Origin of the sequence: Kribbella catacumbae DSM 19601, from assembly GCF_000372465.1 — a bacterium.
Lineage (GTDB): Bacteria > Actinomycetota > Actinomycetes > Propionibacteriales > Kribbellaceae > Kribbella > Kribbella catacumbae.
Genome location: NZ_AQUZ01000001.1, coordinates 1 through 56,055, shown reverse-complemented (window position 1 = coordinate 56,055; position 56,055 = coordinate 1). Strand labels below are relative to the sequence as shown.

Genomic DNA, 56,055 nt, shown 5'->3' with positions numbered 1-56,055 from the left:
CTGAGGTCGCACAGGTTTCCCTGTGACAAGGTCGCGGCACCCAGGCGCACGGTGCCGGCGTCTTTTCGCTCCCCGGTGGTCGATCCCACCTCAGCGCCAGTCGCGACGTTCGTAACCCTAGCGTGTAGAGGTCCGGCTTAGTGCGCCGTGTCGGGGCACTACAGGATGCGGTCGAGGATCGGACCGTACGGCGTGGTGCGCGGCAGCGTGCCGAAGACGCCACCCCAGTCGCCGGCGAGACGGGAGGCGACGAACGCGTCCGCCACCTCCGGCGTCGAATGCCGCACCAGCAGCGATGCCTGCAGGCATACGGCCATCCGCGCGGCGAGCCGTCGAGCGCCCGCTTCAGCCCCAGCTAGATCGGAGAGCGATTCCAGTACATCGGTCACGGCCGCGTCCAGGCGATGGTCGGCACCCCGCGCCGCACCGACCTCCAGCAGCCACGCTTCCAGCGACTCGGGTCGCCGCAGCGCACGCAGTACGTCGAGGGCGTTGACCGTGCCGGAGCCTTCCCAGATGGAGTTCAGCGGTGACTCGCGGAACAGCAGCGGGAGACCGCTCTCTTCGACATAGCCGTTGCCGCCGAGACACTCCAGCGCCTCCGCGACGGTGAACGACGTGCGCTTGCAGACCCAGAACTTGGCCAGCGGCAAAGCGATCCGGCGGAAGCCCGCGGCCTGCTCGTCACCAGCCAGCGACGCGTCCATCGCAGCGGCGAGACGCATCGAGAGAGCGGTTGCTGCCTCGCTCTCGATCGCGAGGTCGGCCAGCACGTTCTGCATCGCGGGCTTGTCCTTCAGCAGACTGCCGAAGGCACTGCGATGCGCGGTGTGCCAGGTCGCCTCGACCAGGGCCCGGCGCATCAGCGCGGCCGAGCCGAGCACGCAGTCCAACCGGGTCGACGCCACCATCTCGATGATCGTCCGGACACCGGCGCCCTCGTCGCCGAGCCGATGCCCGACCGTTGCGTGGAACTCGACCTCGCTGGACGCGTTCGACCGGTTGCCGAGCTTGTCCTTCAACCGTTGCAGGGCAAACGCGTTCCGATTGCCATCGGCAAGGACTCGGGGTACGACGAAACAGGTCAGACCGTCCGGCGCCTGGGCGAGCACGAGGAAGACGTCGACCTGCGGGGCGGAGCAGAACCACTTGTGCCCGTTCAGCAGATACTCACCGTCCGCACCGGTCGGAGTAGCGGTGGTCAGATTGGCCCGCACGTCGGATCCGCCCTGCTTCTCCGTCATGCCCATTCCGGCGAGCGCGCCGGCCTTCTCGGCGACGGGCAGGCGACGAGGGTCGTACTGCGTGGCGGCGAGGCGGGGGATCCACTCGTCGGCGAGTGCGTTGTCCGCGCGGAGTGCAGGGACCGCGGAGTACGTCATCGAGATCGGGCAGCCGTGGCCTGGCTCGACCTGTGACCAGAGGTAGAAGCCGGCCGCGCGGGTCAGGTGGGGTGACGGCTTGTCGCTGGTCCACGGTGCCGCTTGGAGACCGAAGCCGACTGCCTTGTCCATCAGCCAATGCCAGGACGGGTGGAACTCGACCTCGTCGATCCGATGGCCGTAGCGGTCATGCGTTCGCAGTACAGGGGAGTTCTGGTTGGCGGGGAGCGTATGAGAGAGCGCTTCCTGAGATCCGGCCAGTTCGCCGATCGCGGTCAGGCCTGGATCATCGTTCAGGTCAGCGTATGGACGCAGAGAGTCACCAAGTGCGGTGTCCCGCGTGAAGAAGTTCACCCCTTGGAGTGGGGGAGCCTGATTCGTTACAGCGTTTGGGTCCGCCATGTCAGTACGGTAAGCGGTATGGCACGCTCTGGGTCCGAGACCTCCGTCTCACTCGCATGGGCCCGACAACTTCCCGGCACCACCTGGCGGCTGCTGACCCAGACGGTCGGCACCTGTCTGCGGTACCGGGTCACGGGACTGGCCGCGGAGGCGGCGTTCTTCGCGATCCTGTCGTTGCCGCCGCTGATCTTCGGGCTGGCCGGCAGCATCGGCTTCATCGCGAACGAGTTCGACCTGGAGACGATCGAGGACATCAAGTTCCAGATCATCCAGCTGGCCGAACGGGCGCTGACCGCGGACTCGGTCCAGCAGGTGATCGTGCCGACCCTCGACGACGTGCTCGGCAGTGGTGGCCGCTTCGACGTCATCTCGATCGGTTTCCTGCTCGCCCTGTGGTCCGGCAGCCGGGCGCTGAACGTCTTCGTCGACACCATCACGATCATGTACGGGATGGGCGGCCGTCGCGGCATCGTCAAGACCCGGGCGCTGTCGTTCACCCTGTACTGCGTCGCACTCATCATCGGTGTGATCGTCCTGCCGCTGGTGCTGGCCGGCCCGAACGCCGTGGATGCACTGCTGCCGCAACGAGTCGACTTCCTGAACCAGCTGTACTGGCCGGTCGTGACGATCCTGTCGGCGGGCTTCCTGAACACCCTGTACCACCTGTCGGTGCCGGTGCGGACGCCGTGGGTGTCCGACCTGCCGGGGTCGTTCCTGGCGCTGTCGATCTGGATTCTCGGCAGCTTCCTGCTGCGCTGGGTCCTGCAGACCACGGTCGGCGGGACCTCGATCTATGGGCCGCTCGCGGCGCCGATCGCGGTGCTGCTGTGGCTGTACCTGACCGCGATCGCGGTGCTGATCGGTGCGGCGCTGAACGCTGTGGTGGACCGGACATGGCCGCACAAGGCGCGCAAAGCGGAGGCGGCCGAGCCGGTGATGAAGGCGGACTCGAAGGTGCATCACGCAGACGGGCTCGGACCGGACGACGAACGGCCCGAGGTCAAGATGGCCAAGGCTGTGGAGGCACTCGGTGAACACAAGGCGCCGGCACCCGTAGAGGCGATGCCTGAGAAACCGGAGCCCGCTGAGCAGGCCGCGGCCGCAACGGCGCCCGCTGAGCCGACGGCGACCCCCGCGGCGCCGGCGCCCGCAGTACGGGCGGAGGCTGACGGGGCCGATCTCAAGGCCAGGCGGAAGGCCAAGCAAGCTGAGCGCAAGCCTGCGCCGGTAGGAAAACCCGGTGCGCCCACCGAACCTGACGACCTAGGCTGATCGCATCGCGACACAGACGTTTCCGGACCGACGGAAACGTCCAGGACATGGAAGGGAGCTGACGCCGTCATGAGCTTGGATCAGGCCCATCGGGCCGCTGTCTCCCACTTCGTCCGTCCGCTGAGCTGATCTCGCGGCCGGGCCTCTCGAAAGGTTCGTCGCAAGATGTCAGCAGAACTTCAGGCTCTCGGGCTGGACACCCAGACGGCCGGCCATTTCGAAACACTGTCCGATGAACTTGTCCCGGGGCGCGTGGTCCGGGTCGACAAAGGACTGTCGACCGTCCTGACGGAGGACGGCCCAGTCCGCGCCAGCTGGTCGGGCGCAGTACTGGCGGCCATCGCTACGGACACCCAGGCGACTCCGTGTACCGGCGACTGGGTTGCACTCCGTAGCTGGCCGGACGACCGCGTCACCGTCGAGGCCGTTGCCCCACGCCGTACTGCGATCGTGCGGGCTGAGGTCGGGGGTAGCTCGCGTGGGCAGGTCCTCGCGGCCAACATCGACGTGGTCGCCGTTGTGGTCGGGTTGCACCCGGAGCCGAACATCTCTCGCATAGAGCGCTTCCTCGCCCTCGCCTGGGAGAGCGGCGCGCGGCCGGTCGTAGTACTGACCAAGGCTGACCTAGTAGGCGATGCGGACTCTGTCGCTGAGGACGTGGCGACTGCTGCGCCAGGTGCCGACGTACTGGTGTGCAGTGCGACGACAGGCGAAGGTCTGGAGGCTGTGAGGGCACTACTGGACGACAACGCGACTATGGCCCTGCTAGGGACGAGTGGTGCCGGCAAATCGTCTCTGGTGAACGCACTGGCCGGTGTTGAGCTTCTAGACGTGCAGGCGATCCGTGAGGACGGCAAGGGGCGGCACACGTCCGTACGGCGTGAGTTGATCCTGCTGCCCGGCGGTGGCGTTGTTATCGATACGCCTGGGCTGCGGGGGATCGGGCTGCAGGAGTCTGGTGAAGGGCTGGCGGCTGCGTTCCCCGATGTGACTGCGCTGGCCGAGCAGTGCCGCTTCAAGGACTGTGGGCACGTGACGGAGCCGGGGTGCGCAGTGCAGGCGGCTCTGGAAGACGGGACGTTGTCTGTGCGGCGCTATGAGAGCTGGGTGAAGCTGCAGCGCGAGGCGGCCTATATGGCTCGGCGGGCCGACAGTCGGCTTCAGGCGGAGGCCCGTAAGGCTTGGGTCCGCCAGACGAAGGACTACCGCCGGGACACCCAACCCCGGCCCTAGCGACACCCAACCCCACCCTAAGTTTGTCCTGAGTAATGAAAGACTCGGGCCATGGACCGTTCTGTTTTGGTGACCGGAGCATCACGGGGGATCGGTGCGGCAACGGCTCGGGCCTTTGCCTGGCCTCGCCGCTGGCCGAGTTCGCCACTGGCACAGTCCTAGACGGCTCCCACCTCCGCATATAGACCGCTCTGATCGGCCATCGATTTCGCGATGAGCTGTGCGGCGGAGCGGAGGCGGGCGGGCGTGAGGGTTGCGTAGCCGATGACCAGGCCGGGTGGAAGGTCGATGGTGTTGGCATAGCGGGACAGCGGCGAGAGGTGGATGTGCTGCGCTACCAGGCGTTCGACGACAGCGCGATCGTCGAGGCCGGACGGCAGCTGCACGACGAGGTGCAAACCGCCGGCGATGCCGATCGGCCTCCAGTCCGGTAGGAACTCGGCGAGGGCGGCGAGCAGAGCATCGCGTCGTTCGCGATAGAGCAGGCGAGTACGTCGGAGGTGCCGGTCATATCCGCCGTTCCGGAGGAACATCGTGAGGGCCGCCTGGTCCAGGGCTGATCCGCCACGGTCGTGCAGACGCTTCTGTCGCACCACTTCCTCGAGCATGCGGGCGGGCGGCACCAGCCAGCCGAGCCGCAGGGCCGGAGCCATCGTTTTGCTCAGTGTGCCGACGTACGCGACGGAGTCGGGGTAGATCGCTTGCAGCGCGCCGACGGGCGCACGGTCGTAGCGATACTCGGCGTCGTAGTCGTCCTCGATCACCAGCCCGTCGGTTGAGCCCGCCCACTCCAGCAGCGCACGCCGACGGCCCGGACTCATGGAGACACCGAGCGGGTACTGGTGTGCCGACGTCACGATCACCGCCCGGCAATCGGTACGCGCCAGCGCATCGACGCGGATGCCCTCATCGTCAACGGGCACAGGGCATCCGCGCAGTCCACGCGCCGCCAGAAGCTCGTACTGCTCTTGGTTGCCGGGGTCTTCGACCGCGACCTCCGTCTGACCGTCGGCGCGCAGTACGGCGCACAGCAGGTTGAGCGCTTCGAAGGTGCCGTGCGTGATGACGACGCCGGCCGGGTCGGTCACCACGCCGCGGACTCGGCCGAGGTATCCGGCCAGCTCGGTCCTGGTCGTCAGCAGGCCGGCTGGATCGGGATAGCCGAGCTCGACATCGGTGAGCTCGGCGCAGCCCTGCCGCAGCGCGGACAGCCAGGCGCTGCGCGGGAAGGCGCCGAGGGATGGCATGCCGGGGCCGAGCCGGTAGCGCTCGGGCGCCGGAGCGGACGGCTTAGCCGCGGCCGCCGGGGGTGGCGCGACGTCTGCGATCCAGGTCCCCGAACCGTGCCTGGCCTCCAGGTAGCCCTCCGCGACGAGTTGGCGGTAGACGGCCGTCACGGTTCCGCGCGCCACGCCGATCTGGGCGGCGAGGTCCCGGCTGGACGGCAGGCGCTCGCCGGTGCGCAGGCGGCCGGCGCGGATCGCAGTACGGAGAGAGCTCTCCAGACCCCGGCCCGGCTGAGCGCCTGCCTCTCCTGTCGGGAGCAACAACTCTCGCAGAGTGGTCCAACTTTCTGCCATACGTGTGGACCTTACCGTTAATCCACTTCCTGCGCAGACTGCTTCTTGTCACGGAAAGAGAGGCATCGCATGCGCCATCGTTGGCTGGGGACGGCACGCGGACTTCCGCGGGTGTTCTGGTACCTGTGGTCGATCACCCTGATCGGGAACATCGCTTCGTTCGTCCTGATTTTCATCACGTTCTACCTGCACAGCGAGCGAGGTTTCGACCCGGCTCAGATCGGTCTGGCGCTCGCCTTGACCGGCGGCGGTTGCGTCGTCGGGAGCATCGGCGGCGGGGTGCTCGCCGACCGGTGGGGCCGGCGCCGTACAGCGGTCGGCGGCTATCTGATCAGTTCGGCGGCGCTGGCGGGCGCCGGGCTGAGCGGCGGCCTGGTGTCGATCATGGCCTTCCTGGTGGTCATGGGCGCGGGCACAGTCGCTGCGGGGATCGCGAGCAGCGCCATCCTCAGCGAGGTGGTGCCGGCCGAGGACCGACCGCGCGCGTACAGCATCAACTACTGGGCGATCAACGTCGGTACGTCGATCGCGGCTCTGCTCGCACCTGTTGCGATGAAGGCCGGGTTCGCGGTGATCTTCGTGGTCGACGCCATCGGATTCCTGATCCTCGCCGTGCTGATGTGGCGCCTGGTGCCGGAAACCCGGGTCGCGCCGTCGGTGGAGACCGTGGCGCCAGCCGGCGCCGTGCGGACCATCCTGCGCGACCGGCAGTTCCTGCTGTTCGTTGCGCTCTTCTTCGGATTCCAGCTGATCTTCAAACAGAGCAACGCGGGCTTACCACTCGCCGTACAACGCGACGGCCTTGACGCACAGGCCTACGGCTGGATCTACGCGATCAACACCCTGCTGATCGTGGTGGGCCAACTGTTCCTGCCACGCCTCATCCAGGGCCATACGTACTCACGTGTACTCGCCCTAGGCGCACTCTTGGTCGGCCTAGGCTTCGGCCTGACCGGCGTCGCCGACGTCATCTGGTTCTACGCCCTAACCGTGGCGATCTGGACGCTGGGGGAGATGGCGTACTTCGCAGTCCTCGACAGTTCGCTCGCGGGCATGGCGCCAGGAAGCCTGCGCGGCCGGTACTTCGGCTTCTTCACAGCAGCCAGCCAGACGTCCCGACTGGTTGCGCCGTTACTCAGCGGCTACCTGCTGCAGTACCACGGCCAGACGCTTTGGATCGCCTGCCTCATCCTCGGCATGGCGCTCGCCGCGTCGTACTTGGTGACTGGCCGGTCCAGAGAACAACGCATCGCAGAGACCACGAAGTCTGAGTCAGTCCCTGTCTGACAACGACATCAGCCAGCCGGAAAGCCGACCGACGACAGCAACCCAAGCAAAGGGGGTGTGGGTGGCGAAGCCCCCACCCGCGGCAAGCGAAGCGCAGCCGCACAAATGACGAGAGCGACCCGGTCCGCGCTTTCCGCGGACACGAGTCGCCCATCGCTCTCGTGGACGATACTGGGATCGAACCAGTGACCTCTTCCGTGTCAGGGAAGCGCGCTACCGCTGCGCCAATCGTCCTTGTTTTACAAGGTTTTCGAGGTGGAGACGGGATTCGAACCCGTGTACACGGCTTTGCAGGCCGTTGCCTCGCCTCTCGGCCACTCCACCACAGAGTCTCAGCCTACTGACCTGTACCGAGCGAACGACCGGGTTCGAACCGGCGACCTCAACCTTGGCAAGGTTGCGCTCTACCAACTGAGCTACGTTCGCATCGCGCTGAGCTGTTCGAACTGCTCCGAACTGCTCGGTGCGAGAGCAGAACAGTAGCGCACTTTTCCGCAACATCGAAACTGGGTATCCGGGTGTCGGCCGGCCACCTGCGCAGGCGGGAAAATCGCCTCTCCCGTCACACCAGTTTCACTAGTTCTCAAGCATCGTGAGCTCTACGTCCGCCAGGAAGTCCGCGTCGCCGAGCAGTTCGATCGAGCTGATCACGCCGTCGGTGACGGTGAACGCGATCACGACCTGCAGCTCCCCGTCACGCACCCACACGGCACTCGCCATCCCGTCGACCAGCGCGAGCTTCGCGGCCTTCGCGCGACCCGAGAAGGTCTGCGCAATGGCGGTCGCGCCACGCACGAGGGCGACCGCACCCTTGGCAGCTGCGCCGTCGTCGGCGCGCAGTACGACGTCTGGATCGAGCATCGTCAGCAGCGCATCGAAATCACCTGTCCGCGAAGCCGTGAGGAAGGCGGCGACGATCTCGCGCTGCCGGGCCGCATCGGCCTCCGGTACTTCGGGTCTGCCCTGAACCCGCCGTCGAGCCCGACTCGCCAACTGCCGAGCGGCCGCGGGGGAGCGCCCCACGATCGGAGCGATCTCGTCGAACGGCACCGCGAACATGTCATGCAACACGAACGCAAGCCGCTCAGCCGGCGTCAGCGTCTCCAGTACGACGAGCAACGCGAGCCCCACGGAATCCGCCTGCACGGCCTCGAGCTCCGGGTCCGGTACCTCGTGGTCAGCCAGCGTAGGGGAGTGCTCACCAACCACGTGCTCCGGCCGCGCCCGGCGTACCCGCAGCATGTCCAGGCAGATCCGCCCGACCACAGTCGTCAGCCAGCCCCCGAGGTTGTCGATCGCCCCAACCTCGGACCGGCTGAGCCGCAACCAGGCTTCCTGTACCGCGTCCTCGGCCTCCTGCTCCGACCCGAGCATCCGGAACGCAACCGCCCGCAAGTGCCCACGATTCTCCTCGAACCGCTCCGCCAGCCACTCGTCCCCGCCCATGCCGCCACCTTCCCATCCCGCCAATGTCACACCGGGCACCCGGCGCCCGTCATCAGACTGACGAACCCGCTAGGCAAGATGTGACACTGCATCACTCACACAGGAGGAGAGACCCCATGACCGACCCCGCAGCCCGTCCCCTAGAAACCCGCAAAGCCGACACCCTGCGCCGTTTGGACCAGGACGTCGACGCCTGGGTCTCAACAGCATCAGCCGACGGTACGCCGTACCTGATGCCGCTCTCCTTCCTCTGGACAGACAACTCCCTCATCCTGTCCACAGCCCGCAACAACCCCACCAGCCGCAACATCCAGACCACCGGCCAGGTACACCTCTCCCTAGGCGAAACCCGAGACGTAGTCCTGATCACCGGCACGGCCAAACTGGTCGACGACCTCCCCGACCACCTGGCATCGGCCTTCGCCGAGAAGGCCGGCTTCGACCCCCGCGCCTCGAACTACCCGTTCTTCCGGGTAACCCCGCTCACCATCCAGGCCTGGCGAGAAGTCAACGAACTAAAAAACCGCACCCTCATGCTGAACGGCAAGTGGCTATAACACCGGGGCGAGCCACGGTGGGGGCAGGGAAGGGCAGAGCCAGCCAGGCGCGCGAGCTGAAAGCCGGAGCGAGCCACAACAGGGGCAGCGAAGAGCAGCGCCAGCCACAGCGCGTGGGCCGAAGGCCGGAGCCAACCACAGCGCGGTGAGCTGACTGACGGAGGCAACCCAGGCACAGGGGGTGTGGGTGGCGAAGCCCCCACCCGCGGCAAGCGAAGCGCAGCCGCACAAAACGACGAGGGCGACCCGGTCCGCGTTCTCCGCGGACACAGATCGCCCTCGCTCCGAGTGGACGATACTGGGATCGAACCAGTGACCTCTTCCGTGTCAGGGAAGCGCGCTACCGCTGCGCCAATCGTCCAAGATTCAGAGTGTTCGAGGTGGAGACGGGATTCGAACCCGTGTACACGGCTTTGCAGGCCGTTGCCTCGCCTCTCGGCCACTCCACCAGGTGAGAAAGCTGGCCTGCCGACTTCTCGACCAGGAGGATGGCCCTCTCCGAGCGAACGACCGGGTTCGAACCGGCGACCTCAACCTTGGCAAGGTTGCGCTCTACCAACTGAGCTACGTTCGCGTTGCAACCGGGATTTTGTTCCCCTCGGTGCGAGAAGAACATTAGCGCACCTCCGGGCCAGGTCAAAAACGGGGGTCACCTGCTGGTCGACCAGGCGTCATCGGCTCGTCACTCACGGCCTCCCGGGCGGGACCGGGAAGTCCTTCGGCATAAAGTGTCCGGGTGGAAGGAACACGCATGACTATCTGGCTGAACGGTGCTCTTCACGACGATTCGGCCGCCATCTCGCCGCTGGACCACGGGCTCACCACGGGTGACGGAGTCTTCGAGACCCTGAAGATCGTCGACGGGCAGCCGTTCGCGATCACCAAGCACCTGGAGCGGCTGGTCGTCTCCGCGACCGGACTCGGGTTGCCGGAGCCCGATCTGGCGCTGGTACGCGACGCGATCGCGACCGTGGCGAAGGCCGACCCGGATATCGCGTTCGGCCGGCTGCGGATCACCTACACCGGCGGGGTCTCGCCGCTGTCGTCCGATCGCGGTACTGCGGGTCCGACGCTGATCGTCGCGTCACAGGCGATCGAGCGGCCCGCGCCGAGGTCGGCGATCGTCACCGTTCCCTGGGTGCGGAACGAGCGCAGCGCCGTCGCCGGGCTCAAGACCACGTCGTACGCCGAAAACGTCCGCGCCCTCGCTCATGCCAAGGCGCGGGGCGGCAGCGAGGCGATCTTCGCGAACACGGTCGGCGACCTGTGTGAGGGCACTGGCTCCAACATCTTCTGTGTGTTCGATGGCGAGCTCGTCACGCCGACGCTGGAGTCGGGCGCGCTGGCCGGTGTCACGCGCAATCTGGTGCTGGCGTGGTTCGGCGGAGTCGAGCGCGACGTGCCGCTGGCCCGGCTGGCGGAGGCGGATGAGATCTTCCTCACGTCAACCACGCGGGACGTCCAGGCTATCCACCGCGCGGACGACCGCGACCTCGCAGTACCGGGTGAGGTGACCGCGGCCGTCGCCAGGGTCTTCGCCGAGCGCTCAGCCGAGGATCTCGACCCGTAAGGGCACCATCACGACCCGGAAACGACAGCGTCCGGAGCCCCAGCGGGTGCTCCGGACGCTGCTGTTTTGTCTAGGGCGTGTCTCCCAATTCCCTGCGTGCTGCGCGGCACTCGGCACGGCACCTCGCCGCACTGGAGCAAAGGCCACGATGGAAAAACATCGAGGCCTTCACTCCAGCACGCCGAGCTACCGCACCGAGCACCTGCTCGCTACTGCAGGGAATTGGGAGACACGCCCTAGTCGCCGGCGGACTTGCGGCGCTCGCGGTACGCCGCCACGTGCAACCGGTTGCCGCAGGTGCGCGCGTCGCAGTACCGCTTGGAGCGGTTCCGTGACAGGTCGATCAGCGCATCGTCACAGTCCGGTGCCTCACAGCGACGCAAACGTTCGCGTTCACCCGCCGAGATCACCTGGGCGAGCGCGATCCCGCACTCGACCGTGATCCGGCAGGTCAGCGACGCGCCGTCGCGCGAATAGTGGATGTGCCATGGGTGACCGTCGTGGTTCGTCAGCCGGGGCGTCGTCGTACCGCTCGCGACGATCGCGTTGATCATCGCCGCCGCCTCCGCGTCAGAGGCCGTCGTGAACACCGGCGCGAACAGCGGCCGCAGTTCCCGGACGTCCTGCAGATCGGTCTCGGTCAGCTGGCCCACCGCGCTGAACTCGCGCTCGTGGACGAACTTCTCCAGATCCTCGAGCGTTCCCATCGTGTCGACCTGGCTACTCGGCCCGGGCAGCGTGTTCACCAGTTGAACCAGCGTGCCGAGCGCGTGCTCGGTGTCGTGCGAGAAAGTCACAATCACGTCTCCAACGCGACGGGGTCTCCGTCTTGCAGCAAGAGTAGCCCGGTCGGATTCGTACGTCGCGGATCAATGCGCTATGGTTTCACCCGCAACACAGTACGGCGCAAGCAGATCCGGGCGATTGGCGCAGTGGTAGCGCGCTTCGTTCACACCGAAGAGGTCACTGGTTCGAACCCAGTATCGCCCACGCGATCGATGAGCGGCTTGTGTCCCCGGAAAGCGGGGACCGGGTCGCTCGCTTTGTTTTGTGCGGCTGCGCTTCGCTTGCCGCGGGTGGGGGCTTCGCCACCCACACCCCCTTTGCTGTGGCTGGCTCCGGCTGTCGGCTCACCGCGCTCTGGCTGGCTTCGGCTTTCTCTCACCGCGTTGTGGTTGGGTTCGGCTTTCCCTCACTGCGCTGGGTGTTGGCCTGCTTGGGCAGGAGATTTTGCGCTGGAGTGAGAGGTCTCGTGTTCTGGTGGGCAGTTGGGCGTTGTGCGCGTCGAGGGGCTGCGTCGCGTAGGTACTGTCTTGGGGGTGCTTGCTCTTACTAAGGCAGATGCGTCCGTCCGGCTGACCACTGTTGATGAACCGGTGCCTCTTGCTGATCAGGCGGTGGTTCGGGTGCGGGCGTTCTCGTTGAACCAGGGCGAGGTGCTCGATCTCGCGAAGTTGCCGGACGGATCGGTCACCGGGTGGGATGTGGCGGGCGTTGTCGCGAAGGCTGCGGCTGACGGGAGTGGTCCGGCGGTCGGGACTCGGGTTGTGGGGCTGGCGTGGCGGCGGGGTGCCTGGGCGGAACTGGCTGCGATTTCGACGAAATGGATGGCCGTGATCCCGGACGGCGTATCCGATGTACAAGCTGCGACATTGCCCACGGCCGCGCTGACGGCGTTGCGGTCGCTCGAGATCGGTGGGCTCCTGCTGGCCAAGCGGGTGTTGGTCACGGGTGCGACGGGTGGGGTCGGGCGGTTCGCAGTACAGCTTGCGCAGTTGGCCGGTGCGCACGTCACAGCTCTTGTACGCCGTGCGCCGGTGACCGGATTGCCCGGCGCCGATGTGGTCACCGAGCGGATCGAGGGTGACTTCGACCTGATCGTGGAAGCTGTCGGAGGTGCGGTCTTCGGCCAGTCCATCGAGCACCTGGCACCGCGTGGTGTCGTGGTCAGTCTCGCTACCCAGGATGTGGATGAGCCGGTCAGCTTCCGGGCCGGGTGGTTCTCCCGTTCGCCAGGAGCGCGGATCTACACCCTCAACAACTTCGACGAACCGGGGAGCGTCGCCGCCGAGCTGGCCCGGTTGTGCGATCTGGTCGCCACGGGTCGCCTGGACGGTCAGGTCGAGCTGGAATCCTCCTGGCGGGAGACCCCGACCGCGATCGAGGCCTTGCTGGACCGCCGGATCACCGGCAAGGCAGTCCTGCACGTCGACTGAGCCGCTCCCATGAACCGCCAGGTTAATCTGGTCGAAGGCGGTTGAAGGAGAGGCGGGGGAATGGGCGTCTCGGTATCGGTTCGGATAGCCGCGGTGCTGTTGTGGGTCAATGCGGTCGGCTTCGGGGTGTTCTGTTTTCCGGCCATCCGCAATCTGTTGATGGGGCGGGATGTGCCGATCGTCATGGGGTTCAAGGCTTACGGTGGCGGGCCGTTCGAACGTATTGGGCTCCAGACCAGTGTCGGCCTGCTCGTCGCGTTCCTGCTCGTCTGCCTTGGTGAGGGCGCTGCGGGCTGGTTGTTGTGGGGTGGCGACAAGACGGGGGCCATCCTGGCGCTCGCTCTGCTGCCGGTGGGTGCCGTGTTCTGGTGGGGCTTCGCGCTGCCGCTTGCGCCGGTGTTCGCCGTCGCGAGCATGATCCTCATCCTGCTCGACTGGAGCAGCCTCAAATGACGGTTGGCCCTGGACGAGTGGCAAGGGCTGCCACGAGGCGCAGCTAGTAGTACCGGCGGAGGCTTGGCCAGAGTTGGGACCAAGGGGCAGTGGTGCCGCTGCAGAGGACTAAGGCCGTGCCTTGTTCTTCGTTGTCTATGGAGATGCCGTTGTCGACCGTGCCTACCTGCGTGCAGTTGGTGAAGTGGTTTTCGTAGCCGGGGCTGCGTTGCTGCTCCACCAGGAGGACTGGGCCGTCCTGCATGTCGGCCGGGTGGGGCCAGTCGTGGAAGCTCATGTGGCCGGAGTACGGGGCGGGGAGGCCGTAGGCGGGGCCGTACTTCGTTAGGGCGCCGGCCTCGCCGTAGTTGCCGGCGAAGATTACTGCCCGGGCTCGTTGAGCTTCGGGGATCTGTTGCCAGGCTTGGGCTACTGACGCCGCCAGTTCAGGCCAGCCGATTTGTTCGCCTTGCTCCTTGTTGACGGGGATGACGAAGTTGACCGCCGAGGCCGGGAGTACGGGCAGCGTGAAGAGGGCCGAGGTGAGGGCCGTCAGGACTAGGCCGACAGCTAGACCGGTACGGCGGGCTGCGGTGCGTCCGGCGGCTGCCCAGTCGATCGTGGGTTGGCAGCCGGCTGCGACTAGCACCAGGAGCAGCGGGAGGGCGTAGTACGACTTGCCGCCCAGGGCCAGTACTACGACGCAAAGCACCGGGTACGCGAGTGCGACAGGCCGGGCCCAGCGGAGCGTGGGGGAGCGCCAGAGGCGGACGAAGCCGGCTATCCACAGCGGCACCAGGAAAGGCGACAGCTGGAGGAGCTGCAGCGGGATGAACATGACGCGGTTCTCGGTGCCGTCGTCCTCGCTGATGCCGCCGGCGACGGTGAGTTGCGGCCAGTCGTGTGACGCCTGCCAGAGCAGGTTGGGCGCGGCGATCAGGCAGGCCACGAGGACTCCGGCGAGCAGCCACCAACTGCGTAGTACCGCACGTGGTCCCGTGATGAGGACTGCGATCAGCAGCGCGCCCAGAGGGAGGACCACGAGGTACTTGTTCTCCAGGGCGATCCCGGCCGCGATGCCGAGTGCGAGCCACCAGCGCCCGTCGCCGGTGCGGAGCAGCTTGATCGCCAGCCACGCGATCACCATCCACGCGAGCAAGTCGTACGTCGCGGTCGACGCGAGGTGGCCGACGCCCATCAGGAAACCCGAGACCGCGGCACAGCCGGCAGCCAGGATCTGCGCTCGCCGCTCGGCGCCGAACTCGCGGGCGATCAACGCGACCACCACGACAGTCAGAGCGCTCGTGATCGTCGAGATCACCCGCAGGCCCATCGGCGTACTGCCGAAGATGTCGGTCGAGATGCGGACCAGCAACGGGGTCAGCGGCGGCTGGTCGATGTAACCCCAGGCCAGATGTTCGGCCGCGACGAGGAAGTACAACTCGTCGCGATGGAATCCGTACCGTCCCGACAAAGCCGTCAGCACCGCTGCCAAGGCCAGCGCGATCCCGGCCACCGGCCGAGCAGCAAACCCCACCCCAGGTCGGTTCATCTGGGCATGCTGTCAGTCCTTGCGGGTCGCCGGAAGGCTTTCGACGTTAGTTCAAGAAGTACGGGGCCTCGTCGCGGGGAAGGTGGATGGCCCGACCCGCGAGGGAGTCGTCGGTGATACAGGTTGGTATAGGTCAACCTGCCTTGCCTCAAGGCGTGGAAGGCTGGTTTGGTATATCAACCTGACCGACCAGGAAGGCGAACACCGTGGTTCTGCTGTACGAGCGGATCAGCACGCACGTGCTCGAGGAGATCCGCAGCGGTGCGCTCGGTCCGGGCGACCGGGTCGCTTCCGAGATGGAGCTGGCCGCGCAGTTCGACGTCAGCCGGATCACTTCGAAACGCGCGCTCGAGGTACTTCGGGAGGCCGGGCTGATCGAGCGCATCCGTGGCAAGGGCTCGTTCGTGGTCAAGCACCTGCCCGACCTGGAGGGAGTGACCACGCCGCTCAGGGGAGCGCTCCCTCCGGTGCGGCGCAATCAGGCGCCGGGTTCGATCGCGCTCATCATCCCGGACGTGTCGGAGGCGTACGGCCTCGAGTTGCTGCAGTCGATCGAGGAGAGGTGCGCAGAACATGGCGCGAACTTGATCGTACGGCGTACGCGCGGCCGTCAGGCGGACGAGGAACAAGCTGTGGAATCGCTGGTCGCGACCGGGGAAGTGGACGGGCTGATCGTGTTCCCGGTGCACGGCGACTTCTACAACGCGAGCCTGTTGCGCCAGGTCCTGGACGGGTTCCCGATCGTCGTGGTCGACCGGCACTTGTCTGGTATCCCGGTCTCCGCCGTCCACACCGACAACGTCGCCGCCTCGCGTGCCTTGACCGAGCGGCTGCTCGATCGAGGGCACCAGCAGATCGCGTTCGTGTCGCCGCCGCCGCTGAACACGTCCAGCATCGAGGAACGGCTGGAGGGGTTCCGGGCTGCCTTCGCCGAGCGGGAGCCCGGCAAGTACCAGGCGCATCAGCTGACGGAACTGCGCAGTACGTTGCCCGGGTCGTTCACGCCAGAGAGCGTTCGCTCGGATCTCGAGCTGATCCGGGCGTTCCGGAGTCGCTTCCCCGAGGTGACCGCTTTCGTCGCCTGTGAGTACAACCTGGCCAGGATGGTGGATCGGGCACTCGACCGGCCGCGCGATCTGGTGATCAGCTGCTTCGACTCGCCGGGTGACCCGATCGCCGGCCCGCCGTTCCTGCACGTCCGGCAGGACCAGCGCGAGATGGGCAAGCAGGCAGTCGACCTGCTGCTCGCCCAGCTCCGCGGCGAATCGGTCCCGAAGCTGTCCCTGGTCCCCTTCCAACTGATCGATGCCGAGCGCAACTGACCCGTCGGCGCAACTGAACCGCGGCAGCAATGCCGGCGACTGACTTTCGGCAGTACTGCAGGGAGCGCTCTCCTGTGTAGCTTCGGGGTGTGAACTGGACGCGCGCGGGAGACTTCGGGCTTTGGGCCGGTCTCTCGTTCCTGGTGTTCGCGGAGAGCGGTGCCCGGCAGGACCCGCTCTGGATGCAGGCGAGCTGCGTCGCGGTGCTGGCCGCGGCGATCCTGCTCCGGCGGTCGCGGCCGGTGATCGGCCTGAGCCTGGTGATCACCGCCGAGGTCGTGATCCTGGCCGTCAGCCTCGGCACGACGCTGGGCGTTCCGATCGCTCTGGTCCCCGCGATCTCGTTGCTGAGCTACGTTTCCGGCCGTCGCGAGACGCAGTTGCGGCAGTTCGTGATCATGTCCTGCTGCCAGCTCTCCGGTCTCCTCGTCCTCAGCTTGATCGTGCGCCCCGCCGTTCCGGTCACCGAGACCGTGCTCAGCTGGTTGCTGATCCTGCTGCTCTCACTTCTCGTCGTCGTGCTCCCGTGGCTGATCGGCCGGTACCGCGCACAGCAGGCGTTGCTCGCCACGGCCGGCTGGGACCGCGCCGAGCGGATCGAGCGCGAGCACCGGATGGAGATCGCACAGGAGCGACTCAGAGAGCGCTCCCGGATCGCCGAGGACATGCACGACTCGGTCGGCCACGAACTGAGCCTGATCGCCTTGCGAGCGGCCGCCCTGGAGGTCGACGCGGATCTGCCCGACCGCCATCGCCGCGCCGCTACCGAACTGCGCGAAGCAGCCGCCACCGCGACGGAACGGCTCGGCGAAATCATCGGCGTACTGCGTGACGGCGAGGCGTCGGTCGTGCCTGCGCAGGAGACCGTTGGGGAGTTGGTCGACCGCGCGGCCGCGTCCGGGCTGGCGGTGAAGCTGGTCCAGGAGGGCAATGCTGAGCTGTCGCCGATGGTCGATCGCGCTGTTCATCGCGTCGTCCAGGAATCGCTCACCAACGCGAGCAAGCACGCACCCGGCGCCGAGGTCACCGTCACGGTGTCTCATGCGGACGACCAGGTCGAGGTGCACGTGACGAACACCACCGCTCCGAATCCCGGGACGGGGACGGGGACGGGGACGGGGACCGCCACGCAAGGCGGCCGGGGCTTGGCGGGACTGGCCGAGCGAGTGCGGCTCGTGGGTGGCACGTTGACGGCGGCACCACGTAGTACCGGGGGATTCGGCGTGCTGGCCCGGATCCCGCAAGCCGGCGGACGGCCTGAGCCCGAAGTACCGGCTGAGTCCGCGACGGCCGACGAGCGAGCCACCGTACGCCGGAACGCGCGGCGCGGGTTGATCACCGTCGTCGCGGCGCCGGTGGCGATCGGGGCCGTCGTCGGATTGGTTGCCCTCGGCTACTACTTGATCGTCGGCTACAGCTCGATCCTGCGGCCGGCCGACTATCAGATGATCCAGCTCGGTCAGTCGGCCGACCAGGTCGAGCAGCATCTGCCGGCCATGCAGATGGTCGATCCGCCGAGCGGCAGGCTGCCACAGCCGAAGGAGTGGAACTGCCGTTTCTACCGGCCGGACGCGCCGTTCTCGATCAACTACGCCTACCGGTTGTGCTTCCACGACGGAGTTCTGGTGGCGAAGGACATCGTTGCGACCGGTTCGGTCCAACCCACCCCCGAAGGGACACCGTGACGATCAAGGTACTGCTGGCCGACGACGAGGCGATGGTGCGGGCCGGGGTCCGCGCGATCCTCGGCTCGGACGAGAAGATCGAGGTCGTCGCCGAGGCCGCGGACGGGCAGGAGGCCGTGGCGCTCGCTCAGCGTCACCGGCCGGACGTCGCCGTACTGGATATCCGGATGCCGCGGATGGACGGCCTGGCCGCCGGTGCCGAGATCAGGCGGACCGTTCCGGACACGGCGGTGGTCATCTTGACCACCTTCTCCGAGGACGCCTACATCGCGAAGGCACTCGGCGACGGCGCCAGCGGCTTCCTGCTGAAGTCGGGCGATCCGCACGAGCTCATCGCGGGGCTCAAGGCGGTCGCCGGGGGAGCGGCGTACCTGTCACCGAAGGTCGCCCAGCGGGTGATCGCCGAGCTTGGCGCGGGGACGGGCGGCGGCCGGATGGCGCGGGCCGCGGCGGCGAAGGAGCAGGTCGACGTGCTCAGCCCGCGCGAGCGCGAAGTACTGGCTCTGGTCGGTGCCGGTCTGTCGAACGCGGAGATCGCAGGCCGACTGTTTCTGGTCGAAGGCACGGTGAAGGCCTATGTCAGTGCAGTGCTCACCCGGCTCGCGGTGAAGAACCGCGTCCAGGCGGCGATCGTTGCCCATGAAGCGGGACTGGTCACGGATTGACCGCAACCGGCCAAGGACCCGGGACGGCGGCCTTCGGCGGGCAGTATCCGGGTGGCCCACCGACGCTCCGGCGGGTGACATCGCCTCGACACCCGGTCATGGGATAGTGGACCTTTCCCGGGCGGACGGTGCCTGGGATGTGTCCAGGCAGTACAACCCTTCACCAGGCCCAGGGGAGCGGCAGCCCCGCCCCCTCTCACAGAATTGGGGGATCTAGGTCGTGACCGACTCGCACAACTCCGGACAGCACAAGGACCGGGAAGCGGCAGCGGCCGAGGTCCGGAGGATGTGGCAGCCGACCCCGTCCTGGACCCAGCCGGATCCCAACCCGGGCGGTACTACGCCGCCACCGGCCCAGAACCCGCAGGCCCAGCCGCCGCGCGGCAGCCAGGCGACACCCGACCCCGAAGAGGCCGAGGACGCAGTCGAGGAAGAGCATCAGCCTGACGCGCTCTCCGGCGACTCGTGGTCCCAGCCCGCACCGCCGCCGGCGCCCGCCGCCGACCCATGGACCAAGGCGCCCCAGGAACAGGCCGCCGACCCGTGGAGCAAGTCAGCCGGTCAAGACCAGGCCGGTGACCAGTGGAGCAAGCCCGCTGGCCAAGAGCAGGCCGCTGACTGGAGCAAGTCGGCTGGCCAGGAGCAGGCTGGTGAGTCGTGGAGCAGGACTGGCGCCAAGGAGCCCGCAGCGGATCCGTGGAGTCAGCCTGCGGCTCACGAGCCCACGTCACACGACCCGCAGGGCCAGCAGGCTCCGCCGTTGTCTCCTGCCGCTCAGCACTTCTTCCCGCAGGGCATTCCGGGCCAGCACGCGCCGCAGCCCGACCGACAGGTCTCGTACCGCGCAGACGAGCTGCTGCAGGCGCTGCCGTTGCCGCGGGAGGCTCCGGCCGAGAAGGGCGTCCGCAGCGTACTGCGGCTTCGCCCCGGCACCTCCGAGCGGCTGGAGCGCATTGCACGCGCTACCGCGGCGACTGCCTTCCGGCGGCCGGTGACGGTGACGATCGCAAACCCGAAGGGCGGCTCCGGCAAGACGCCGACCACGCTGCTGCTCGCCGGGGCGCTCGGCCAGGCGCGTGGTGGCGGCGTAGTGGCTTGGGACAACAACGAGCTGCGCGGCAACATGCACCTGCGGACGCACGACACGAACAGCCGCTCCACGGTGACGGATCTGCTGCAGGCGATGCAGATGCTCACCCAGCCCGATGCACGGCTCGGTGACGTCGGTGCGTACCTGCGACACCAGGTGTCGGGCCAGTACGACGTACTGACGTCCGCGACGACGACGTACGCGCAGATCGAGGCCAAGGACTTCGACCAGATCCACCGGCTGCTGAGCCGCTTCTACAAGGTGCTGGTGATCGACACCGGCAACAACGAGGGTTCCAGCAACTGGCGCGAGGCGATGAAGGCCTCCGACGTCCTGGTCATCCCGATCAAGTGGAAGAGCCTGTCCTGCGCGGCCGCGGTCCAGATGCTGGAGGAGCTCGACCACCAGGGCCCCGACGCGCAGCGGTTGATCCGGCGCGCGGTCATCGCGGTCAGCAATGGCCCCGGCGACGTCAACAAGGAGGTCGAGAAGCAGCTCCGCCCGTACTTCGAATCGCGCGCGGCCGCCGTCATCGACATCCCGACCGACCCGCACATCGCCGCCGAAGGACCGCTCGACCACTCGGCCCTGCAACCAGCCACCCGCCGAGCAGCCCTGGAACTGGCCGCCAAGGTGGCCGAGCAGATCACCATCGCGCTCAACGTCCCACGCTGACAACACGCACAGCGGGGGTGACGGCCATCAAGGCCATCACCCCCGCTGCGTTGTTCGGCGGGTTAGAAGAACTCCCCCCAGGAAGTGTCAGAGGGGTTTCGGGACGCACCCCGCCTGCCACCCCGTGAACCGGCCGCCGCGACGAGCTTTCGGACAAGGGCGTGACGCATCCCGATACTTCCTTCCTGAAGGGTGATCTACCGCCGCCAAGCTCGGCGCGGTGACTTCACCCTGCCAGCGCCCCCAGCCGCTCAGCCACAACCAGAAAGCCGACGGCAAGGCACCAGAAAGGCCCCAGCAAGCCCAGCTTCTAAACGAAGGCTGTGACGCCTTCGTATGTCGCTGTGGAGGCGGTGCGGCCAGTCGCGGGCGAGCACGGCCGTTCCTTCAGGCCGCGTCGCGCTTCTGCAGGATCTTCAAACCAGCCCACAGGCCGCCGACGGCCCAGAGCACCAGTACTACGAAGCTCACGGTGGGGGAGAGCGGATCGGCGGAGCCCGACAGGAAGTTCTGGCCGGCGCCGCCTGGGAGCAGGGCGGCGCACCAGACGAGGGCTCGCAGGCTGCTCTGAGACATCATCATCGGCACCACGATCAGTAGCAGGAACGCCGCCGTCAGCGTCCCGGCGGTACTGCGGATGACGAACGCGATCCCGGCCGTGAACAGCCCGGCCAAAGTCAGGTACGCCGCCAGCGCGAGCAGGTCGACTACCAGCGCGGCCAGATCCCAGTCAGCCCATTCACCCATCGCCAGGCCACCGGCGATCGCCCCGATCACTCCGAGCAGCAGCGCATAGCCGAACAGCACCGGCGCCAGCACGATCGCCTTCGCGAGCACCACGTTCCGGCGTACCGGAGTCCATTGCAGGGTCGAGCGGATGCTGCCGGTCGCGTACTCCGAGGTCACCAGCAGCATCGCGAAGGCCGCGACGATCACCTGGACGATCATCATCGCCGACATCGCGACAGTACCGACCGCCGACTTCTCCGCGATCGCGCCCGGCGCGAGATGCGTGTTCTCCCACGCTCTCGAAAAACCGAACTGCACCGCCAGCAGGCCGGTCAGGAGCACCGCGGCCACGATGTTCAGCCAGCTCGACCGGACCGTCCAGAGTTTCGTCCATTCCGAAGCGACCGCGTTGCGCAGCCCGCTCGACCTCTGCTGGACGGTGATGGTTGCCGTGGTCATCGTTCTCCTGCCTTGATGAGATCCGTGTCAGTCTCGACCTGAGGTTCAGGGGTACGGCGTTTGGTGCGCTGGTGCCTGATGACCTCGACGAGCAGCGTCACGGTCAGGGCGAGACCGATGCCCAGGGCAACACCCTTGAGTGGGTTGTCCTCGAACGCCTTGCCGCCGAGGTAGCCGACCAGCGAGCAGTACAGACCCCAGCTGACTGCGGCGAGTGCGGCGAAGAAGGAGAAGTTGCGCAAGGGATAGCGGACGGCTCCCATCGTCAACGTCACCGCGGTCCGGCCGCCCGGGATGTAGCGGGCGACGATCAGCACCAGGCCGCCGCGTTCTTCGAGCGCGTTGCGCGCCCAGCCGGCCATCTTGTGCCGCTTCGTCCCCGGTTCGAGGCGGTCCAGCAGACGGCCGCCCGCGCCCCGGCCGAGGCCGTACGAGACGTGGTCGCCGAGGAAGGCACCGGCCGCCGCCATCGCGATCACGACGTACAGGTTGGGTTCGCCGGTGGCGGCGAAGACGCCGGCCGTGATGACGAGCGTCTCACTCGGGATCGCGGGAAAGAACCCGTCCAGCGCGGCGAAGCCGAACAGGGCGAGATAGATCCACCACGACGACATCAGTTCTTCGGTGAAGTGCAGGATCGCGTCGCTCATGACGCCACCACGCCGTACTGGACGCTGTCGGCGGTCAGCTCCATGTAGGCCTCCTCGAGCGAGGCGCGCTCGGTGTGCAGCTCGTGCAGCCGTACGCCGAGTTCGTGCGCGAGATCGCCGATCCGCTCAGCCGGTACTCCGGCAACGATGAGCTGACCTTGTAGCGACTCGACCTGCTCCGCCTCGGGCAGCAAACGGTCGCGGAGCTGGGCGAGGTCGGCGACGGCTGGGATCCGGACCCGCACTGTGCTCCGGGAGGAGCCCGCGATCACCTCGGCGATCGGGGCATCGGCGATCAGCCGCCCGCGGCCGATCACGACGAGCTGGTCGGCCGTCAGTTGCATCTCGCTCATCAGGTGGCTGGACACGAAGACGGTCCGGCCCTCCGCGGAGAGCTGGCGCATCAGCCGGCGTACCCAGCGGACGCCGTCCGGGTCGAGACCGTTGACCGGCTCGTCGAACATCAGTACCTCGGGGTCCCCGAGCAATGCGCCGGCGATCCCTAGTCGCTGGCCCATGCCCAGGGAGAACTGCCCGGCGCGCTTGCGTCCGACCTCGTCGAGTCCGACGACGGACAGCACCTCGTCGACCCGGCTGACCGGGATGCCGTTGCTGCGCGCCATCGCGACGAGGTGATTGCGGGCAGTACGGCGCGGATGCAGGGCCTTCGCGTCGAGGAGGGCGCCTACCTTGGCGAGCGGGACCGGCCATTCGGCGTACGGGCGGCCGTCGACGAGGGCGCGGCCCTGGGTGGGGGTGTCGAGGCCGAGGATCATCCGCATCGTGGTCGACTTGCCGGCGCCGTTCGGGCCGAGGAAGCCGGTCACCCGGCCGGGGGAGATGGCCAGGTCCAACGCATCGACGGCGGTGGTCTCGCCGTAGCGTTTGCTGAGTGCTTCGAGGGTGATCACGCGGAGCCCTTCGGAGTTCGGAGTGTGACTACGAACCTAGAAATCGAAGGCACCCCGGCACATCGGACTATGGGAGCCACTTACCCCTGACTTTCGTCAGGTCGGCCTCCCCCTGTGGATGGGCTGCAACGGCCCGGCGTCCGACTAGATACGATCTGCGATGTAACGGCCCGCGCACGGCGGGGCGGCGTACTCGAGGAGTGAACGTGTCCGAAGTCAAGGTCCATCTGGTCGGCATCGAGGGCGAGGCTGAGCGGAGCGTGACCGAGACGACGACTGTCGGGGAGCTGTTCGCCGAGATCTTCGGCCAGGACCGCTCCGCCATCGCCGCCAAGGTCAACGGGGAACTGCGCGACCTGGCCCGGGTGATCGCCGACGGTGACGAGATCGAGCCGGTCCTGGCGTCGTCCGCGGACGGGCTGGCGATCATCCGGCACTCGACCGCGCACGTGCTCGCGCAGGCCGTCCAGGACCTGTTCCCGGACGCCAAGCTGGGCATCGGCCCGCCGGTCGAGAACGGCTTCTACTACGACTTCGACGTGGCTACTCCGTTCACCCCGGAGGATCTGACCAAGCTCGAGAAGAAGATGCAGCAGATCATCAAGGAGCGGCAGCGGTTCAGCCGCCGGGTGATCTCGGACGACGACGCGCGCGCCGAGCTGGCCGCCGAGCCGTACAAGCTGGAGCTGATCGGGATCAAGGGGTCGGCTTCGGCGGACGCCGCCGAGGGCGCCTCGGTCGAGGTCGGCGCCGGTGAGCTGACGATCTACGACAACATCCGGCGCGACGACTCGGTCGCCTGGAAGGACCTGTGCCGCGGGCCGCACGTCCCGGCCACGGGGTATCTGGGCAACTTCAAGCTGATGCGGGTCGCGGCGGCGTACTGGCGGGGGAGCGAGAAGAACCCGCAGCTGCAGCGGATCTACGGCACCGCGTGGGACACCCGCGATGCCATGAAGGCGTACCTGAGCCGCCTCGAAGAGGCCGCCAAGCGCGATCACCGCAAGCTGGGCACCGAGCTGGATCTGTTCAGCTTCCCCGACGAGATCGGCTCCGGCCTCGCGGTCTTCCACCCCAAGGGCGGCGTACTGCGCAAGGTTATGGAGGACTACTCGCGGCAGCGGCACGTGGAGGACGGCTACGAGTTCGTCTACACGCCGCACATCACCAAGGCGCAGCTGTTCGAGACCTCGGGCCACCTGGACTGGTACGCCGACGGCATGTACCCGCCCATGCACCTGGACGAGGAGCGCGGGCCGGACGGTGAGATCCGCAAGCAGGGCCAGGACTACTACCTGAAGCCGATGAACTGCCCGATGCACAACCTGATCTTCGACTCCCGCGGCCGGTCGTACCGCGAGTTGCCGATGCGGCTGTTCGAGTTCGGCACCGTGTACCGGCTGGAGAAGTCGGGCGTCATCCACGGCATGACCCGAGCCCGCGGCTTCACCCAGGACGACGCGCACATCTACTGCACCCGCGAGCAGATGCGCGACGAGCTGAAGGACCTGCTGAACTTCGTGCTGGGTCTGCTCGCCGACTACGGCCTGGACGACTTCTACCTCGAGCTCTCGACCAAGAACCCGGAGAAGTTCGTCGGGTCGGACGAGGTCTGGGAGGAGGCGACGGAGACGCTGCGCGAGGTGGCGGAAGGTTCCGGTCTCGAGCTGGTACCGGATCCGGGTGGCGCGGCCTTCTACGGACCGAAGATCTCGGTGCAGGCGCGGGACGCGATCGGCCGGACCTGGCAGATGTCGACGATCCAGCTGGACTTCAACCTGCCGGAGCGGTTCGAGCTGGAGTACACGGCTTCCGACGGCTCGCGGCAGCGGCCGGTGATGATCCACCGGGCGCTGTTCGGCTCGATCGAGCGGTTCGTCGCGGTGCTGACCGAGCACTACGCCGGCGTCTTCCCGCCGTGGCTCGCGCCGGTCCAGGTGATCGGCATCCCGATCACCGACGGCCACGTGGACTACCTGTACGACGTCGCCGCGCGGCTCAAGGCGGAGGGGATCCGGATCGAGGTCGACAGCTCCGACGACCGGATGCAGAAGAAGATCCGCAACGCCCAGAAGGCCAAGGTCCCGTACATGCTGATCGCCGGCGACGAGGACATGGCGGCCGGCTCGGTCTCCTTCCGCTACCGCGACGGGTCGCAGAAGAACGGCATCCCGATCGCCGACGCCGTCGCCGAAATCGTCGAGGCCGTGCAGAAGCGCGTACAGGTATGACCGATCTCCCCGGCGATTCGCCGTACGGGCCGGATGGCTTGGAGCAGCAGGACGGGCTCGGCGTGCCCGATCCGTTCCTGCGGCTGTGGACGCCGCACCGGATGGCCTATATCGCCGGGGAGAACAAGCCGACCACGGGTGAGGCCGGGCACGGTTGCCCGTTCTGCCGGATTCCGACGTTGTCGGATGCGGACGGGCTGATCGTTCAGCGGGCGGAGGCGGCGTACGCCGTACTGAATCTGTATCCGTACAACCCGGGTCATCTGATGGTCGTCCCGTACCGGCACGTCGCCGACTACACCGACCTGACGCCGGACGAGGTGTCCGACGTGGCGACGCTGACCCAGCAGGCCATGCAGGCGATCCGGATCGTCTCGGCGGCCCACGGCTTCAACATCGGGCTGAACCAGGGCGAGATCGCCGGCGCGGGAATCGCGGCCCACCTGCATCAGCACGTCGTACCGCGCTGGAGCGGCGACGCCAACTTCATGCCGGTCATCGCTCAGACGAAGGTCCTGCCGCAGTTGTTGTCGGACACTCGGGCACTGCTGGCGAAGTCCTGGCCTACCGGATCTGGGCCTATCTAATGAACAGCGGCAGCAGCGGGGCGACCACGTCGAGGAGAGTCTTCAGCGGGATCTCGCGAGGCGGATTCGTCAGGCCGGTCACGCGGACCACGCGGCGCCCTTGCCGGAAGACGAGTTCGCCCTGGTCAGGCAGGTAGTAGCCGGGACGGCCGATCGGCGCCGAGCGTGGTGGGGGAGTCTGCTTGGCCTCCGGGATGCTGTCGATGTGGAACGACTCGACGATCGCGACCGTGGCATCGAAGGTGCCCCAGATGCAGGTCAGCGCACCGTTCACCCGATAGTCGCGCCGGAGCTGCACCTGCGCGCCGACGAACCGCTCGGCCTCTGCATTCGACAGCTGACAGGCGGCATCCGACTGCCGTGCATTGCGCAACATCTTCGGTACTACGGCCCGCACCGCCAGGCTGATCGCGACCGCCTTCGCGTGATCGATCCCGTTCGGGTAGCCGCGGTCGATCCCGCCCGCCGGCGTCACCCGGACCGCTCGGTCGTCGACCGCGAACACCACCCGCGACGCAGCGATCCGTGCCTCGGGTCCGAGTTCGGGGAGTAACTCCGGCGTCCCGGCGCCGGCGAGCAGGCGGTCGAGCGCATCCGGTTGCCGCGGGAGCGCGCTGACGCCGACGGTGACCGCCCGGCCGTCCAGGACCAAAGTGCACAAGTCGAGCGCCGGCAGACCGCCATCGTTCCAAGAGGCCGGCTTCGCCGTCACCGCTACTCCGAGCTGCTTGCTCAGCGTGGCGGTCACGGCTGAACACACGTGGGGCCCGAGCTCACCGGACGTCCCATCGAGCCCCTCAGCCTGCGGCGGCGCCACTACCCGGGGCATCACCGCCGGCGGCGGAGCACTCGGGGGCCGCGCCTCGTCAGCCTTGCGCGCCACCGAACACCCGACCAGCAGGGCTCCCACGAGCACCCAGCACCCCATTCTTCGCAGTACGGGGCGTCCGGGGATCACTGCCGGCCTGGGGCGAGGTGCGGTCATCTGGACCTCCCGACGGGGGTGGGGGGAGACCTGTCCGGTGTGGCCATGGTGCGTCACCGGAGGGGGCACGCGATAGTGGTCCGGGGTGGCGAGTAACCCACCGGTGACCTGGCTGGTCTACGATCGCGTCGCGATGCTTAACAGATTCCGGCAGTTCTGGACCAAGGTGATCTCACCGATCGCCAACCTCCTGCTCAAGCTCGGCGTGAGCGCCGATGCCGTCACGCTGGTCGGCACCATCGGCGTCTGCGCCGGTGCGCTGATCTTCTTCCCGCGCGGCCACATCTGGCTGGGTGTTGTCGTGATCACCTGTTTCGTCTTCTCCGACCTGATCGACGGCTACATGGCCCGCACCTCGGGCACGTCGTCGAAGTGGGGTTCCTACCTGGACTCCACGCTGGACCGGCTGGGCGACGGCGCCATCTTCGGCGGCCTGGTGCTGTACTACGCGGGCAGCCACGGCGACAGCCCGTGGATGGCCAGCGTCACGCTCTGGGCCCTGGTGATGGGCGCGACCACGTCGTACGCGCGGGCTAAGGCCGAAAGCCTCGGCCTGCAGGCGAGTGGCGGCCTGGCCGAGCGCTCGGACCGCCTGGTCTCGGTGCTGGTCATCGGCTTCTTCTCCGACGTGCTCAACCTCCCGATCCTGCTCAAGATCGTTCTCTGCGCCCTGGCCGTCGCCAGCACCATCACGGTCGTCCAGCGCACTCTGTCGGTCCGCAAGCAGGTCCTCGCCGACCCCGCGAACGCCGGCCTCGGCACCCCACCCGGTACTCCGAGCGCCGCCGCGGGCACCGCCCCCGCCGAGGGCGCCGGCCCCGGTACGACGCCGAGCGCCGACGCGGACAACGCCTCTGCCGACGATGCCGCCTCGGATCGCGGGACGACCGGCTCCGGTTCAGGCACCTCGCCTGCCAGTTCCTGAGCTGTGGAGGCTCTGCGGCAGCGCGCCGTCGACGGGGCGTTCGCGCTTGCCTGGGCGCTGGTACGACGGTTGCCCGAGCGGCTCGTCACGGCGATCTTCGTCCGGGTGGCGGACTTCGTCGTACGGCGTAACGGGTCCGGCGTGCAGCGCTTTCGGTCCAACCTGGCCGTAGTCCGCCCGAGCGCGAGTCCGGCCGAGCTCGACGCGCTGGCCCGGACCGGGATGCGGTCGTACCTTCGCTATTGGCAGGAAGCGTTCCGCCTCCCCGAGTGGGACGACGAGCGGATCGTCGGCCGGGTCCGCACGGTCAACGAGAAGGTCCTCCGCGATGCCCATGCGGCCGGCAAGGGCGTGATCTGCGCGCTTCCGCATCTGGCCAACTACGACCATGCGGGCGCCTGGGCGGGCCGGACCGGGATGCCGGTGTCGACGGTGGCCGAGCGGCTGCGGCCTGAGTCCCTGTTCGACCGTTTTGTCGCCTATCGTGCGAAGCTCGGTATGGAGGTGCTTCCCCTGACGGGAAGCGACGACCACGTGTTCGGAGTACTGGCGCAGCGGTTGCGGGCGGGCGGTTTCGTCTGCCTGGTCGCCGACCGCGACCTGTCGGAGCGCGGCGTACCGGTGAAGTTCTTCGGCCGGCAGTCGCGGATGCCGGCCGGCCCGGCGGCGCTGAGCGTGCGGACCGGCGCCCCGCTGATCCCGGCGACGCTGCACTACGACGGCCCGGACCTGGTCATCACCTTCCACGATCCGATCGACCGGACCGGCGGACCTGCCCAGATGACCCAGCGTTGCGCCGACGCCTTCGCCCTCGGTATCGCCGAACACCCGCAGGACTGGCACATGCTGCAGCGAATCTTCCTGGACTGACGATGAAGATCGGCCTGGTCTGCCCGTACTCGCTCGGTACGCCGGGCGGGGTGCAGAACCACGTCCGGGACCTGGCCGAGGCGTTGCTTGCCCTCGGCCACGAGGTGTCGGTGCTCGCTCCGGTCGACGACAACGACGGCCCGCCGTACGTCGTGTCGGCCGGTCATGCGGTCGGGGTGCCGTACAACGGGTCGATCGCGCGGGTGACGTTCGGGCCGCGCACGGCCGCGCGGGTCAGGAACTGGCTGGCCGACGGTGATTTCGACGTTGTCCACGTGCATGAGCCGACCACCCCGAGTGCCTCGATCATTGCGCTCTGGGCGGGTGATGGGCCGTTCGTGGCTACTTTCCATACCTGGCAGGTGCGGTCGCGAGCGATGAGCGCGGCGGCCGGGCTGCTGCGTCCGGCGCTGGAGAAGCTCGACGCGAGGATCGCCGTGTCGGAGAGCGCGCGCTCGATGATGGTCCAGCACATCGGCGGCGAGGCGGTCGTGATCCCGAACGGGCTCTATGTCGACCGCTTGGCCGGGCGGATCCGTCCCGAGTGGCAAGGCAAGGACGGCACGATCAGCTTCCTCGGCCGGCTGGACGAGCCGCGCAAAGGGCTCGGCGTGCTGATGGCCGCAGTACCGCGCCTGGTCGCCGAGCGGCCCGGGTTGAAGGTACTGGTCGCGGGCACCGGCCAAGCGGATGAGGCCCGTCGCTCTATGCCGGCAGCCTGCCGCGACAACGTGGTGTTCCTCGGCGCGATCGACGATGAGGCCAGAGCGGACATGCTCGCCAGCTCGGATGTGTACGTCGCACCACATCTCGGCGGGGAGAGCTTCGGGATCGTGCTGCTCGAGGCAATGGCCGCAGGAGCTCCCGTCCTGGCGAGCGACCTGGCCGCGTTCCGGCAGGTGCTGGACGGCGGCCGCCTGGGAGAACTGTTCGAGCCCGGCAACGCCGAACTCCTGGCCGAGCGGGCGTCCCGGCTTCTCGACTCACCCGAGGACCGCGACAAGCTACGCGAAGCGGGGCGCAACGCAGTACAGCGGTATGACTGGAGCGCGCTGGTCGGCGAACTCGTCTCCGTCTACGAGTTGGTCGCCCGGCGGTAGTCAGCTTTGTGAGGCGCCGGACGCCCATGCATACCCGCCCCCGGCCAGCAAGCGCTTCCCCCGGCGTGTCGGGGCATCCGCGGAGGGGCGTGCGTGCGCAGCAGTCCGCACGCAGTGCGAGTCAGCGGAGGGTGGCGGCGGTTGCGGTGATCTCGTCGGAGTCGCCCGGGGTGGGGTGCCAGGGAAGTCGTAGTGGGTCGTCCTTGTAGCGGGGGACAACATGCAGGTGGGTGTGGAAGACGCTCTGCCAGGCGTCGGCGCCGATGCAGCTGAGCAGGTTGGCGCCGTCGGCGTCCAGGCGGTCGATCACCCGGCTGACCAGCGACTGGGCCAGCAGGGTCGCGCCGATCAGATCCTCGGGAGCGCTCTCCCGCAAATCGGTGGCATGCGCCCGCGGTACGACCAGCAGATGTCCCCGAGTGGCGGGGTTGATGTCCATGAAGGCGATCGCCCGGTCGTTCTCGGCGACCTGCTGCGACGGGATGGTGCCGGCCACGATCCCGCAGAAAAGGCAGTTCTCGGTCATCGGCCCAGGTTAAACTGCGCGAGCCCGATCCTTCCCGAGGGAGTCCCATGCCGGACGAGTTGCTCCGCCCCACCATCGGCGCGGACGTCGACATGTCCGCGCGCCCCTGGCGGTTGACGTCGCAGGCCTACGTCGCCTTCTTCGGCGGCGTCATCGCGACCACCGTGATCGCGACCCTGAACGCGCGCCGGCTCGGCGTACCGGTGAGTGGACGGCGGCTGATCCTGCTCTCCGGCGGAGCCGGGCTGGTGCTCGCGGCGATCGCTCTCATTCTCCTGACGGACGAGCTCACGGCCTCATCAGGCACGCGGGTCGCGATCCGCGTGATCGCGGTGCTGACCTGTCTGGCCCAGCTGCGGATCCAGCAGCCGATGGATCGCGCGTTCCAGCTGCGCGGTACGGAGTACAGGTCGCTGTGGGGTCCAGGCCTCGCCGCGGTGATCGGATGCGGGCTGCTCGAGATCGCCGTGCTGGCGCTCGTGGTGATCGCGGTATGAACGAGCCGACCGAGGCCAGACTCCAGATGGCCGGCCACTGGCTGCAGATCGGCCACCCCGAGCGGACGCTCGACGAGCTTCAAGGGCTCTGGGGCGACGCGGCGCTCGACAATCGCGCCTACCTGTTCCGGGGTGCCGCGCTCCACGCGCTGGACCGCAACGACGAGGCGATCGCCGTACTACGTGACGGCCTGTCGCACTACGGCCTGTCGGTGCCGCTGCTGCAACTCCTCGGCTCTGCGCTCCGTGCTGCCGGTCAGCTCCAAGAGGCCGAATCGGTCTACTTGCAAGGCCTCAGCTTCGACCCGAACGAGCCCGACCTGCTGCTCGGCTACGCAATGGTCTGCCTCGCGGCGGGGCAGACGGAGAAGGCTGCCGCTCTGGTCGAGCGCGCCGCGTCGTTCGCGCCCGAGAGCGCGGCGGTCTCGTCAGCGCGAGCGCAGGTCGCCTTCGCGCAGGGCCGGCACAAGGACATGCGCCGGCACAGCCAGAAAGCGCTCTCTGTGGATCCCGAGGATCCAGGTGCGCAGGCGCTACACGGTACGGCGTCCATGCTCACCGGTGATGCCAGGACGGGATACCGCTCTCTCGCTTCCGCGGCCGCGTCGAATCCGTCGGACGGTGACCTCCGCGGAGCAGCCCGCGAGGCCAAGCTGCTCAACCATCCGCTGCTCCGGCCGTTGCGCCCCTTCCAGCGGTTCAACCCGCTGGTCGTCTGGATCGCGGCGGTCGCGATCATCTACGGATTGCGGTTCGCCGGGCTCCGGCCGTTGGCGGTCGTCTTCGCCATCGGCTGGTTCGCGTTCTGCATCTACTCGTGGGTGGTGCCGCCGCTGGTACGCCGCTGGTACAACCGGAAGTGGGGTTCATGACGAACGACCGGATCTCCGCGCTGCGCAAAGCGGTCGAGGCCAGCCCGGACGACGTCCTGCTCCGGCTCATCCTCGCCGAGTCACTCGTGGCTGCGGGTGACACTGAGCCCGCCCTCGACGAGTACGTCGTACTGCTCGATCAGCAAGGGCTCCCGGTGGACCAGCTGGTACCGGTCGGCGAGCTGGCCGCGGCCAACGGCAGGCTCCCATTGCTGCGGAGCTGCCTCGAGGCGGCCAGGCAGGCCGGCATCGTCGAGGGGACCGGGCGGCTGCAGCAGTTGGCCGACGAGATGATCACCGAGCGCAGCGGCGTACGGGTGAAGGTCGGGCCGGAGGAGGAGCCGTCGTTCGACAGCGACACCGCGAAGGAGACGACGACCTTCGACCAGGTCGGCGGGATGGAAGAGATCAAGCGGGTGATCCACCGGATGGTGATCCTGCCGCTCAGCCGTCCCGAGCTGTACGAGAAGTACGGCCGCAAGTCCGGCGGTGGCGTGATGCTCTACGGGCCGCCCGGTTGCGGCAAGACGCTGCTCGCGCGGGCGACCGCGGGGGAGTGCGGGCTGCCGTTCGTCAACGTCCGGATCGAGGACGTGATGGACCCGTACCTCGGGGTCTCGGAACGCAATCTGCATGCGGCGTTCGAGCGGGCCCGGGCGAATGCGCCGTGTGTGCTGTTCCTTGATGAGCTGGATGCGTTGGCGTTCGCGCGGCACAAGCACGGCGGGTCGGAGTCGCGGCGGCTGGTCGACGTACTGCTGCAGGAACTGGACGCGATCGGCTCAGAGAACGACGGGCTATTGGTGCTCGCGGCAACGAACGCGCCGTGGGACGTGGACGAGGCGATGCTGCGGCCGGGGCGTTTCGACCGGGTCGTTTTCGTTCCGCCGCCGGATGAGCCGGCTCGGGCGGACATCCTCTCGGTGGTGCTGAAAGACGTGCCGGCAACGGCTCTGGATCTGAAGGCGCTCGCCGCGCAAACGCCGATGTTCAGCGGCGCCGATCTGCGAGCGCTGGTCGAACGCGGAGTAGACCGGGTCATCGACGAGGCACTGGCCAGCGGAGGCGAGCCACCGCTGTCGATGCAGCACTTGTCAGCGGCGCTCCCGACGGTGAAGCCGTCCACGCTGGACTGGTTGCACCGAGTCCGCTCGTACATCGAGTTCGCCAACCAGTCGGAACGCTACGACGACGTCGCCGACTACCTCCGCACCAAGGACATCCGCCGCCGCCTCAGCTAAGCCTTTCCGTCTGAGTCAGGTGGTGGACTTGACCCGCTGGGCCGCGGAGTCGGGCATTGCTTCGTAGCGAGCGAAGCTTCGGGTGAAGGACGCGGCGCCGTGGGACAGAGAGCGAAGGTCGATGGCGTAGCGGGTGATTTCCACCTGCGGAACCTCGGCCTTCACCAGCGTGCGGCTCTCGCCGACGCGTTCGGTGCCGAGCAGCCGTCCCCGACGACCGGACAGATCGCTCATCACCGAGCCGACCAGATCGTCCGGCGTCAGCACTGACACCAGATCCACCGGCTCCAGCAGGTTGACCTTCGTCGCGGACGCCGCCTCGCGCAGCGCCAGCCCGCCGGCCATCTGGAACGCCATGTCGGACGAGTCGACGCTGTGCGCCTTCCCGTCCAGCAACGTGACGCGGATGTTCACCATCGGGTACCCCGCGCCGATGCCCTTCTCCATCTGCGCCCGGACGCCCTTCTCCACACTTGGGATGAACTGCCGCGGCACCGCCCCACCGACCACCTTGTCGACGAACTCGAACTCGGTCCCCTCCGGCAGCGGCTCCACCTCGATGTCGCAGACGGCGTACTGCCCATGCCCGCCGGACTGCTTGACGTGCCGTCCGTGCCCCTTCGCCTTGCCCCCGAACGTCTCCCGCAACGGCACCCGCAGCTCGACGGTGTCCACGGTCACGCCGTACCGATTGGCCAGCGCATCGAGCACTACGTCCGAGTGCGCCTCGCCCATGCACCACAACACGATCTGATGCGTCTCGGGGTTCTGCTCGATCCGGAGCGTCGGGTCCTCCGCGGCGAGCCGCTGCAACCCGACGGACAGCTTGTCCTCATCGGTCTTCGCATGCGCCTGTACCGCGATCGGCAGCAGCGGTTCGGGCATCGTCCACGGTTTGAGCAGGAGCGGGTCCGACTTATCGGAGAGCGTGTCCCCGGTCTCCGCGCGGGTCAGCCGGCCGATCGCGCACAGATCACCCGCGATCACCGTGGTGGCCGGGCGCTGCTGACGGCCGAGCGGGAACGAGAGCGTGCCGATGCGCTCGTCCTCGTCGTGGTCGGCATGGCTGTTCGCCTCACCGAAGAAGGACGTGAAATGGCCCGACACGTGAACTGTCGTGTCGGGCCTGATGGTGCCGGAGAACACCCGCACCAGGCTGACCCTGCCGACGTACGGGTCCGACGTCGTCTTCACCACCTCGGCCAGCAACGGCCCGTCCGGATCGCAGGCGAGCTTCTGCTTCGCGACGCCGTGTGGGGTGAACACCTCGGGCAGCTGGTGCTCCGGTGGCGACGGGAATCCGCTCGTCGCGACCTCGAGCAGCTCCATCGTGCCGACACCGGTACCGCTGCAGACCGGGATGACGGGGAAGAAGGACCCGCGCGCAACCGCTCTCTCGAGGTCCTCGATCAGTACCGCCTGGTCGATCTCCTCGCCGCCGAGATAGCGCTCCATCAGCGACTCGTCCTCGGACTCCTCGATGATGCCCTCGATCAACGTGCCGCGGAGCTCCTCCAGCTGATCGGCGTACTGCGAATCGGGTGCGCGCGTGGTCCGCTTGCCGCCGGAGTACTCGTACTGCGTCTGCGACAGCAGCCCGACCAGCCCATCGCCAGTCGGCAGGTAGAGCGGCAGAACCTTGTCCCCGAAGGCGTTCTGCGCGGCGGAGAGCGCGTTCTCGTAGTTCGCCCGGGCGTGGTCGAGCTTGGTGATGACGACGGCGCGCGGCATGCCGACCTGGTCGCACTCCTGCCAGAGCGCCTTGGTCGGCTCGTCGACGCCCTCGTTGGACGCAATCACGAAGAGAGCGCAATCTGCCGCTCGCAGCCCGGCGCGGAGTTCACCCACGAAGTCGGCGTACCCGGGGGTGTCGATCAGGTTGACCTTGACCCCGTTGTAGGGGAGCGGGGCGAGCGCGAGCCCGACCGATCGCTGCTGCCGGATCTCCGCGTCGTCGCAGTCGCACACCGTCGTACCGTCGACGACGGTGCCAGGTCTGGACAGCACTCCGGAGGCGACCAGCAAGGCCTCGACGAGAGTGGTTTTGCCGGCACCCGACGGCCCGACGAGCACCACGTTACGAATGGCGGCCGGGTGCTCCGCGACGGGAGCAGCACCACCGCCCTGGGAAGTATTCGCCTTGTCTGCCATGACGTCCCTCCTGGTTCACCCACCATTCCCCCAACCCCCCACCCAACACAACCCCCACACGCGCGCAGCTTCCCCTCACCCCACCCACTTCATCCCCAACGCGAGCCCCCAGCCCGCCCCAAGCCGCCCTCACCCGGAGGCGCCGGGCAAGGCGGAGGCGAGGGGAGGGGAGGCGCGCGATGGGCGGGGCTGGGGGCGGGGTTAGCTGGTGGGTTGGGGGACAGGGGTTAGGGCGGCGAGCATTGCTTGGAGGTCGTCGGGGTGGAGGCGGGGTGTGGGCTTCTCGGCGAGGTCGCTGCGTAGCCGGGTGAGCTCGGCCCTGGTCTCGGTAGCGGTCTGACGGACGCGGGTGAGCTCCGCGTCGCGTTCGGCGCCGGCTTGGCGCAGGTGGAGGAGTTCGGCGTCGGTTCCGGCGGCGGATTGGCGCAGGTGGGTGAGTTCGGCATCGGTCTGGGCCGTGGTTTGGCATAGGTGAGTGAGTTCGGCTTCCGAGCGCGCTAGGGCGACGCGGAGGTCGGCCTCGGATTGGGTAGCTGCCTGGTGGGCGGCTTCGGCGAGGCTTGCGGTCTCTTGGGCTGCGCGGTGGGCGGCTCTTGCTTCGGTGGTGCGTTGGCGCTCGGTGGTGAGCTCGGTGCGTAGTAGGTCCAGCTCGGCTCGGCGTTCCTGTTGGCTGCGGACAGCAACGTCGCGTTCGAGGGATACATGTTCGACCGCTGCCGCCAACTCCAGCCGCTCTCGGTCGCCAGCACGGACCTGCTCTTCCGCAGCAGCCAGTACTGCGGCCGCCGCCTCCGCCTGCTGTACGGCGTGGTCTCGCGCACCGATCGCATCCTGGGTCTGCTGACGTGACGCGCCGAGCGCCTCGGTGGACTCCAGCGCTTGCCGGGCAGCCGCACTGGCCCGGTCGACCGCCTCGGCTCGCTCCTTGGCTGCTCGCTCTGTGGATGCCGTCGCCTGGCGAGTGCGTCGCTCAGCTCCCTCGCGGGCCTCCTCAGCAGCCACTCGTGCTCTCTCAGCCTCAGCGACCTGTGCGTGAGCAGCCTCTACCGAGGCGACAGCAGCGGCCTCTACCTCATCCAGTCGCGCGGCCACTCCGGCCAGCGCCGCGGTCAGAGCGTCGACTGGCTCGCGGATCGTCTCCAGGTGCTCCCGCAGCCGCTCAGCGTCCAGCCGGAAGGTACTGCTGCCGGCATCCAACCCAAGCGCCCCCAGCGCCTCGCGCTCGGCCCGTGCCATCTGCGCGCAAGTCCGCCCGCCATCCCAGCGGGTATCCCGGCAGAAACTCCGCGGCCTCCCGCCCTGCATCCCCGGCGCGGGCAACTCGGTCCGGCACTTGCTGTATCCGCAGCGCCCAGTCTCCTCACTCATGCCCGTGAGCGTAGAGGTTAGGAGCTATAAAACCGGCAAACCGGTACGGCGTTTCTAAAACCAAACCACGAGCCAACGAAACCAGTGTTTTGTTGGCGCGTACGGCGCGGCACTCGAAAGACCGCCAGGAGGCACGAGAAGATCGCCAAATGCCCGCAGATCTGGACGCCTTGGTTCTCCTGGAGACGCTCAGAGCAGCGCCTGCCCAGATCGAGCCGGCAGACGAAGACGAGTGGCCGGGCGTAGAGAACCCGGCGGAGTTCCAGGCGCAGATCGCCGACTGGCTGAGCCAGTACGCAAACACCGGCACCCGCCAGACCTACGCCTACGCCCTCGGCCTCCCCACTTCATGGATCGAAGCATTGGCAACCTCCGGCGACCCGGCCCGCAACACGGACAGGGCGGGCAATGCGGCCAGCATCGGCAGCATCGGCAGGACGGGCAGGGCGGCCAGCACCGGCCTTGCGGGCATTGCAGGCGGGAGTCGGCCGCCGGCTGGGCGGGTGGGGGTGTTGCATCATCTGGCGTGGTTTCGGTGGTGTGCTGCGCGGAGGCTGGATCCGCGGGCGGCTACCGGGGCTGAGGTGAAGGCTTGGCTGCATCAGCTCGACGCGGCTGGGGCGGAGAAGCGGACTCGGCAGCGGATGCTCTCCACGTTGTCAGCGTTCTATGGCCACCTCACCGAGACCGGCGTAGTACCGGCCAACCCGGCGGCTCTCAACCGCGCCCGGCTCGGGCTCGGCAGCACAGCTCGTGACGCTTCTCCGACGATTCGGCTGACTGCCGGACAGCTCAGAGCGCTACTGGACGCTGCGGCCGAGCTACCCAACCGCACCCGCTACCGACACCTCTACGCGTGCAGAGCAGTCGCAGTAGTCGGCCTCCTGACCCTCGGCCTCCGCGTCTCCGAGCTGGTCGGCCTAGACCGCGACAGCCTGGTCCTGTCCGGCGGAGAGCCCATGCTGCGAGTACTAGGCAAGGGCGGCGTCCACCGCGAGGTATACCTGACCGACCTAGCTGCAACAGCCCTCACCGACTACCTGTCCGAGCGAGACCGCTCCGGAGAAGCCGCGACGCCGGCACTCCGCGGCAGAACCAGCGCCAAGCACGCACCGCTGATCGCCACGAAAGCTGGTGGCCGGTGCTCCCGTTTCGACGTCAACGCCCTGCTGCGGCGGGTCGCAGTACAGGCTGGGCCTGCGCTGGCTGAGGTCGCCGACCGCGTGCATCCGCATGCGCTCCGGCACGCCTACGTGACGATCGCGCTCGAGCAGGACGCCCGCATCCAGCATGTCCAGGCGGACGTCGGCCACGCCACCATCTCCACCACCCAGTACTACGACCGCGGCCGCCGAACCCGCGACACAACAGCAGCCGACCTGGTAGCCGCCGCCATCAAGGGGTGCCGGTAAGAAACGTGTCATGAGCCCCAAACGGCGTTGATCTTGCTGTGACTTGTCTGGTCAATGCTGGTTGGTCATGAAACACCCCCCGATGCACATCGACGAGTTGGTCGAGCACTGGACGATCCTGGACGAAGAGCGCGACCTGATCGCCGGAAAGCGCAATGCCACTCGACTCGGCTTCGCGCTCTTGCTGAAGTTCTACACGCAGCACGGCCGGTTCCCGCGCGGCCGTTCAGAGCTGCCGGACGACGTGGTTGAGCACGTGGCCAAGCAGGTTCGGGTTCCTGCCGCTGAGCTTGGCTTCTACGAGTGGTCCGGCTCCACGATCGAGTACCACCGCCATCAGATCCGTACGGACCTCGGCTTTCGCATCTGCACGACCGAGGACGCGACGAAGCTCGCGGTGTGGCTGGCCGAGGAGGTCGCGCACGCCGAACAGCGGCCTGAACGGGTCCGGGAGGAGCTGCTCAAGCACCTGTGCGAGGAGCGGATCGAACCGCCGGCGCCTGGGCGCACCTCGCGCGGGGTGACGGCCGAGAGTCGGTCGTGCCCGAGTCCGCCCGTGATCCAGGCACCGAAGCGCTGCAGATGCCGGGAGATCTTGGCGGTGACCTCCGCCGAGCGGACCCCACGCACGGCCAGATCGAGGTAACGCTCCGTCCACGCGGACAGGCTGTCGTCGGCCGGATCGAGGCGCTCGGGAAGCCCGACCACCTTTCGTGAAGTGATTTCGGCGCGATCTGGGCCCGGGTCGAGCGGGGCCGAGCTGGGGGTGGAGGACGGCATGCAGCCAGGTGACTTCACGGAAGGGCTGTTCCCTGAAGAGAACTGGTGCGATGGTCATGCCCCGGTGGACAAGGCCGCCAAGGGGACAGGGTGGTCGGAGGCGTGGGCCTGCTGCATTGCGAACTTGGCCAGCCAAGGGTTCTTCGAAGACCTCTCTATCTGCTGGCCTCCATGGGTGAGGGCTGGGCGTGCTCGGCGGGGCCGTGTCCGGTCAGGCGCGAAGCAGGTTGAACGCCAGCAGGGTGGCCGCCGTGGCGGTCGGCGCCGACAGCTCTGGAGCGGTGTCCACCGCGGCCGGAAATCCATGGATCCGCTACTCCCCCCGGTGAACACGAATAGTGATACCCCTCAGGCGATCAGGAAGGAACACAGATCACTCGATCATCGGCCCCTGCCAGTGCCGCCCCCGCGAGGTGTGCCCGGTAGTTCGGGCAGGTCGTGATGTCCTCGTGCGAGCAGTTCATTCCGGCTTCGAGGAGATCGAGTGCTGAGCGCAACGCCGCCATCCTGGCCTGCAGCGCGCGGTGGTTGCGGCGCAGCACGTCCGTGCGGGCGGCCGGGTCGCGCGCGGCGAGAAACGTCCGGATGTCCGGCAGCGGCAGGCCGGCCTGCTTCGCGATCACGATCGACGCCACCCGGAACAGGTCATCGCGGGTGTAGCGGCGGCGGTCGCCGGCGACGCGGGCGGGGGAGAGCAGGCCCACCGACTCCCAGTGCCGCAGTACGTGTGTCGGAAGGCCGAAGTGGTCGGCCACCTGGCCGATCGTCATCAAATTTGACTTCATGTCGACATTAAGTCGGATCATGGCGGGCATGTCCAATCTGCTTGCTGTCCTCGACGCCGTCGACGCGCAGCCTATGTCCGCCGAGCTGCGCACACGTTCCTACGAGTTGCTCGGCGACCTCACCGGCCAAACCGTGATCGACGTCGGCTGCGGCGGTGGCCGCGCGGTCGCCGAGCTGGCCGAGCGCGGGGCCCGCGCGGTCGGCGTCGACCACGACCCCGAGATGATCGCCGTGGCCCGGGAGCGCTGGTCGGCCGGCGAGTTCCACGCCGGCGACGCCTGCGAGCTGCCGTTGGAGACCGGGTCGGTTGCCGGCTACCGCGCGGACAAGGTGTTGCACACGCTCTCTGACCCGGTGCGAGCCGTGGCCGAGGCCCGCCGGGTTCTCGCGCCGGGCGGCCGGGCCGTGCTGCTCGGCCAGGACTGGGACACGGTCGTCATCGACTCGGACGAGCCGGAGACCACCCGCCGGCTGGTCCACGCGAAGGCGGACTCGCTCCCGTCGCCGCGCATCGCCCGCAGGTACCGCAACCTGCTGCTCGACGCCGGGTTCACCGACCCGGTCGTCGAGGTGCGCACCAGTGTGTTCACCGATGACACCGCGCTCGCCCTGCTGCACCGGATCACCGACGAGGAGAGCTGGCTTGCCGAGCAGGCCGAGCGCGCCCGCACGAACCGGATCTTCGTCGCGGTGCCGATGTTCCTCGTCGCCGCGCAGGGATAGCGATCTGCTGCCTCCGCGGATACGAGCGCGAAGCCCGCATCCGCTTGCCCACCACCCACGCGACCTTCTCAACAACAGAAGACCGCGCTTACCCGGCGCACTGCTGCGCGGTAAGACGTGCAGCCGACCGACCGCCATGACGACGTTATGAACCGAGCAACGGAAAGGAACCTGGCGATGCACCAACCTCAAGATCAGGTGCGTGACACGGACAAGCCGCGCGAGCCGCAGGAGTCCGCGGACCCTCGCCGCTGGAAGGCGCTCGCGGTGATATGCACGGCGCAGCTCATGCTGATGCTGGACCTCACCGTGATCAACGTCGCCCTGCCCGACCTCGGCGCCGACCTAGGCCTGAGCCGTGGGGCCTTCACCTGGGTGGTCAGCGTCTACGTGCTGTTCCTCGGCGGGCTGCTGCTGCTCGGCGGCCGACTCGCCGACGTCTTCGGCGCGCGTTCTATGATCCTGACCGGTCTGGTGGTCTTCATCCTCTCCTCGCTGGCCAGTGGCTTGGCGCAAGACGAGAACCTGCTGATCGGTGGCCGCCTTTGTCAGGGCATCGGGGCCGCACTGCTGTCCCCGGCCGCGCTGCGGGCCCTCACCGGCATCTTCCACGGCACCGAACGCAACAAGGCGCTGGGCGTGTGGTCCTCTCTCGGGGGCATCGGCTTCGCCGTCGGGGTGTTCGTAGGTGGGCTCCTCACCAGCGGCCCTGGCTGGCGCTGGGTCTTTTTTATCAACATCCCGATCGGCGTCATCACTCTGGTCGCCATCCGGGCCCTGGTGCCAGAGCGCCGGATAGCGGGCGCCAACCGGCGCATCGACGTGCTGGGCGCGGTGACCGTCACCGCCGCCACCGGCTCGTTCATCTACGGCATGATCAACGCCGGTGACCACGGCTGGGCGGATCCCGGCACGCTGGTGCCCATCGCAGCCGCCGTCATCTTGTACGTGGTGTTCACGGTCGTCGAACGCAAAGTGCAGAATCCCCTGGTGCGCCCGGACATGCTGGTGCGTCGTCCGGTCGCGACCGGCGCATTTCTCATGCTCATCGCGGCCGGCGTGACCGTCGCGGACCTGTTCATCACTTCGCAGTATCTGCAGCACCTTCGCGGCTACAGCGCGCTGGAGACCGGCCTGTTCTTCCTGCCCACGGCCCTGGCCACCATGGTCGGTGCCATTGTGGGCGGCCGCCTGGTCGGCACCATCGGCACCCGCCCCGTCGCCGTCGCCGGCCTGGCCCTGGTCGCCATCGGCAACGGACTGCTCATCGGCCTGTCGGCAAACGGCAACGTCTACGCCCAAGCCCTTCCCGGCGCCGTTTTGTTCGCGCTGGGCGGCGCCCCGGTGTTCGTCGCCGCGACCACCGCTGCCCTCGGCCGAGTCACTCAGGACGAGGCCGGGTTGGTATCGGGTATGGTCTACACCTTCAATCCAACCGGTTCGGCCATCTTTGTCGCGGTGGGCTCCACCGTTGCCGCTTCGGGTCTCGCCAGCACGCCCTCGATCGAGGGGTTCACCAACGTCTACACGATGTTCACCGTCGTCGCCGCCGTGGCCGCGGTGGTCTCGCTAGTCCTTGCACCGTCCGGAAAGCCACAGATGACCGGCGTTCCGGACGCCCGCTGACACGGCCGCGGCACCTGCCGTTGCCCCTCGGTGTCGCCGGGCACGAGGACTCCACCGTCATCGTCGGACTCAACGGCCTGCGCCTGCTGCGCGATGCCGCCTGGCGACGCTCCACCACTCCCGAAAGATGATCTCCGCCCATGACCACCACCTCCAAGGGCGGCGCCATCTCGCCCGCCCCCATCCAGCTCACCGGCTCGGCTCTCATCCTGCGCGAATGGGACGAGGCGGACGTGCCCGCGATGGTCGAACTGTTCGACGACCCTGCCGTCGACCGCTGGACGCCGCTGCGCGCCCCCTTCGATCAGGCGGCCGCCCGCGCCTACCTGGACCTGGCCCGCCAGCGCCGCGCCCAAGGCCACAGGCTCCAACTCGCCATCACCACTGACGGCCGCCAACCCCTCGGCGAGATCCTGCTGTTCCCCACCGGCGCTCCCGGCGAGGTGGAGCTGGCTTACGCCGTCGGCGCCGCGCACCGCGGCCAGGGCCTGGCCAGCCGCGCCGTTCAGCTGATCACCGCCTACGCCTACGACAGCCTGGCCGCCACCCACGTGATCCTGCGCATCTCTGCCGGCAACACCCCCAGCGCCGCGGTCGCCCACGACGCCTGCTTCCACCTCACCCCAGCACCACCGATCAGCCGCGCAGGCGCCCGCGACCCCTTGCACACCTGGCTCCACGGCCGCAGCGAGCAGCCCATCACTGAGAGATCCAGATGAAGAATCGACAGATCCTCATCGCCGACGTCCAGGGTCTTGGCATCACTGACCAGCGGGAAGGGCAGGTTCAGGTGGTCGTGGCTCCCGCAGCAACGCTCGTTTGGGGCTCATGCACGTTTCTTACCGGCACCCCATCAAAGCAGCAGGCAGCGAACCACCGGCGACGTGAAGCTGGCGTAGTCCAAAGGGGCATGCTCACGGCTTGTCGGCCGGTCGACAAGGATGACGGACCCCCGTCGTCGGTACTGTCGCGGCATGCGTAGGGGATTCTTCACAGCCGTCGCTGCAACCTTCACCGGCCTGATCCTGGCGGGTTTCGCGAGCGCCGCTCCGGCCACGGCCGCCAGTGCGGCCGTTACCGATGTCGGCGACGTCGTGACGAACCTGCAGCTCGACTACACCGTCACGGCCGACGGCGTCCTGAAGGTGAAGGAGACGATCGCCTACAAATTCGGCAGCACTGGCCGGCACGGCATCTACCGCAACCTGATCACGCGTGAGGTGTACGCCGACGACAAGTCGAAGGACCAGAAGTACGAGATCTCGAACATCCGGGTGAGCAGCGCCGACGCCCCGGACCAGTTCAGCGAGAGCACCACCACCTCGAACAACCTGCGCGACCAGAGCATCCAGATCAAGATCGGCGACCCGGACAAGACCATCTCGGGCACCAAGGCGACGTACGTCATCGAGTACGACGTGCGCGGAGCGCTCCGGCATTTCCCCGACCACAGCGAGCTCTATTGGGACGCGACCGGCAACGGCTGGGACGCCACCCTCGCCGAGGTCAACGTCAAGGTCCAGGTCCCCGCGCCCGGCGTAGAGCGGGTCGAATGCTTCGCGGGACCGCCGGACAGACCGTGTGACAGCAAGACGATCACGGCCGGCGAGGGCACCTTCATCCAGACCAACCTCACCCGCGGCAAGGGACTCGCCATCGTCGCGGCGATCAAGTCGGGTGTGGTCAGCAACGACACCCCGATCGTGGTCGACCCGCCTGGCTTCCTGGAGCGTTCGGGCCTGACCGTCCCCGGCCTGATCGGCTCGGGAGCCGTCACGCTCGCCGCGATCGTCGCCGCCGTGTTCTACAGCAGGAACGGCAACAAGGACCTGCGCTTCGCCGGAATGCCGCCCGGCACGTTCCCTCCGAACGGTGTGGCCGCGCCGGAGGTCAAGAACGACCTGAATGAGGACCAGCTCCCGGTCGCGTTCTCCCCACCGCGGATCCCGGTTGCCGAGGGCGGGCTGCTGATCGACTCGAAGGCGAACACCACCGAGACCGCGGCGACGCTGATCGACCTGGCGGTCCGGGGCGCGGTACGGATCGACAACACCGGCAGCGAGCAGATGGCCGTACTGCTGGACCCTGCCCGTGCGACGATTCCGCACGAGCAGTTCCTGATGCAGGGCCTGTTCCCGTCGCTCCAGCCCGGTTCCGTAGTCGTCCTGGAACGCGGCGCCGTCGGCGACACCTCGATGCGGCAGGCGCACGACGCGATGATCGGCCAGGTCCGGGAGCAGATCAAACAGCGTGGCTGGTATCTGCGGCTGCCGCGCGCCGGCGGCGGTTCGAGCTTCTCGAGCGGCACCAAGATCGCCTGCCTGGGCATGGTCGGCATCTGGGTCTTCGGCGGACTCCTCGGCGGAACGGTGATCGGTGCGGCTACCGGTGGTCTCGGGAGGGCCGTGACCATCGGGCTTCCGGCCGTGGCGGTCCTCGTCGCGATCGGCATCTGGTTCGGCATTCGGGGCCGGGGGCAACGAAATGCCGCGGGCCGCGCGGTGACCGATCAGCTGGTCGGCTTCCGGACCTACCTGGCCACGGCCGAGGCGGACCAGTTGCGCTTCGAGGAGGGCGAGGACATCTTCAGCAAGTACTTGCCCTGGGCCATCGCTTTCGGCCTGGCGGACCGCTGGCAGCGCGTCTGTGCCCAGCTGGTCGCGGCCGGCCGGATCCCACCGGATCCCTACTGGTACACAGGTCCGTCGTACTACAGCTCGGGCTTTGCCGCCGGCAACATCAGCCAGACCGTGGCCAACACCTTCGACCCGCCGCCTTCACCCTCGGGCAGCGGCGGCGGTGGCGGAAGCTCGTCCGGCTTCAGTGGAGGCTCGTCCAGCGGTGGCGGGGGCGGCGGAGGCGGCGGCTCCTGGTAGGAGCAAGGCCTCGCTAGTAGGAGCAAGGCCTCGCCCGTGGGCGGCGAGGTAGGCCGGCGCGGCCCGTCCGGGGCCGCCGCAGCGCATGGCGGCGGCCCTGAGCACGGCACTCAGAACTGCTGGCAGGTCAGAGCCTGCCGCCGGCCGCCTTCGGAGCGGTCGGGTCGGAGTCCAGGTCGCCGACGCCCTCACGGGCGAGGAAGTCCTCCAGGTTGAACAGGTTGTCACCGGCCCGCTTCGCGACGTTGACGAGCGTCGTCATCGCGGAGACCTCTTCGACCTGCTCCTTGAGGAACCACTGCATGAACTGCTCGCCGATGTAGTCGCCGTCGTCGCGCGCGGTCCGGGCCAGCATCTCGATCTGCTTGGTGACGGTGATCTCCTGCTGCAGAGCGAGTTCGAGCGGCTCCAGTGCGTTGTCGAAGTCGTTCACCACCTCGCCGGCGCCGGGGATCTGCGGCCGGATGTCCATGTCCAGCAGGTACTGCACGATCATCATCGCGTGGTTGCGCTCTTCCAGCGACTGCTTGTAGAAGTGCGCCGCGAGTTGCGGCAGGTCCTGATCGTCGAACCAGACAGCCACTGCCGTGTACTGGTGTGACGCCGTGAATTCGTTACGAATCTGTTCTTGAAGGAGTTTCGCGTACGTGCTCATAGGCGCCAATGTAGTCCTCGCGGACGCAATTCTCACCGTTGGCGAGGCTGTCCTAACAGCGTGTCAGGCAGCCCGGCGTACGTGCGCCTGAATCGGGGGCAGGTTGCCCAGCGGCGCGAAGTAACCCGCGATCCCGTGGTCGAAGGTGATCGCCGCGATGCCCTGCTGCAACCAGATCGGCGCCTGTGCGACCGCGTCGTCCGGCGCCAGCGCGAGCACCAGTACTTCGGCGTCTGCCGGGCTCAGCCCGTTTTCGATCGCGAACCCACGGGCACGCTGAGCGGACGTGAACGCCATCAGGAACGGCTGGTCCTGATGAACACCGACGAACGGCTGCGGGTTGTCCGGCTCGCCCCGCTGCACGAACCACCAGCGCTCGAGCCCGAAGGTTGCCCCCCACAACTTTTCCTGGTTCGCCGTACTGGGGTCGGCCGCAACATTCGCCGACAGTTCGTCGGTGATGGCGGGTTGGATTGTTTCGGTCATGTCACAACACTAGAAGATCAACGGTTCCCCAACCGGACGATCTCGACGTCGTCGCCGGGCAGTGTGACAGTGATCTCCTGACCGTCGACGGCGATATCGATGCCCTCGGCAAGTGCTTCCGGGCGGATCGCGTCACGGGTCAGCAACACCGCGTGAACGAGCACCAGCGGTTCGCCGGAATGTGCCGCCGTCAGGTACGGCGTAGCGGAGTGCGGCCCGAACGGGTTCGCCCCCAGATCACGGTGCACCCCAGCCTCGTCGTACCCATGCAGGGTGACCACCGCCGACATCAGCCCGTCGGAATTCCGCGCCGACGCCCACGCCGGCCCGCCGCCGACTGTTGCCGTCGGCAAGGAATCACCGGCGACCGCATAGCCGCCGCTACGCACCAGTACGCCGCCCGGCCCGTCCACCAGCGAGCAACGGATCTCCCAACCGCCGTGCACCACGGAGGCGATCTCGATCGGCCACGGCCCGTCGCTGCCGACCCACGCGTTGTGCCAGGAGGCCGCCGACCGTGTGTCCATCCCGAGTCGCCGGATCCGGCCGCGGTAACTCGACTTTCCGTGCTGGTCGACGAGTGAGGTCAGGTTGTCGACCCGCTGCAACGAAGCAGCATCCGAAATCTCGGGTCCAGCGTGGTTGGCAAACGCCAGCCGGTCGTAATGCGGGTCAACGGCAGGCTCCACCCCCGCGGGCTCGGCCGGGGGAGCGTGGTCGGCACCATGGTTGATCAACCTGACCACTTGGTCGTGCCGACTCGCATGGACCAGCCAACCCGGCGCAGGCATCGCCCTGACCTGATCAGCCTCATCCAACGGCACCGTGTCCTCCGGGTCCGACCACACCGGGTGCTCCGGCGGCATCAGAAGCCCGATGAAGCCCTTCGACGCCCAGTACGGCGAGCCTGGTCCGGAGTACGCCTGCGTGGTCGGCAGGAACGTGTCGTACCACCCCAGCGTCAGCAGCCCGCGCTCATCCGGTACGCCGTGCTGCACGAAATGGCGCGCGATCCCGGAGCACAGCCGCCGTGTAGCACCCGGGGTGAGCGGGGTGGCGTCGAGGACCTGCCCCATCCAGTACGGCGCCGCGGCCGCCATCCGATACGTCAACGACCGGCCCTGGTAGACGGGTGCGCCGTCGTTGCCCACCAGGTGGATCGCGTCCTCCAGGAACAGGCTCAACCGCTCCCGATAGACCTTCAACCGATCGTCGTACTGCGCGCCCGGGGTCGCCGCCGCCATCCGGGTCCAGATGCCCGGGTAGAGGTGCATCGCCCAGCCGATGTAGTTGTCGAAGTTCTGGCCGTCGCCGTCGGAGTACCAGCCGTCGCCGACGTACCAGTCCTCGATCCGGTCGAGGCCGCCCTCGATGTCCTCCTTGGAGTACGGCGCGCCGACCGAGGCGAGGAACTGTTCGCTGACGACCTGGAAGAGTCGCCAGTTGTTGTCGTGCGTGGTGGAGCCGATGAACCCGCCGAGCCACTCCGCGACGTGCTCCTGAGCGCGGGTGTCCAGCCGGTCCCAGATCCACTCGCGGGACTCGTGCAGGGCGACGGCGATCGCGGCGGCCTCGACCATTTGCTGCGAGCGCGGGGTGAGGCGCAGCCAGGCCTCGGGGTGGTCGGGGTTCGCGCCGTTGGCGACACCTCGCGCATACCGCTCGATCAGCTTCTCGCACCCCTCACCGCGGACGCCGGCGATCCGGAAGGCGGCGAGCATGAACGATCGGGCGAAACCCTCCAGCTCGTCGGACGAAGTACCGGATCGGCTGGGACGGCCGGGTAGCACGATGCGGGCGTTGCCGGGGGAGCAGTAAGGGATCAGCGAGTCGAGCAGGTGGTCGGCCAGCGCCTCCCAATGGGCGCGGACCCAGCCGGTCTGGCGGGACAGGACACGGTCGGTGTCAGGCAGAACGAGGCGGCTCATGCAATCCTCCCGAGTTCGGCGGAACTGATGACATGCTGAAGAGGAGTGCCGGCGGCAAAACGTTCCATCTCACCTACCGCCAACTCACCCAATCTCGCGACCTCGTTGCCGAGGGCGCCGGCCACGTGCGGGGTCAGGAACACGTTCGGCAGCTCCAGCAGCGGCGAATCCGGGCGCAGCGGCTCAGGATCGGTCACATCGAGGACCGCGTCGATCCGTCCCGTACGGCACTCGTGCTCCAGCGCGGCGGCGTCGACGATCCGCCCGCGAGCGGTGTTGATCAGCACGGAGCCGTCCCTGAGCAACCCGAGCAGCCGGGCGTCGACGAGCCCGACCGTCTCCGGCAGCAGCGGCGCATGCACGCTCAGGATGTCGCTCCGGCTGAACAACTCATCAAGCTCGACCAGTTCGGCTCCGAGCTCCGCGGCCTCGGCAGGAGTCAGATACGGATCACTGATCAGTACTTCGAGGTCGAACGCGCGCAGCCGCTCCGCAACCATCCGCCCGATCCGGGAGGCGCCCAGCAGCCCGACCGTGCTGCCGTAGTTGCCCGGCACCGAGCCGGTGTCCGGCTTGTGCTTGCTGAGCTTGTACTCCGCTCCGAGGCGGAACGCGCGCTTCCCACTGAGCACGATCGTGGCCACGGTGAACTCGGCCACCGGCAGCGCGTTGGCCACCACGGCCGACGAGACCTGGATGCCGCGCTCGAAGGCGGCCGGGTCGACGAAATGCTTCACCGAGCCGGCCGCATGGATGATCGCCTTCAACTTCGGCGCCGCGTCGAGCACCTCCGGCGTGATCTGCGGGCAACCCCAGCCGGTCAGCAGCGCATCGACGTCGCCCAGAGCTTCGCGGACCGCGGGATCGGCGAGGAAGCCGTTGCCGGGGCCGACGGGGAGGACAGTGGCGACCCGCTCCAGGCGGTCGCGGACCGCGGGAACCAGCACGCGAGCGCGGCTGGACTCGTTCATCGCCAGCATGACCGTCGGCCGAGCCGCCGCGGGAGCGTTCGTACCGGGCCGGGGGTCGGCAGCCGGCAACGGTTGGGCGGAAGCGGAGGATGAGGTCGGCTCGGAGTCGGTGCGCACAGGAGCACGCTAGCAAGCGCTTTCCCAAAATGCTCGTCCGCGGGCGGATCTGTCGGGTTCCGGACAGGTCGGGGCGCGCCGCGAAGTACGGGGTGAGAAAGATCCCACCGGCCGGAATTCCTGCCCGCCGCGCTGACGTTGTTGCAGGGGAAGGCAGGATAGAGGGGCCGACCGCCCTGAAGGCCACTGTTGAGGAGACGACGATGCTGCGACCGGACGACCTCTACGAGATCGTCGACGAGTCGGTGGCGACCGGCCCGGCGGCTACGCCGAAGGTGCTGGTGCATTCGCTCGACGGGTTCATGGACGCCGGCCAGGCCGGCCGCGTCACCGCCGACCACCTGCTCGAGGTACTGGAGAACCGGCTGCTCGCCAGGTTCGACGTCGACCTCCTGCACGACTACCGGGCCCGCCGTCCCGAGGTGACGTTCGCGGAGGACCGGTTCATCGACTACAGCCCGCCGCAGCTGTCGCTGCACCTGATGAAGGACGACGCGGGCGTCGAGTTCCTGCTGCTGGAGGGCGTCGAGCCCGACAACCACTGGAACCGGTTCGCCGGAGCTGTTCGCCAGCTGATCGACCTGTACAACGTGACGCTGACCGTCGGCGTCCACGGCATCCCGATGGGCGTCCCGCACACCCGCCCGCTCGGCCTGACCGCACACGCGACCCGCCCTGAGCTGGTGACCCGCTCGAACATCTGGGACGGCGAGATGCGCCTCCCCGCGAGCGCCGCGACGATGCTGCAGGTTCGCCTGGGCGAGGCCGGCAAGGACGCGATGGGCTTCGCAGTACACGTGCCGCACTACCTCGCCGAGAACCGCTTCCCGGGCGCAGCGCTGGCCCTGGTGCACGCCATCTCGTCGGCAACCGGCCTGCTGCTCCCTAGCAAGGCCCTGCTCGACGAGGCGGCCGTGACGGGTCGCATGGTCGACGAGCAGGTGGAGGCTTCCGAGGACGCCTCCTCAGTGGTCAACGCGCTTGAGACGCAGTACGACGCAGCCGCTGGCTCCATCAGCCGCGGCAGCCTCCTCGCCGGCTCGACTCCCTCAGCCGACGAGCTGGGGGCCGAGGTCGAGCAGTTCCTCGCCGAACTGAACCGCGAGGACGACAACTAGGTACTACGAACGCGGCGGCTGGTGCACCTAGGTGCACCAGCCGCCGCGTTGCGTTGGGCGTCAGGCGGAGACGGTCGCGCGCCCCGCAGTACTCCGGGTGAGCGCGTTGTCGAGCGAGAAGCGCCCGGCGCCGATCGCCGCCACCATCAGGGAGAACAGGCCGAGGACGACAACCAACTCCCAGCCGCCGTTGGCCACGAAGATGCCGTTGGACATGTGGACGAACAGGAACGCGCCGGCCATGTTCACGGCGAGCAGCACGCCGGCGACGGTGGTGAGCACACCGAGGATGAGGGCTGCTCCGCCGACGAGCTCGACAAAGGCGGCGAAGTACGCGGAAAGCGTCGGTGCGGGCACGCCCATCTGGTCGAAGCCGGCGGCGGTGCCGTCCAGGCCGTTGGTACGGAACTTCTGCCAGCCGTGGGCGATGAAGACTACGCCGAGGCCAACTCGGGCGATCAGCAGTACAAGGTCGCGCGAGGCGTGGACGGGCCGGGTCAGCGTGCGGAGGGCGCTCACAGCTACTCCTGTCATTCGTGCGTTTGATGGTTGAACGTTCACCAACCTACCGTCCGTCACCGAAAGCTCACCGAAAATGACCGCGTGAGGGGCACCACACCGGTACTGCGATCCGCGTGCCGACCTGATGCCAGGGAGCTGTCAGGATGAGGCATGCCCGAGTCCCTGGAGGATCTGGTCGAGCTGCTCGACCTGGAGAAGATCGACGCCGACCTGTTCCGGGGGAGGCAACCGCAGACATCTGCCCAGCGGGTGTTCGGCGGGCAGGTGCTCGGCCAGGCGCTGGCGGCGGCCGGCCGCACGGTCGGGCCGGATCGCGTCGTGCACTCGCTGCACGGGTACTTCCTGCGCCCCGGCGACACCTCCGTGCCGATCGTCTACAAGCCGGAGCTGATCCGCGACGGGCGCTCGTTCAGCAGCCGGCGGGTCGTTGCCTCGCAGCACGGCAAGACGATCTTCTACATGTCTGCCTCGTTCCAAGTGCCCGAGCCGGGGCTGGATCACGCCGACCCGATGCCGGACGACCTGGTACCGCCGGAGGAGGCGCCGACGCTCGCGTCGGTCTTCGAGGCGGCGAGTGGGCGCAAGGCCGAGGACTGGAACAAGGAGTGGGCGGCGCTCGACGTACGGCTGGCCGGGCTGACCGGGCGGCAGTTCTGGATCAGGGCCTCGGGCAAGCTTGCCGACGATCAGACCTTGCATGCTTGCGTTCTGGCCTACGCGAGCGACCTGACGTTGCTCGGGGCAAGCTTGTTGCCGCACGGGATCATCATCGGCGACCGGCGGATCCAGCCGGCCTCGATCGATCATGCGCTGTGGTTCCACCGGCCCTTCCGTGCGGACGAGTGGCTGCTCTACGACCAGGCGTCGCCGTCGGCTTCGGGAGCGCGCGGCTTCGCCACCGGGCGGCTGTTCAGCGAGGACGGCCGGTTGGTGGCATCCGTTGCGCAGGAGGGTCTGATCCGGCCTATCGGACTTGACCTGGACGAGGAATGACCTGCTACGTTTGACGACATGAACCAGCGCGCAGTGGTGACGACGACGCCGAGGTACGTCCCGGCGCGCTGACAGCTGACTGTCGAATTCGAAGCCCCGGGGCGAGTGCCCCGGGGCTTCGCCGTGTGGACACTCGCCTCACTCGTCACTGAGGAGTCCATCACCATGTACGACCATCGCAAGCTCGGCCGGGAACTCGGCCTGTTCGACTCGGATCCGTTGATCGGCGCGGGACTGCCGTACTGGCTTCCTGCCGGTGCCGCGATCCGGCAGGCACTCGAGCGGTACATCGTCGACGTCGAGCGAAGAGCCGGCTACCAGCAGGTCTATTCGCCGGTGCTCGGGAAGCGTGAGCTCTACGAGATCTCCGGCCACTGGTCGAAGTACAGCGAGGACATGTACCCGCCGATGGACATCGGCGGGGAAGAGGTGGTGCTGCGGCCGAGCCTGTGCCCGCATCACGCGTTGATGTTCCGGTCTCGCGCGCACAGCTACCGCGAGCTGCCGTTGCGGATGTCGGAGCTCGGCGGTCAGTACCGGTCGGAGCTGTCCGGCGTACTGGGCGGGCTGACCAGAGTTCGCGCGATGCAGCTGAACGACGGGCACATCTTCTGCATGCTGGAGCAGGTCGCCGACGAGGCGCTGGCGGCACTCGAGCTGATCAAGCAGGCGCATCGCGATCTCGGGATCAGCGCGTCGGGCTACGTGCTCTCGTTGCCGTCTGAGGATGCCCGGCTCGGGGACGCGTCGAGCAAGTACGTCGGTGATGCGGAGAGTTGGGCGCTTGCCGCTGACCTGCTGCGTGACGTGCTGGACAAGGCCGGGCTTCCGTACTCCGAGGAGCTGGGGGAGGCCGCCTTCTACGGTCCGAAGATCGACATCCAGGTCGAGGACTCGGCGGGGCGGGAGTCCACCTTGTCGACCATCCAGATCGATTTCCATCAGCCCGCGGCGTTCGGGCTGGAGTACATCGGTGCCGACGGCAACAAACACCGGCCGGTGATGGTGCACCGCGCCATCGTCGGCAGCATCGAACGCGCGGTCGCCCACCTGATCGAGGTCCACGGCGGAGCCTTCCCGGCGTGGCTCGCGCCGGTGCAACTCGTCGTACTCCCGATCTCGGACGCCGAGGAGGACGCTGCTGCCGGCGTACTCCGTCAGGCGCTCGACGTCGGTCTGCGCGCCGAGATCGCGTACGCCGACGAGGGCAGCCTCGGCGCCCGCATCCGCGAGAACCGCCTCGTACCCCACCAGGCCGTCATCGGCGCCCGCGAAGCGGCAGCCGGCGAAATCGCCCTCCGAAACCGCACCGGCGACCGCCACCCTTCGGCCCCCGCGTCCGCCGTACTGAACAACCTGGCAGCCCAGTCCGATCCTCTCCGAAACTGACCCACTCAGCGATCTCACCGTGCGCGACCGCCCGCTGGAGGTGACACGGAGTCCCATCCCATCAATCAACCCCACCTACCGCCCCGTAAACGCTTCCCAGCGGGGAACGGAGGCGCACTGATGGGATGGAGCTCCGCAACCTCGCCGCCGACGCGAAATCCGAGCAACTCTGTGCCCGTAGCGGCGCCCGCCACACCCAGCCCCGGCAGATACCGGCGCGCGCTAGCCCGCGGCCTGCGCAGACCGGCATGCACCCACCCGGCGAGGTGAAGCGGAGGTCCATCCCATCAATCACCCCCCTATCCAGCCGCGCAAACGCTTCCCACCGGTCAACAGAGTCGCATTGATGGGATGGAGCTCCGCTACCGTCGGCACCGGGCGAACCCGAGCAGCTCCGCGCCCGCAGCGGCCGACCGCCAGACCCCCAGCCCCGGCAGACGCCGTACCGCGAAACTCGCGGCACGCGCCGACCCGTCGAACGCGACCCAGCCCGCGTAGGCACGGGGTTAGCCTGGCGCGCGCAGTACTCCGCCCCCACCCGGCGGGTGGCGCGGAGGTCCACCCCATCAATCGCCCCCTAGCCGGCCGCGCAAACGCTTCCCACCGGTCGACGTAGGCGTATTGATGGGATGGGGCTCCGCTACCCTCGCCGCCGAGCGAAACCCGAGCCAGTCGCCGACCGCAGCGGCGCCCGCCACACTCGAGCCCGGCGGGCGCTGTACCGCGCGAGCCCGGGGCGTGCGCAGTACCGGCAGGCAGCCGCCCGGCGGGGGTGACGCGGAGCTCCATGCCATCAGTCGCCCCCGTATGCCGTAGCGCAAGCGCTTCCCACCGGGCGACGAAGGCGTACTGATGGCATGGGGCTCCGCAGACCTCGTCGCCGGGGCGAGAACCCGAGCACCCCGGTGGCCCCAGCCCCCAGCCCGGCGCCCCGCTGAACCTGTCAGCCCAGGCCAACTGTCGCCGAAGCTGATCGGTGACCGGTGAAGTGGGTCACAGGTGGTCATGGACGGGTGGGGCATCTCGTCTTTGTCTGTGTACTCGACGAACGGAGACGTCATGAAGATCTTCCTTGCCGGAGCATCCGGTGCGATCGGTAGCCAGATGGTGGTCCAGCTCGTAGCCCGCGGCCATGAGGTCGTCGGCACGACGCGCTCGGCCAGCAAGGCCGATGCGTTGCGCGCACTCGGTGCCGAACCGGTTGTCCTCGACGCGCTCAACCCCGAGTCGGTGGCGGACGCAGTGGCCAAGGCGGAGCCGGAGGTGATCGTGCATCAGTTGACCGCGCTGAACGGACCGATGAGCCTCCGGCAGGTGAAGCTGATGGCTGCCGCGACCAACCGTCTGCGCACGGAGGGCACCGACCACCTGCTGGCCGCCGGGCGCGCCGTCGGCGTCCGCAGATTCGTTGCCCAGAGCAACGCTCAGTGGATGGAACGCACCGGCGGCCCGGTGACCGACGAGAGCGGCCGGCTCGAGCCGAACGCCCCTGGCGACGCGGCGGAGGCGGTGGCCGCACTGCGCTACCTGGAGGACGCGGTCACCCGCATCACCTGGGCTGACGGCATCGCGCTTCGCTACGGCGGCTTCTACGGCCCGGGAACCAGCCTCAGCGCCGCGCCGGATGCCATCATGACCGCGCAGATCCGCAAACGGAGGCTTCCGATCGTCGGCAACGGTGGCGGGGTGTTGTCGCTGGTGCACATCGTCGACGCCGCGTCGGCCACGGTCGCGGCCGTCGAACGCGGCAAGGCCGGGATCTACCACGTCGCCGACGACGAGCCGGTGCCCGTGCGCGAATGGCAGCCGGTCTTGGCGCGCGCACTCGGCGCCAAGCCGCCGCGTCGCGTACCGGCCTGGCTTGTGCGCATGCTGGCCGGTCAGGCCGCGGTGGATATGATGACGCGCGCTCGCGGGATCTCCAGCGAGAAGGCCAAGCGCGAACTGGGCTGGACGTTGCAGTACCCGAGCTGGCGCACGGGATTCTTCGAGGGATTGGAATAGCCGACATGTCCGTCTCGGACCTGTACGGCGAGCTGCGCCCACGGGCGTTCGCCATCGCGTACCAGATGCTCGGCAGCGTCAGCGAAGCCGAGGACGTGGTGCAGGAGGCGTTCCTGCGGATGCACCAGACCCTGCAGCGGGACGAGCCGATCACCTCGCCGCGGGCCTACATCGCCACCCTGGTGACGCGGTTGGCCATCGACCAGCTCCGGTCGGCCAGGGTGCGGCGGGAGAGTTACGTCGGCGAGTGGCTGCCGGAACCGGTGGTCACAGGGCCGACGCCGGCCGAGCTCGCTGAGAGGGCCGACTCGATGTCGCTGGCGTTCCTGGTGCTGCTGGAGACCCTGTCGCCGCACCAGCGGGCCGCCTTCCTACTGCGCGAGGTGTTCGACTACCCGTATGCGGATGTCGCCGAGATCATCGGCACCGACGTTGACAGCGCACGGCACCTGGTGGCGCGAGCCCGCAACCACGTCCGGAAGAGTCGGCCGCGCTATCACGCCACACGGGAGCGACGCCAAGAGCTGGCGCAGCGCTTCTTCGCCGCTTCCGAACAAGGCGATTTGAGCGCACTCGAAGAGCTGCTGGCTCAAGACGTGGCGCTGCATGCGGACGGCGGCGGCAACGTGCCGGCATTGGGCCGATCGGTCAACGGCCGGAAGCACGTGGCACGTACGGTGCTGGCCGGGATGGCCGCGTTCGCACGCCTCGGCGTTCGCCTCCGCCTCACCGAGGTCAACGGCCAGCCCGGCGCCATGGCGTACGACGAGCAGGACCAGCTCGCCGGGGTGATGGGGCTCGGAATCGCCGACGACGGCACGATCCAGACCATCCACTTCATCGTGAACCCCGACAAGCTTCGCCACCTGGATCAGGTCAGCGACCTCGGCGTCCGGCTTCGCGCCCAACGCAGGTCCCACCGCAACACCTAACCCGAAGTTGCGGCGGCCTTGAGCGGCGACTCCTTGCCTGACCTGCGTGTTTGTGTCTTTGCTGTCCTGTGATGTAGTCAGAATATTCGGCGTGTTGAGCGGCCTGACGCGAGAGATGCCGTTACTGTGTGTTCATGGGTAGAAAGGATGGCGCGGTCCACGTAGTCAGAGTGCGGAAGTCGCATGTGGACAAGCGTGGGGAGCGCCGCGAGTACCAGTCCGCCTACCTGCGCCGGACGTTCCGGGAGGGCGGCAAGGTCCGTAACGAG

Annotated in this window: 49 protein-coding genes, 7 tRNA genes and 1 riboswitch; of the genes, 32 read left to right on the top strand and 24 right to left on the bottom strand. The window is 68.0% G+C overall.

Annotated elements, in window-relative coordinates; all coding sequences use genetic code 11:
• Positions 1–31: 31 nt before the first annotated feature.
• Positions 32–114: riboswitch (ZMP/ZTP riboswitch) on the bottom strand.
• A gap of 44 nt (positions 115–158) precedes the next feature.
• On the bottom strand, positions 159–1,784 hold the full coding sequence (locus A3ES_RS0100280) for an acyl-CoA dehydrogenase family protein (protein ID WP_026162436.1): 1,626 nt from the start codon (positions 1,782–1,784) through the stop codon (positions 159–161).
• Between the two features lie 18 nt (positions 1,785–1,802).
• On the opposite strand from A3ES_RS0100280, the gene A3ES_RS50860 reads away from it, so the two are divergent.
• Both A3ES_RS50860 and rsgA read left to right on the top strand, forming a co-directional pair.
• Complete coding sequence (locus A3ES_RS50860) at positions 1,803–3,056, top strand: YihY/virulence factor BrkB family protein (RefSeq protein WP_020384761.1); 1,254 nt, start codon at positions 1,803–1,805, stop codon at positions 3,054–3,056.
• A 165-nt stretch (positions 3,057–3,221) separates the two neighbouring features.
• Positions 3,222–4,289, top strand: a complete 1,068-nt coding sequence (gene rsgA, locus A3ES_RS0100270) for a ribosome small subunit-dependent GTPase A (RefSeq protein ID WP_020384760.1) — start codon at positions 3,222–3,224, stop codon at positions 4,287–4,289.
• 158 nt (positions 4,290–4,447) lie between these two features.
• Here rsgA and pdxR read toward each other — a convergent pair whose 3' ends face one another.
• On the bottom strand, positions 4,448–5,869 hold the full coding sequence (gene pdxR, locus A3ES_RS0100265; RefSeq protein WP_020384759.1) for a MocR-like pyridoxine biosynthesis transcription factor PdxR: 1,422 nt from the start codon (positions 5,867–5,869) through the stop codon (positions 4,448–4,450).
• 69 nt (positions 5,870–5,938) lie between these two features.
• Here pdxR and A3ES_RS45725 point away from each other — a divergent pair, with 69 nt between their 5' ends.
• Positions 5,939–7,156 carry an MFS transporter gene (locus A3ES_RS45725; RefSeq protein WP_040453707.1) on the top strand — a complete coding sequence of 406 codons (1,218 nt, stop codon included), beginning with the start codon at positions 5,939–5,941 and terminating at the stop codon, positions 7,154–7,156.
• Positions 7,157–7,318: 162 nt separating this feature from the next.
• Here A3ES_RS45725 and A3ES_RS0100255 read toward each other — a convergent pair.
• The 4 genes from A3ES_RS0100255 to A3ES_RS0100240 all read right to left on the bottom strand — a co-directional run bounded on the left by A3ES_RS0100255 (position 7,319) and on the right by A3ES_RS0100240 (position 8,602).
• Positions 7,319–7,390: transfer RNA gene (locus A3ES_RS0100255), tRNA-Val, on the bottom strand.
• A gap of 19 nt (positions 7,391–7,409) precedes the next feature.
• Positions 7,410–7,480: transfer RNA gene (locus A3ES_RS0100250), tRNA-Cys, on the bottom strand.
• A gap of 29 nt (positions 7,481–7,509) precedes the next feature.
• A tRNA-Gly gene (locus A3ES_RS0100245) sits at positions 7,510–7,582 on the bottom strand.
• 150 nt (positions 7,583–7,732) lie between these two features.
• Entirely contained in the window at positions 7,733–8,602 is an 870-nt protein-coding gene (locus tag A3ES_RS0100240) for a sigma-70 family RNA polymerase sigma factor (RefSeq protein ID WP_020384757.1), read from the bottom strand.
• A 116-nt stretch (positions 8,603–8,718) separates the two neighbouring features.
• Here A3ES_RS0100240 and A3ES_RS0100235 point away from each other — a divergent pair, with 116 nt between their 5' ends.
• Positions 8,719–9,159 (top strand): pyridoxamine 5'-phosphate oxidase family protein, encoded by a 441-nt coding sequence (locus A3ES_RS0100235; RefSeq protein WP_020384756.1) that lies wholly within the window; start codon positions 8,719–8,721, stop codon positions 9,157–9,159.
• Positions 9,160–9,448: 289 nt separating this feature from the next.
• Here the strand turns inward: A3ES_RS0100235 and A3ES_RS0100230 are convergent.
• From A3ES_RS0100230 to A3ES_RS0100220, 3 genes are all read right to left on the bottom strand, one after another.
• A tRNA-Val gene (locus tag A3ES_RS0100230) sits at positions 9,449–9,520 on the bottom strand.
• 17 nt (positions 9,521–9,537) lie between these two features.
• A tRNA-Cys gene (locus A3ES_RS0100225) sits at positions 9,538–9,608 on the bottom strand.
• A 52-nt stretch (positions 9,609–9,660) separates the two neighbouring features.
• Positions 9,661–9,733, bottom strand: a tRNA-Gly gene (locus tag A3ES_RS0100220).
• Positions 9,734–9,910: 177 nt separating this feature from the next.
• Here A3ES_RS0100220 and A3ES_RS0100215 point away from each other — a divergent pair.
• Positions 9,911–10,729, top strand: coding sequence for an aminotransferase class IV (locus A3ES_RS0100215; RefSeq protein WP_020384755.1), 819 nt, complete (start codon positions 9,911–9,913; stop codon positions 10,727–10,729).
• A 236-nt stretch (positions 10,730–10,965) separates the two neighbouring features.
• Here the strand turns inward: A3ES_RS0100215 and A3ES_RS0100210 are convergent, their stop codons facing one another.
• Entirely contained in the window at positions 10,966–11,526 is a 561-nt protein-coding gene (locus A3ES_RS0100210) for a CGNR zinc finger domain-containing protein (protein WP_040453705.1), read from the bottom strand.
• 121 nt (positions 11,527–11,647) lie between these two features.
• Between A3ES_RS0100210 and A3ES_RS0100205 the strand changes: the two genes are divergently transcribed.
• The 3 genes from A3ES_RS0100205 to A3ES_RS0100195 all read left to right on the top strand — a co-directional run bounded on the left by A3ES_RS0100205 (position 11,648) and on the right by A3ES_RS0100195 (position 13,398).
• Positions 11,648–11,719 (top strand) — tRNA-Val (locus tag A3ES_RS0100205).
• 329 nt (positions 11,720–12,048) lie between these two features.
• Complete coding sequence (locus A3ES_RS0100200) at positions 12,049–12,945, top strand: zinc-binding dehydrogenase (RefSeq protein ID WP_026162435.1); 897 nt, start codon at positions 12,049–12,051, stop codon at positions 12,943–12,945.
• 60 nt (positions 12,946–13,005) lie between these two features.
• Positions 13,006–13,398 carry a hypothetical protein gene (locus tag A3ES_RS0100195; RefSeq protein ID WP_020384752.1) on the top strand — a complete coding sequence of 131 codons (393 nt, stop codon included), beginning with the start codon at positions 13,006–13,008 and terminating at the stop codon, positions 13,396–13,398.
• A 43-nt stretch (positions 13,399–13,441) separates the two neighbouring features.
• Here A3ES_RS0100195 and A3ES_RS0100190 read toward each other — a convergent pair whose 3' ends face one another.
• Complete coding sequence (locus A3ES_RS0100190; protein ID WP_026162434.1) at positions 13,442–14,929, bottom strand: ArnT family glycosyltransferase; 1,488 nt, start codon at positions 14,927–14,929, stop codon at positions 13,442–13,444.
• A 206-nt stretch (positions 14,930–15,135) separates the two neighbouring features.
• Between A3ES_RS0100190 and A3ES_RS0100185 the strand changes: the two genes are divergently transcribed.
• The 4 genes from A3ES_RS0100185 to A3ES_RS0100170 all read left to right on the top strand — a co-directional run bounded on the left by A3ES_RS0100185 (position 15,136) and on the right by A3ES_RS0100170 (position 20,366).
• Positions 15,136–16,251, top strand: a complete 1,116-nt coding sequence (locus A3ES_RS0100185) for a GntR family transcriptional regulator (RefSeq protein WP_020384750.1) — start codon at positions 15,136–15,138, stop codon at positions 16,249–16,251.
• A gap of 89 nt (positions 16,252–16,340) precedes the next feature.
• Positions 16,341–17,936 (top strand): sensor histidine kinase, encoded by a 1,596-nt coding sequence (locus A3ES_RS0100180; RefSeq protein WP_020384749.1) that lies wholly within the window; start codon positions 16,341–16,343, stop codon positions 17,934–17,936.
• Positions 17,933–18,601: a response regulator gene (locus A3ES_RS0100175; RefSeq protein ID WP_020384748.1), complete on the top strand. Its 669-nt coding sequence runs from the start codon at positions 17,933–17,935 to the stop codon at positions 18,599–18,601. The genes A3ES_RS0100180 and A3ES_RS0100175 overlap by 4 nt, the downstream gene beginning before the upstream one ends.
• A 220-nt stretch (positions 18,602–18,821) precedes the next feature.
• Positions 18,822–20,366 carry an AAA family ATPase gene (locus A3ES_RS0100170; RefSeq protein ID WP_020384747.1) on the top strand — a complete coding sequence of 515 codons (1,545 nt, stop codon included), beginning with the start codon at positions 18,822–18,824 and terminating at the stop codon, positions 20,364–20,366.
• A gap of 387 nt (positions 20,367–20,753) precedes the next feature.
• On the opposite strand, the gene A3ES_RS0100165 is transcribed toward A3ES_RS0100170, so the two are convergent.
• The 3 genes from A3ES_RS0100165 to A3ES_RS0100155 are packed head-to-tail and all read right to left on the bottom strand — an operon-like array spanning position 20,754 to position 23,115.
• A complete protein-coding gene (locus A3ES_RS0100165; protein WP_020384746.1) occupies positions 20,754–21,554 on the bottom strand; it encodes an ABC transporter permease in 801 nt (266 codons plus the stop codon).
• Complete coding sequence (locus tag A3ES_RS0100160) at positions 21,551–22,204, bottom strand: DedA family protein (RefSeq protein WP_020384745.1); 654 nt, start codon at positions 22,202–22,204, stop codon at positions 21,551–21,553. The genes A3ES_RS0100165 and A3ES_RS0100160 overlap by 4 nt, the downstream gene beginning before the upstream one ends.
• Positions 22,201–23,115 (bottom strand): ABC transporter ATP-binding protein, encoded by a 915-nt coding sequence (locus tag A3ES_RS0100155; RefSeq protein ID WP_020384744.1) that lies wholly within the window; start codon positions 23,113–23,115, stop codon positions 22,201–22,203. Before A3ES_RS0100155 ends, A3ES_RS0100160 begins: the two co-directional genes overlap by 4 nt.
• A gap of 206 nt (positions 23,116–23,321) precedes the next feature.
• On the opposite strand from A3ES_RS0100155, the gene thrS (A3ES_RS0100150) reads away from it, so the two are divergent.
• Positions 23,322–25,346, top strand: coding sequence for a threonine--tRNA ligase (gene thrS, locus A3ES_RS0100150; RefSeq protein ID WP_020384743.1), 2,025 nt, complete (start codon positions 23,322–23,324; stop codon positions 25,344–25,346).
• A complete protein-coding gene (locus A3ES_RS0100145) occupies positions 25,343–25,933 on the top strand; it encodes an HIT family protein (RefSeq protein WP_020384742.1) in 591 nt (196 codons plus the stop codon). The genes thrS (A3ES_RS0100150) and A3ES_RS0100145 overlap by 4 nt, the downstream gene beginning before the upstream one ends.
• Here A3ES_RS0100145 and A3ES_RS0100140 read toward each other — a convergent pair.
• Entirely contained in the window at positions 25,926–26,918 is a 993-nt protein-coding gene (locus A3ES_RS0100140) for a hypothetical protein (protein ID WP_237744822.1), read from the bottom strand. The two genes, A3ES_RS0100145 and A3ES_RS0100140, sit on opposite strands and share 8 nt — an antisense overlap.
• 133 nt (positions 26,919–27,051) lie before the next feature.
• Between A3ES_RS0100140 and pgsA the strand changes: the two genes are divergently transcribed.
• From pgsA to A3ES_RS45720, 3 genes are read left to right on the top strand one after another with little or no spacing between them, the layout of a single operon-like run.
• Positions 27,052–27,843, top strand: a complete 792-nt coding sequence (pgsA, locus tag A3ES_RS0100135) for a phosphatidylinositol phosphate synthase (protein ID WP_040453743.1) — start codon at positions 27,052–27,054, stop codon at positions 27,841–27,843.
• A gap of 3 nt (positions 27,844–27,846) precedes the next feature.
• Complete coding sequence (locus A3ES_RS0100130; protein WP_020384739.1) at positions 27,847–28,713, top strand: phosphatidylinositol mannoside acyltransferase; 867 nt, start codon at positions 27,847–27,849, stop codon at positions 28,711–28,713.
• Positions 28,714–28,715: 2 nt separating this feature from the next.
• Positions 28,716–29,813, top strand: coding sequence for a glycosyltransferase family 4 protein (locus A3ES_RS45720; RefSeq protein WP_020384738.1), 1,098 nt, complete (start codon positions 28,716–28,718; stop codon positions 29,811–29,813).
• A 121-nt stretch (positions 29,814–29,934) separates the two neighbouring features.
• Here A3ES_RS45720 and A3ES_RS0100120 read toward each other — a convergent pair whose 3' ends face one another.
• Complete coding sequence (locus A3ES_RS0100120) at positions 29,935–30,339, bottom strand: HIT family protein (RefSeq protein ID WP_020384737.1); 405 nt, start codon at positions 30,337–30,339, stop codon at positions 29,935–29,937.
• Between the two features lie 47 nt (positions 30,340–30,386).
• On the opposite strand from A3ES_RS0100120, the gene A3ES_RS0100115 reads away from it, so the two are divergent.
• From A3ES_RS0100115 to A3ES_RS0100105, 3 genes are read left to right on the top strand one after another with little or no spacing between them, the layout of a single operon-like run.
• Positions 30,387–30,836, top strand: coding sequence for a hypothetical protein (locus A3ES_RS0100115; protein WP_020384736.1), 450 nt, complete (start codon positions 30,387–30,389; stop codon positions 30,834–30,836).
• Positions 30,833–31,708: a tetratricopeptide repeat protein gene (locus tag A3ES_RS0100110; protein ID WP_026162432.1), complete on the top strand. Its 876-nt coding sequence runs from the start codon at positions 30,833–30,835 to the stop codon at positions 31,706–31,708. The genes A3ES_RS0100115 and A3ES_RS0100110 overlap by 4 nt, the downstream gene beginning before the upstream one ends.
• The gene (locus A3ES_RS0100105) at positions 31,705–32,949 is read left to right on the top strand and encodes an AAA family ATPase (protein WP_020384735.1); all 1,245 of its coding nucleotides are present in this window, start codon (positions 31,705–31,707) and stop codon (positions 32,947–32,949) included. The genes A3ES_RS0100110 and A3ES_RS0100105 overlap by 4 nt, the downstream gene beginning before the upstream one ends.
• Positions 32,950–32,964: 15 nt before the next feature.
• On the opposite strand, the gene A3ES_RS0100100 is transcribed toward A3ES_RS0100105, so the two are convergent.
• Positions 32,965–35,100 carry an elongation factor G-like protein EF-G2 gene (locus A3ES_RS0100100; RefSeq protein WP_020384734.1) on the bottom strand — a complete coding sequence of 712 codons (2,136 nt, stop codon included), beginning with the start codon at positions 35,098–35,100 and terminating at the stop codon, positions 32,965–32,967.
• A gap of 201 nt (positions 35,101–35,301) precedes the next feature.
• Complete coding sequence (locus A3ES_RS0100095) at positions 35,302–36,468, bottom strand: coiled-coil domain-containing protein (protein ID WP_157630237.1); 1,167 nt, start codon at positions 36,466–36,468, stop codon at positions 35,302–35,304.
• A gap of 149 nt (positions 36,469–36,617) precedes the next feature.
• Between A3ES_RS0100095 and A3ES_RS0100090 the strand changes: the two genes are divergently transcribed.
• Positions 36,618–37,880: a tyrosine-type recombinase/integrase gene (locus A3ES_RS0100090; RefSeq protein ID WP_020384732.1), complete on the top strand. Its 1,263-nt coding sequence runs from the start codon at positions 36,618–36,620 to the stop codon at positions 37,878–37,880.
• Positions 37,881–37,947: 67 nt separating this feature from the next.
• Positions 37,948–38,526: a DUF4158 domain-containing protein gene (locus tag A3ES_RS45715; RefSeq protein ID WP_157630236.1), complete on the top strand. Its 579-nt coding sequence runs from the start codon at positions 37,948–37,950 to the stop codon at positions 38,524–38,526.
• Positions 38,527–39,016: 490 nt separating this feature from the next.
• On the opposite strand, the gene A3ES_RS45710 is transcribed toward A3ES_RS45715, so the two are convergent.
• Positions 39,017–39,445 (bottom strand): MerR family transcriptional regulator, encoded by a 429-nt coding sequence (locus A3ES_RS45710; RefSeq protein WP_237744821.1) that lies wholly within the window; start codon positions 39,443–39,445, stop codon positions 39,017–39,019.
• A 28-nt stretch (positions 39,446–39,473) separates the two neighbouring features.
• On the opposite strand from A3ES_RS45710, the gene A3ES_RS0100075 reads away from it, so the two are divergent.
• The 4 genes from A3ES_RS0100075 (at position 39,474) to A3ES_RS0100060 (ending at position 44,671) form a co-directional block, all read left to right on the top strand.
• Entirely contained in the window at positions 39,474–40,169 is a 696-nt protein-coding gene (locus A3ES_RS0100075) for a methyltransferase domain-containing protein (protein WP_020384729.1), read from the top strand.
• A gap of 117 nt (positions 40,170–40,286) precedes the next feature.
• On the top strand, positions 40,287–41,795 hold the full coding sequence (locus tag A3ES_RS0100070; protein ID WP_237744820.1) for an MFS transporter: 1,509 nt from the start codon (positions 40,287–40,289) through the stop codon (positions 41,793–41,795).
• Between the two features lie 140 nt (positions 41,796–41,935).
• Complete coding sequence (locus tag A3ES_RS45705; RefSeq protein WP_020384727.1) at positions 41,936–42,514, top strand: GNAT family N-acetyltransferase; 579 nt, start codon at positions 41,936–41,938, stop codon at positions 42,512–42,514.
• 255 nt (positions 42,515–42,769) lie between these two features.
• Positions 42,770–44,671 (top strand): DUF2207 domain-containing protein, encoded by a 1,902-nt coding sequence (locus A3ES_RS0100060; protein WP_020384726.1) that lies wholly within the window; start codon positions 42,770–42,772, stop codon positions 44,669–44,671.
• Positions 44,672–44,798: 127 nt separating this feature from the next.
• Here A3ES_RS0100060 and A3ES_RS0100055 read toward each other — a convergent pair whose 3' ends face one another.
• From A3ES_RS0100055 to A3ES_RS0100040, 4 genes are all read right to left on the bottom strand, one after another.
• Positions 44,799–45,326 carry a ferritin gene (locus A3ES_RS0100055; RefSeq protein ID WP_020384725.1) on the bottom strand — a complete coding sequence of 176 codons (528 nt, stop codon included), beginning with the start codon at positions 45,324–45,326 and terminating at the stop codon, positions 44,799–44,801.
• 63 nt (positions 45,327–45,389) lie between these two features.
• Positions 45,390–45,812 (bottom strand): hypothetical protein, encoded by a 423-nt coding sequence (locus tag A3ES_RS0100050; protein WP_020384724.1) that lies wholly within the window; start codon positions 45,810–45,812, stop codon positions 45,390–45,392.
• Positions 45,813–45,829: 17 nt separating this feature from the next.
• Positions 45,830–47,740 (bottom strand): DUF2264 domain-containing protein, encoded by a 1,911-nt coding sequence (locus tag A3ES_RS0100045; RefSeq protein ID WP_020384723.1) that lies wholly within the window; start codon positions 47,738–47,740, stop codon positions 45,830–45,832.
• A complete protein-coding gene (locus A3ES_RS0100040; RefSeq protein WP_020384722.1) occupies positions 47,737–48,828 on the bottom strand; it encodes a hydroxyacid dehydrogenase in 1,092 nt (363 codons plus the stop codon). Before A3ES_RS0100040 ends, A3ES_RS0100045 begins: the two co-directional genes overlap by 4 nt.
• A 203-nt stretch (positions 48,829–49,031) precedes the next feature.
• Here A3ES_RS0100040 and A3ES_RS0100035 point away from each other — a divergent pair, with 203 nt between their 5' ends.
• On the top strand, positions 49,032–49,946 hold the full coding sequence (locus A3ES_RS0100035; RefSeq protein WP_020384721.1) for a proteasome assembly chaperone family protein: 915 nt from the start codon (positions 49,032–49,034) through the stop codon (positions 49,944–49,946).
• A gap of 60 nt (positions 49,947–50,006) precedes the next feature.
• Here the strand turns inward: A3ES_RS0100035 and A3ES_RS0100030 are convergent, their stop codons facing one another.
• The gene (locus A3ES_RS0100030) at positions 50,007–50,465 is read right to left on the bottom strand and encodes a DoxX family protein (RefSeq protein WP_020384720.1); all 459 of its coding nucleotides are present in this window, start codon (positions 50,463–50,465) and stop codon (positions 50,007–50,009) included.
• 153 nt (positions 50,466–50,618) lie between these two features.
• Here A3ES_RS0100030 and A3ES_RS0100025 point away from each other — a divergent pair, with 153 nt between their 5' ends.
• The 5 genes from A3ES_RS0100025 (at position 50,619) to A3ES_RS0100010 (ending at position 55,786) form a co-directional block, all read left to right on the top strand.
• Positions 50,619–51,461 carry an acyl-CoA thioesterase gene (locus A3ES_RS0100025; protein WP_020384719.1) on the top strand — a complete coding sequence of 281 codons (843 nt, stop codon included), beginning with the start codon at positions 50,619–50,621 and terminating at the stop codon, positions 51,459–51,461.
• A gap of 105 nt (positions 51,462–51,566) precedes the next feature.
• Positions 51,567–52,850, top strand: a complete 1,284-nt coding sequence (gene thrS, locus A3ES_RS0100020; RefSeq protein ID WP_337587761.1) for a threonine--tRNA ligase — start codon at positions 51,567–51,569, stop codon at positions 52,848–52,850.
• A 351-nt stretch (positions 52,851–53,201) separates the two neighbouring features.
• Positions 53,202–53,348 carry a hypothetical protein gene (locus tag A3ES_RS53640; RefSeq protein ID WP_157630235.1) on the top strand — a complete coding sequence of 49 codons (147 nt, stop codon included), beginning with the start codon at positions 53,202–53,204 and terminating at the stop codon, positions 53,346–53,348.
• A gap of 561 nt (positions 53,349–53,909) precedes the next feature.
• Positions 53,910–54,854, top strand: coding sequence for an NAD-dependent epimerase/dehydratase family protein (locus tag A3ES_RS0100015; protein ID WP_020384717.1), 945 nt, complete (start codon positions 53,910–53,912; stop codon positions 54,852–54,854).
• 5 nt (positions 54,855–54,859) lie between these two features.
• Complete coding sequence (locus A3ES_RS0100010) at positions 54,860–55,786, top strand: RNA polymerase sigma-70 factor (protein WP_020384716.1); 927 nt, start codon at positions 54,860–54,862, stop codon at positions 55,784–55,786.
• The last annotated feature ends 269 nt before the right edge of the window (positions 55,787–56,055 follow it).

Coding starts and splice junctions, on each gene's coding strand:
- A3ES_RS0100280 (WP_026162436.1), bottom strand. CDS start 1,784: ATGGCGGACCCAAACGCTGTAACGAATCAGGCTCCCCCACTCCAAGGG.
- A3ES_RS50860 (WP_020384761.1), top strand. CDS start 1,803: ATGGCACGCTCTGGGTCCGAGACCTCCGTCTCACTCGCATGGGCCCGA.
- rsgA (WP_020384760.1), top strand. CDS start 3,222: ATGTCAGCAGAACTTCAGGCTCTCGGGCTGGACACCCAGACGGCCGGC.
- pdxR (WP_020384759.1), bottom strand. CDS start 5,869: ATGGCAGAAAGTTGGACCACTCTGCGAGAGTTGTTGCTCCCGACAGGA.
- A3ES_RS45725 (WP_040453707.1), top strand. CDS start 5,939: ATGCGCCATCGTTGGCTGGGGACGGCACGCGGACTTCCGCGGGTGTTC.
- A3ES_RS0100240 (WP_020384757.1), bottom strand. CDS start 8,602: ATGGGCGGGGACGAGTGGCTGGCGGAGCGGTTCGAGGAGAATCGTGGG.
- A3ES_RS0100235 (WP_020384756.1), top strand. CDS start 8,719: ATGACCGACCCCGCAGCCCGTCCCCTAGAAACCCGCAAAGCCGACACC.
- A3ES_RS0100215 (WP_020384755.1), top strand. CDS start 9,911: ATGACTATCTGGCTGAACGGTGCTCTTCACGACGATTCGGCCGCCATC.
- A3ES_RS0100195 (WP_020384752.1), top strand. CDS start 13,006: ATGGGCGTCTCGGTATCGGTTCGGATAGCCGCGGTGCTGTTGTGGGTC.
- A3ES_RS0100190 (WP_026162434.1), bottom strand. CDS start 14,929: ATGAACCGACCTGGGGTGGGGTTTGCTGCTCGGCCGGTGGCCGGGATC.
- A3ES_RS0100165 (WP_020384746.1), bottom strand. CDS start 21,554: ATGACCACGGCAACCATCACCGTCCAGCAGAGGTCGAGCGGGCTGCGC.
- A3ES_RS0100160 (WP_020384745.1), bottom strand. CDS start 22,204: ATGAGCGACGCGATCCTGCACTTCACCGAAGAACTGATGTCGTCGTGG.
- A3ES_RS0100145 (WP_020384742.1), top strand. CDS start 25,343: ATGACCGATCTCCCCGGCGATTCGCCGTACGGGCCGGATGGCTTGGAG.
- A3ES_RS0100140 (WP_237744822.1), bottom strand. CDS start 26,918: ATGACCGCACCTCGCCCCAGGCCGGCAGTGATCCCCGGACGCCCCGTA.
- pgsA (WP_040453743.1), top strand. CDS start 27,052: ATGCTTAACAGATTCCGGCAGTTCTGGACCAAGGTGATCTCACCGATC.
- A3ES_RS45720 (WP_020384738.1), top strand. CDS start 28,716: ATGAAGATCGGCCTGGTCTGCCCGTACTCGCTCGGTACGCCGGGCGGG.
- A3ES_RS0100120 (WP_020384737.1), bottom strand. CDS start 30,339: ATGACCGAGAACTGCCTTTTCTGCGGGATCGTGGCCGGCACCATCCCG.
- A3ES_RS0100115 (WP_020384736.1), top strand. CDS start 30,387: ATGCCGGACGAGTTGCTCCGCCCCACCATCGGCGCGGACGTCGACATG.
- A3ES_RS0100110 (WP_026162432.1), top strand. CDS start 30,833: ATGAACGAGCCGACCGAGGCCAGACTCCAGATGGCCGGCCACTGGCTG.
- A3ES_RS0100105 (WP_020384735.1), top strand. CDS start 31,705: ATGACGAACGACCGGATCTCCGCGCTGCGCAAAGCGGTCGAGGCCAGC.
- A3ES_RS0100100 (WP_020384734.1), bottom strand. CDS start 35,100: ATGGCAGACAAGGCGAATACTTCCCAGGGCGGTGGTGCTGCTCCCGTC.
- A3ES_RS0100095 (WP_157630237.1), bottom strand. CDS start 36,468: ATGAGTGAGGAGACTGGGCGCTGCGGATACAGCAAGTGCCGGACCGAG.
- A3ES_RS0100090 (WP_020384732.1), top strand. CDS start 36,618: ATGCCCGCAGATCTGGACGCCTTGGTTCTCCTGGAGACGCTCAGAGCA.
- A3ES_RS45715 (WP_157630236.1), top strand. CDS start 37,948: ATGAAACACCCCCCGATGCACATCGACGAGTTGGTCGAGCACTGGACG.
- A3ES_RS45710 (WP_237744821.1), bottom strand. CDS start 39,445: ATGAAGTCAAATTTGATGACGATCGGCCAGGTGGCCGACCACTTCGGC.
- A3ES_RS0100075 (WP_020384729.1), top strand. CDS start 39,474: ATGTCCAATCTGCTTGCTGTCCTCGACGCCGTCGACGCGCAGCCTATG.
- A3ES_RS45705 (WP_020384727.1), top strand. CDS start 41,936: ATGACCACCACCTCCAAGGGCGGCGCCATCTCGCCCGCCCCCATCCAG.
- A3ES_RS0100060 (WP_020384726.1), top strand. CDS start 42,770: ATGCGTAGGGGATTCTTCACAGCCGTCGCTGCAACCTTCACCGGCCTG.
- A3ES_RS0100055 (WP_020384725.1), bottom strand. CDS start 45,326: ATGAGCACGTACGCGAAACTCCTTCAAGAACAGATTCGTAACGAATTC.
- A3ES_RS0100050 (WP_020384724.1), bottom strand. CDS start 45,812: ATGACCGAAACAATCCAACCCGCCATCACCGACGAACTGTCGGCGAAT.
- A3ES_RS0100045 (WP_020384723.1), bottom strand. CDS start 47,740: ATGAGCCGCCTCGTTCTGCCTGACACCGACCGTGTCCTGTCCCGCCAG.
- A3ES_RS0100035 (WP_020384721.1), top strand. CDS start 49,032: ATGCTGCGACCGGACGACCTCTACGAGATCGTCGACGAGTCGGTGGCG.
- A3ES_RS0100025 (WP_020384719.1), top strand. CDS start 50,619: ATGCCCGAGTCCCTGGAGGATCTGGTCGAGCTGCTCGACCTGGAGAAG.
- A3ES_RS53640 (WP_157630235.1), top strand. CDS start 53,202: ATGGAGCTCCGCTACCGTCGGCACCGGGCGAACCCGAGCAGCTCCGCG.
- A3ES_RS0100015 (WP_020384717.1), top strand. CDS start 53,910: ATGAAGATCTTCCTTGCCGGAGCATCCGGTGCGATCGGTAGCCAGATG.
- A3ES_RS0100010 (WP_020384716.1), top strand. CDS start 54,860: ATGTCCGTCTCGGACCTGTACGGCGAGCTGCGCCCACGGGCGTTCGCC.